Genomic DNA, 55,692 nt, shown 5'->3' with positions numbered 1-55,692 from the left:
ACGTTCCGCGCGGTCCCGACCCCGGCCCGGGAGCAGGACAGCTCCTACCGGTACTACTACCGCACCACGCTGGCGGAACCGGCGGACCCTGGCGCGCTGAACCCCGGCCCGCTCTACTCGCTGCTGGAGCACGAGAAGGGCGGCATACCGGCCCGGCTGTCCTACGACGTCCCGACCCGCGAGCTGGCCAAGGTGGACGCCTGGTACGGCAAGCGGGACCGGCAGTTCGACGGTGCGGCCCGGGTCATCGCCGGGTTCATCCCGGGACTGGGCGGCACCAACTTCACCGAGGTGCGGAACGTGCCGATCCCGGGTCGCAGAGTGGAGTACTACTCCGCCGACCCGGAGGTGTCGTGGACCGGCGCGATGGGGCACTACAAGACCTCGGACGGCCGGGGTTACTACGCGCTCGGGCACCAGTACTCCGACCTCCGCACCTACCGGCCGGGCGAGCGGGTGAAGGAGATGTGGAACTATCCGGTGGCCGGCCCGTCGCTGCCCGCCAACGGGGAGTTCCTCACCCGCACCGGCGACCGCATCAAGCCGCAGTTCTCGCCGTGGGGTGACTCCGACCCGCACCACCACTACTACAACGACCGGGCGATGAGCACCGGGAAGGCGCTGCTCTACCGGGACGGCACGCTGGTGGGCGAGCTGAACTCGCCGTGGCCCGACGAGGAGAACTTCGACAACTTCGACGAGCACTGGACGGTACCCGCCGAGACGGCGAACTACCGCCTGGACGCGACCTTCTCCCGGGAGCAGCTGTGGCACGGGCAGCGGTCCCACCGCGTCGAGGCGAGCTGGACGTTCCGCTCCGGACACACCGACGCGACCACGTCGCTGCCGCTGACGGTGGTGCGCTTCCAGCCACCGACCGACCCGCACGGCGTCGCGCCCGCCGACACCCGGTTCGAGGTGCCCTTCGTCGTCCAGCAACAGGGCTCCCCGTCGCATCGGCGCCTGCGCACCGTGACCGTCGAGGCGTCGTACGACAACGGCGCCACCTGGACCCGCGTCCCGGCAACCGCCTGGGGCAGCAAGGGCACCGCGCTGCTGACGCACCCGGCCAGCTCGACCGGCTCCGGATGGGTCTCGCTGCGCACCAGCGGTGAGGACGCCGCCGGCAACACCTTCAGCCAGACCGTGTTCCGGGCCTACCGGTACCTCGGCTGACCGCCTACCGGGGCCGGGTGGGAGATGTCGCTCCATCTCCCACCCGGCCCCGGCCCTACGGTCGGTCCGCCTGCGGTGCGACGCGCTCGAAGCCGACGCGGTGCAGTTCACCGGTGCGGTCGGTGATCACGTACAGCTCGCCGAACCGGTCTTCGGCGAACGAGCTGACCTGGGTCGGGAACTGGCCGATCGTGGCGCTGTGGTAGGTACCGTCGTGGTTCTCGCGCACCGCCCACGCGGTCCCGGAGCACCAGTCGGTCGCCACGTAGGTGCCGAAGGCGAGGCGGGCGTGCCGGTGGCCACGGTAGACGTGTCCGCCGATGACCGAGCAGCCGTCAACACCGGTCTGGTAGTGGAATACCGGGTCGGTGTAGTCGGCGTCCGGTGCGCAGCGTTCGGCGTTGAACACCTCGGGCCCTTCCATGCAGGACCAGCCGAAGTTGAGCCCGCCGAGCCCGGCCCTGGCGTGGTTGACCTCCTCGAACGAGCTCTGACCGACGTCGCCCAGCCAGAGGGAGCCGTCGAGCTTGTCGAACGAGAACCGCCACGGGTTGCGCAGACCGTAGGCCCAGATCTCCGGCCGGGCCCCGGACGTTCCGACGAACGGGTTGTCCTTCGGGACGCAGTAGGAGAGTTCGCCGCAGGAGCGGCTCACGTCCAGGCGCAGGATCTTGCCGAGCAGCGTGCCGAGGTCCTGCCCGGTGGCAAGCGGGTCCCCGCCGCCTCCGCCGTCGCCGAGGCCCCAGTACAGGTAGCCGTCACGGCCGAACGCGAGCTGGCCGCCGTTGTGGTTGCCGAACTGGGAGTGGTCCTGGGTGAGCAGCACCTGCTCCCGCGCCGGGTCGCCGAGCGGGACCCGGGACAGCGTCAACGCTCCGTCCGGCCGGCTGGTGTAGGCCACGTACACCTGCGAGGTCTTCCGGAAGTCGGGCGCCGGGACGATGCCGAGCAGGCCGCGTTCGAAGCCTTCGCTGTTCACCCGGTCGCTGATGTCCAGCACCGGGTCGGCGGCGAGCCCGTCCTTCGGATGGAAGGCCCGGACCGTGCCCCCTCTCTCGGCGATGAGTATCCGCCCGCTGTGGTCGTTGGCCGCGACCATCGCGACCGGCTGCTCCAGACCGGACGCCACCGGGGTGGTGACCACCGCCAACTGGTCCAGAGGCACACCGGGACCAGAACCGTCCGGCGCTGCGGTCGCGGTCGGCGCGACCATGGCGGACAGCAGAGCAGCCATCGTGAACACGAGGCCTGCCCGTCTGAACTTTAACATTCAAGCTCCTCTGTGGGGGGTTCCTGTGCGGGATCATACGCACCGGTGGTGAACGGTCCAGACGGCAGCGAGCCGCCCTCGCAGGCCAGTTGACGACGCATCACTTGGGACTCGTCATGCTCGGACCCGACGCAACCAGAGTTGGTTGTGGGCCTTCGCGAAGTTGAGAGCGGCTTCCCGCTCCCTGTGGCGATCTCCGGTCTCGCGATAGACGACCGATGCTTCTGCGAAGTACTTGGCTGCTTCCTTGAGGCGCCGCAGTTTGGAGAGAGTTCCTCCGAGGTTGTTGAGCGCGCGACCCTCGCTGTGGCGGTCGTGGGTTTCCTGAGAGATTTTCACGGCTTCGGTCAACCGGCCTACGGCTTCACCCGGTTTCCCTGCCAGGGCCAGGTCGAATCCCAGGCTGTTCAGTGCGTGGCCCATACCGCGACGGTCTTTGATCTCTTCGCAAATGGTGAGGAATCGGGTGTGGGCAATGATGGCTTCCTCGAACCGCTGAGTCATCGTCAGAGCGATGCCCAAATTGTCCTGGGCTATGCCTTCACGGTGCAGGTCTCCATACTCCTGAAAGAGAGCAACGGCGGAAGTATGGTAATCGACCGACTCGTTCGACCTCCCGGCCGAACGGAGGAGGAGACCCAGATTGTCGAGTGCCATTGCCTCGCCGTATCTGTTGCCTGTTTCTCGATAGACGTCGTGAGCGGCGGTTAAATTTTCTAGCGCCTCGTCGAAGTTCCTGAGGTCCGTTTGGATGAGCCCGAGACTCAGCAAGGAATTGGCTTCGTGTGTGCGAAGACCGGCTTCCCGGAAGACGCCGAGTGCGGCAGTTTCGTTGTGGAGGGCATCGTCGAACCGTCGCTGCGAACTGTAGGCAGAGGCAAGGTTGCTCAGGGCGACAGCTTCGTTTGCGAGGTCACCGGCGGCATGCAGCTGGGAGACGGCAGCGGTCGAGAGGGAGAGCCAGTCATCGAAGTACCCGCGTTGGTCGAGGAAGGGGGCCAGAGCGAAGGCAAGGGTGAAACTGGCCGGATGGTGATGTGTGATGGCCTCGGCAGCACACGCCAGAAGCACGGAACGCTCGGCTTCCAGCCAGGCCAGCGCCAGCTCTCGATTGGCGAACCTGCCGGGGTCCGGGAAGCTGCTTTGCGTGTTCAAGTGCGCAGACGCGGCCTGCGCGGTTGCGAGATAGTGATCAAGCAGGCGAGTAACGGCAGCCGACCGGTGATCCGGCTCGGAGTGTTTCCGGCTGTGCTCGTCGGCGAAAAGACGGATCAGGTCGTGCATCGCCCACCGCTCCTCAGGCCCGGGCCTGTTCTGCAGGAGGTGAGCGCGGTCGAGGTCGCTCAGCAATGCGCGGGCATCGGCATTGTCGAGGAGAACCTTTGCGGCTGACGTTGAGATGTCAGCACCGGGAGCGGCTGACAGCAGTCGGAATGCTCTTCGCTGTGCGTCCTCCAAGTGCTGGTAGGACAGGTCGATCGAGGCTCGGACCGCCAGCGGCCGATGTTCGGCATCGGTGCTGGGGTAGGCGATGGCGCTCAGTCGGCTGCGGGAATCGGCGAGGTCGTCGGCCTGGGCGGCCAGGCTCCTCCAGGGCTGATCGCGAAGGAGCGCGGCGATGATCCGGATGGCCAGGGGAAGGCAGCCACACAAAGTAGCCAATCGGCCGGCATCCTCGGCCTGTGTGGTAGCGCGTTCGTCATTGGTTCCGCCGGCGCGCAGCGCTCGGTCAAGCAGGGCGACGGCGTCGGAGAGGTTCAGAGGAGCAAGGTCGATGCGGTGAGCCGTTTGCAGGGCGGAGAGTTTGCCGCGGGAGGTGATCAGGGCTCGGTGTGGGTGGACGGGGAGCACGTCGCTGATCTGTTCGGTGTCGCGGACGTTGTCCAGCACGGTCAGCAGCGGCCGTCCCTGCCTTGCCAGGGAATCGCATCGAGCCTGCCAGGCCTGCAGTCGCTCGTCCGATGTGTCGGGTAGATCCTTCGCCCTGACACCAAGTGCGTGCAGAAACAGGTCGACTACCGCGTCGGCATTTCGCTCAAGGTGGGGGCTGTACCCGCGCAGGTCCGCGAAGAGTATTCCGCCGGGAAACCATCGCCGATCTCCAGCCTGATGGGCAGCATGCAGGGCGAGTGCCGTTTTGCCGACGCCGCCCATGCCGGCCAACGCTGAGACCACCACCGTCGCCGCCGCATGCTCACGATCGGGGTCCAACCACTCCATCACCTCCGCCAGAGGGTGCTCGCGACCGGTGAAGTAGGGGGGCGCGGGCGGCAGCATCATCGGGCTCGGCGCGGGCATCGAAGTGGCTCTGTTGCGTGGCCGGCCGCCACGGGCCCTGGCGCGCTCGTCGCGAGCCCGGGTGAGCAAGTTCCGCCACCAGTCAAGGGAGCGGGGCGTGTATCCAGTGGCGGATGCCTCAGCTTCTTTCTGGAGGTGGAACACCATGACGAGGAAGAACTGGACGTGACTGTCCTTCGACGGCACCGTCTTCCCGGTCAGCCAATCGCTGATAGTGGCGTCAGCCACCGGCGGTGGATCGCCCATCAGTTTGACCAACTTGCCCAGCGTCGGCCTGGGCGCGTTGTCACGCAGCGCCTTGAGTTCCGCCCAGAACCGCTCGGCATGTTCACCCACGCCGTACCCCCGCCTCCTGCAGCCTTCCGGGGAAGCCGTCTCCCCGGAAATCACAGCTCGTCAGTGCGGACCAGGCTAGGGGGTGTTTCGAAAGTCCCGCACAGCACCCACGGCGCCCGGCACGCACTCTCGCCGCACCAGCCGAAAGCCCAAGTACGTCCAGTACGAGGGCTTTCGTCCGGCGCGCCGAGAGCACGCACCGGACACCGCGGGCACCGCACAGGACTTTCGAAACACCCCCTAGTTGCCCCGCGTTGTGGACGTACCAGTACCGAGCACTTCGCCGGAAAGGCTCCGGAAGCCGGTCGATGACGATCCAGCTCGGCGCATGGAGTGCCGGGCCTACGCCGGGAAGAGGACTATGTCCGCATTCGTGACAGCGATGGGCGCCCTGCTCCGAGGGCGCCAACGTGTGCTGGTCGTCGCCATCCGTCTGGTCCCTCTGCTGATCGTGACCGCTTGCTGGGCTCCAGCGCTGATCGTGCTGCCTCTTTGGCCGTCCGGGCACGCGCGGGCGCTGTCTCTGTTGGCCAATCTCAAGGACTGGTCGCTGGGCCTGCAGAAGCAGAACGAGACGCAGCCGGGCAGCTGAATTGCCATTGCAGCTGAATTGCCATTCCTGGAGGGGCGGGGCCGATGTGGCCCCGCCCCGCTTGCGTTGTGCGCGTTCGCTCGGAGCCCGCCGTGCTGCGGGCACTGCCGTGATCTCTGCCTACATGTGATCTGCCCGGGGGCCGTCGCGCCGAAGGAGGCCTCGGGGGCGGCCGGGCCGGGTCTTTCCGCCGCAGGGCCCGCCGTTCGGGTGGACGTGCGGGTAGCGAGGTCACCGGCGCGCAGGGCGACCGGATGGCCGTACGGGCCCAGGTGGGGCTGGAGGTTGCCCACCGGCCTGCCGTCCTTGGCCGCGGTCAGCGTCAGGTCCGCGGGCTTGCCCGGGGTGAGCCGGTCGTCGGGGTGACTTCGTAGTCGTCGACGACCTGTGCCTTGAAGCTCGGCACAGGAAGCCCGGGCTCCAGGCCCGGCACAGCGCGCAGGCCCGTCTCAGGTCCGGTGGACGCTGTCCTGGTCGTCCAGGGTTTCCAGGGGCATCCCCGCACCGGCTCCGGACGACAGGCCGGCCGGCTTGCGGCGCAGGCTGGCCAGGCGGGTGGCGAGGGGCTCGGTCCAGCGGGCGGTGAGCGGGCCGAGGATGACCAGGCTGAGGACGTACGCCGTCGCCAGCGGGCCGAGCGAGGGCTCGATGCCGGCGGTGACGGCGAGCCCGGCGATGACGATGGAGAACTCGCCGCGCGCGACCAGGGCCCCACCGGCCCGCCAGCGGCCCCGGGGCGCGATCCCGGCCCGGCGGGCGGCCCAGTACCCGGTGGCGATCTTGGTCAGAGCGGTGACGGCGGCCAGCGCGAGCGCGGGCAGCAGCACCGGCGGAATGCTGGCAGGGTCGGTGTGCAGACCGAAGAAGACGAAGAACACCGCGGCGAACAGATCCCGCAGCGGGGCCAGCAGCGTATGGGCACCCTCGGCGACCTCACCGGACAGCGCGATGCCCACCAGGAACGCGCCCACGGCGGCGGAGACCTGCAACTGCTGGGCGAGCCCGGCGACCAGCAGCGTCAGGCCGAGGACGACCAGCAGGAGTTTCTCGGGGTCGTCGCTGGAGACGAAGCGGGAGATGTGCCGCCCGTACCGTACGGCGACGAACAGGACCAGCCCCGCCATGCCGAGCGCGATGGCCAGCGTGACACTGCCCGCGGCCAGACCGGCACCGGCCAGCAGCGCGGTGAGGATCGGCAGGTAGAGGGCCATGGACAGGTCTTCCAGAACCAGAATGCTCAGGATCGCCGGGGTCTCGCGGTTACCGAGCCGCCCGAGGTCGCCGAGGACCTTGGCGATGACGCCCGAGGAGGAGATCCAGGTGACCCCCGCCAGCACGACGGCGGCGATCGGGCCCCAGCCCAGCAGCAGGGCCAGCGCCGCACCGGGCAGCGCGTTGAGGGCGGCGTCCACCAGGCCGGCCGGATACTGGGTCTTGAGGTTGGAGACCAGGTCGCTGGCGGTGTACTCCAGGCCGAGCATGAGCAGCAGCAGGATGACGCCGATCTCGGCGCCGACCGCCACGAACTCCTCGCTCGCGCCGAGCGGCAGCAGCCCGCCCTCACCGAACGCCAGCCCCGCCAGCAGGTACAGCGGGATGGGCGAGAACCGGAACCGCCCGGCGAAGCGGCCCAGCAGTCCCAGGCCGAGGATGATGCCGCCGAACTCGATCAGGAACACCGCGGAGTTGTGCACGGCGGTCACTCCCGGCCCAGTATCGCGGCGGCCGTCTCCACACCCTCGCGGGTGCCGATCACGATCAGGGTGTCCCCGCCGGCCAGCCGGAAGTCGGGGCCGGGGGAGGGGATGGCCTCGGCGCGGCGCAGGACCGCCACGATGGATGCGCCGGTCTCCGTCCGCATCCGCGTGTCGCCGAGCACGCGCCCGTTCCAGTGCGAGACCGCGGACAGTTCGATCCGCTCGGCCACCAGCCCCAGGCCGGTCGTGGACAGCAGATTCGGGGTGTGGTGCGTGGGCATCAGCGTGTCGATCAGAGTGGCCGCCTCGTCGGCGGTCAGCCGCACCGACAGCGCGCAGGCGTCCGGATCGTCCTTGCGGTACGCGCTGAGCGTGCGCCCGCCGTCGCGGTGCGCGACCACCGACAGACGCCGATGTTCCTTGGTCGTCATGTCGTAGCGGACCCCGATCCCTGGCAATGGTGTGCTGCTCAGACGTGGAGCGCCCATGGCTGTCCCCTCTCTCCGGTGCTTATGACCATCCTATGAAGGCGGAGCGTGACACTAGGCCGAGGGCTCGGCGGGCCGCCCGTTCGGTGTGGCTCGCCTTGCGGCGGGTACGGCGTGACAGCAGGCTGCTGGAAGGAGAAGGGAGCCCCTCAATGATCCAGCATGTGCCCACGGCGCCGGTCGACCGTCCGGTGGTCGGCTCCTACCCGACCTACGTCGGCGCCCAGCGCGCCGTCGACTTCCTCTCCGACAACCGGTTCCCCGTGGAGCGCACCACGATCATCGGCTCGGACCTGCGCATGGTCGAGACCGTGCTCGGCCGTCTCACCCGCGGCCGCGCCGCGCTGGCAGGCGCGGGCACGGGCGCCTGGTTCGGCCTGCTCATCGGGTTGCTGCTGGCCGTGTTCGCCGCCGGCGACACCCATGTGGTCGTGCTGATGCTCGCCGGTCTGCTCTACGGCGCCGTCTTCGGCGCGCTGTTCGGCTTCGTCGGCCACGCCCTCACCGGTGGCCGCCGCGACTTCGCCTCCCGCAGCCAGATCGTGGCGGCCCGCTACGACGTGGTCGCCGACCCGGACGTCGCTGAGGACGCCAAGAACCAGCTGACCAAGCTCGGTTGGCGCGAGGACTGAGCCGAGGGGGCCGAACCACGAAGGCCGCGGAACCACGAAGACCGCCGAACCGCGAGGGCTGAACCGCGAGGGCTGAACCGCGAGGGCTGAACCGCGAGGGCTGAACCGCGAACCAGCCCTGAAGGGCCGGAAACCGATCAACCTCCCTCCACCGACGGGGATACTGGTCCTCCTGGACCGCATGCCGACCAGGAGGAGCGGACTCGGTGAACTCTGCGCAGGAAACGAGCACTTGGGGCTCCGGGGGACAGGACGCACAGGGCGGACGTCATGCCGTCGTCATCGGGGGCAGTCTCGCGGGTCTGCTCGCCGCCCACGTCCTCGCCGATCACGCCGATCGCGTCACGGTCGTCGAACGCGACCGGTTCCCGGACGGGCCGGAGCCGCGCCCGGGCGTACCGCAGGGCCGTCATCTGCACGTCCTGCTGGAGGGCGGACAACAGGCGCTGGACTCCCTGTTGCCGGGATTCATGGAGGAGTTGCGCGCGGCGGGCGCACCCGAGGTGGGCCTGCCCTCGGACCTGGTCGCGTGGCAGAACGGACGCTGGTTCCGGCGTCTTCCGGCGACGACGCACATCTGCACCGGCTCACGCGCACAGCTCGAACAGCTGGTACGGCACCGCGTGCTCGCCAACCCCGCGATCACGGTGGCCGAAGCGACGGACGTCGTCGGGCTGTTGGGGGACGCCTCGCGCGTACGGGGCGTACTGCTTCGGGAGCGGGGCGAAGGGGCGCGCAAGGAAGAGCGGCCCTTGGAAGCCGACTTGGTGCTGGACGCCTCCGGGCGCGGCACGAAGGCTCCGCGATGGCTCACCGCGATCGGAGCGGAGGCCCCGCACGAGGAGACCATCGAGACGGGGCTCGCGTACGGTTCGCGTCTCTACCGCGACACGAGCGGGACCATCGGTCGTGAAGCGCTCGGCTGCTTCATCCTCCCCGATCCCTCGCAGACCTACGGAGCCGTCGTCCTGCCCCTGGAGGACGGCACCTGTCTGGCCACCTTTTCCGGACTGCGCGGCGACGAACCGCCCACGGGCGAGGAGGAGTTCGTGGCGTACGCGAAGAGGCTGCCGCATCCCGTCGTGCACGAGTGGCTGCGTTCCGCCGAGCCGCTCTCGCCGCCGTTCGGCTTCCGGAAGACCGCCAACGTACGGCGCCGCTACGACCTGCCCGGCCGCCGCCCGGCCGGGTTCCTGGCGACCGGGGACGCCGTGTGCACCTTCAACCCGATCTACGGGCAGGGCATGTCCGTGGCCGCGATCAGCGCCGTCGCCCTGCGGGACGCGCTGGCCGACCGGCGCCGCACGCCGACCACGCGCCGCGTGCAGCAGGCGCTGCTGGCCGCCTCCGGGCAGGCCTGGGACATCTCGGCCGGGGCCGACAAGAAGATGCCGGGCGCGATCGGCAACGCGGTCACGACGGGGGCCGCGGACCGGGCCGCCGGCTGGTACCTGCGCCGCGTCCAGGAGCGCTACCCCGGTGACCCCGTGGTGGGCCGGGCCTTCCGGTCCGTGCTCTCCCTCACCGCCCCGCTCAGCGCCCTGTTCGCGCCGAGGGTGGCCCGGACCGTGCTGTTCGGCCCGGTCCGGCCGACCCCGGCCGAGCCGCCGATGCGGCGGGAGGAGCCGGACGCCTGATCAATCCGCCCCCGTCGACCGGTCGCCGACTCCGGAACGTGTGTGCTCGCCGTGGATTCCCGTGTTCCTGTGTGCGGAGCAGGCGGCTCAGCCCTCCAGACGGCGCAGCCGTTCCGCGTCGCAGGTGCGGGGGCAGGTGGCGCAGGCCTCGTCGGGGCGGATCGTGTAGTAGAGGCAGCAGCCCATGCGGGTGCGGGTCGGGTGTTCCCGGCCGTCACCGGTCCGCAGGGTGCGGAAGTCGGCGCCGCCGGGGAAGGGCGGCAGGGCGGAGGGCAGGAGCGTCGTCGCGGCGCGTACGGCGGCGGTCTCCTCGCCCAGCACGCGGCCCAGGTACCAGATACCGGAGACGAGGTCGTCGGCGACCATGCCCCAGAGCGCGCGTGGCCCGCGCCGCACGTACGGGCCGAGCGCGGCCAGCACCGGACCCATGTGATCGGCGACCGCGCTCCTCAACTCGGCGCGCAGAGCCTCCTCCTGGGTGACCGCGCGAACACCGGGCAGCGTGGCGGCCGGGTCGTCCGGCCGGCACGCCAGCCGCGAGCCGGGCGTGATCTCGAACGCGCCGGTCGCCAGGTCCACCCGTACCTCCCCGGGGGCGATGCGCGGCACCCTGCGCTCCAGATACCAGGACCCGCTCATCAGCAGAGCGATTGACCAGGCGTAGTCGTGGAGGGCGCGGGAGGCGGCGACATGGCGGGGCGCCGTGTGGTCGTAGCGGTCCTGGATACGGGCGGCCTCGGCGTCGACGAAGGCCTCGACCGCATCCTGACTCTCCGTCAAGAGAGCGGCATCTGATCCGACTTGACCAGGTTGCCTGATCCGCACGGACAACGCCTCGCACACGGTGCCCAGACGGCGATAGGTGTCGGCGAGGAGTCCGGGCGCGGTCGTGGCGGCGGCCGGTGCGATGTCGGCCTGTGTGATGTCCAGGGCCACGGTCATCGGAACTCCAGAGCGTGAGGGTTCGAAGCGGGCTCGCGAGGTAAGCCTTACCTTAGTCGTAAGATCGACTTCCGGTGACCAAGGGGGCGGGTGTCGATGGGTGGGGTTAGGAGATGTCGATGACCAGCGGGGTTGCCTGTCGGTAATCGAAAGGGGCGTTGATCACAGTGATCCACTAGCTGATTGAAAAGTAAAGCATGCCTAACCTAAGCTCACCGATCGTGACTGCGACCGAACGGGCCGCACCTCCCGGTGTGCCCACGCGTGCCCTACGGCACATTCCCCTCTTCCTCGGCGGCATCGGAGCCCTGGCGCTCTGTGCCGCGCTGAGCCTCGCGCTCGGCGCCCGCTCCGTGCCCCTGTCCACCGTGATCGACGCCCTGTCCGGTCACGGGCAGGGGCGGGACGCGCTGGTCGTGACCGGGCTGCGGCTGCCGCGTACGGTCATCGGCCTGGCCGTCGGTGCCGCGCTCGGGGTCGCGGGGGCGGTCTCCCAGGGCATCACGCGTAATCCGCTCGCGTCACCGACCACGCTGGGAATCAACGCCGGTGCGGGTTTCGCGGTCGTGGTCGCCATCTTCGCGCTGCGGCTGACCGACCCGGTCGAGTACGTCGGGTTCGCGTTCGCCGGTGCGGTCGGCGCCGCGCTCTTCGTGCAGGCGCTGGCGCGCCGCGCCGGGGACATCGACCCGGTACGGCTCGCCCTCGGCGGCACCGTCCTCCAACTCGTGCTGTTCTCCTGGACGTCGGCGGTGATGCTGGCCAACCAGCGCACCCTCGACGAGGCCCGCTTCTGGCTTGCGGGCTCCGTGGCCGGACGCCCGCTGGACGCTCTGTGGCCGGTACTGCCCACGCTCGTACTCGGCCTGATCCTCGCCCTGGCCGTCGCACCCGCCCTCAACGCCCTTGCCCTGGGCGACGATTCGGCCCAGGCCCTCGGCGTGCCGGTGGCCCGGATCCGGCTCGCCGGCGGTGTCGCGGTCGTCCTGCTCGCCGGTTCCGCGGTCGCCGTGGCCGGCCCCGTCGCCTTCATCGGGCTCGCCGCACCCCACCTCGTCCGCCCGCTCCTCGGCGGCGACCACCGGCTGCTGCTGCCCGGCTGCCTGATCGCGGGACCCCTCCTGCTGCTCGCGGCCGACGTGCTCGGACGCCTCGTCATCCGCCCCGCGGAGCTGGAGGTCGGCATCGTCACCGCCTTCCTCGGCGCGCCCCTGCTGGCGCTGCTGGCCCGGAAGGTGGCCCGATGAGCGTGACCTACACGGCGGTCGTACGGAGCGACGCGCGCCCGGCGCCCCGACAGCGCCGCCTCCTCGCGTACGGCGCGGTCGGTCTCGTCGCCCTTCTCGTCCTCCTCGCCGTCTCTCTGTCGACGGGGGCGATCCCGATGCCCGCCTCCGTCGCGCTGCGCGCGCTGCTCGGCCTCGGTGATCCGGGCGACGTGCTCGTCGTGCGGGAGTTCCGGGCGCCCCGAGCCTTCGCTGCGATCGTCGCCGGGGCCGGACTCGGCGCGGCGGGCTGCGTTCTGCAACGGCTGTTCCGCAACCCCCTGGCGTCCCCCGACGTCATGGGCGTCACGGGCGGGGCCTCGCTCGGCGCGGTCGCGCTGCTCGCCGCGGGGGCCTCGCAGGCGCTGATCCCGGTCGGGGCGCTGGCCGGCGGTCTGCTCGCCGCGCTGCTGCTCGGGGTGTTCGCCTGGCGCTCCGGAGTCTTGGTCACCCGGCTGATCCTCACCGGGCTCGCCGTGCAGGCGGGGCTCGCCGCCGCCGTGAATCTGATGATCGTGCGCTTCCCTGCCGAGCTCGCGGGCTCCGCGCTCCAGTGGACGACCGGGTCGGTGTACGGGCGGACCTGGACCGAGGTGTGGGGTGCGGGCGCGGCGATGCTGCTCGCGCTGGCCGCCGCGTTCGTGATGCACCGGCGGCTGGCCGTGCTCGACCTGGGCGACGACTCGGCGGGCGCCCTCGGCCTCAACACCTCCGCCGCCCGGCTCCAACTCCTGGTCCTGGCCGTCGTACTGGCCTCGCTGGCCGCCGCGCTCGCGGGTCCCGTCACCTTCGTCGCCCTCGCCGTGCCGCACATCGTGCGGTTCGTCACCGGCCCGCCCACCGCCGGGACCCTCGCCCTGGCCGGTATCACCGGAGCCGTCCTGCTGCTCGCCTCCGACCTGGTGGTCCAGCACCTGCTGCCGGTCGACGGCCTGCCCGTCGGGGCCGTGACCGCCACGCTCGGCGCCCCCTGGCTGCTGGTGCTGATGTTCCGTCAGAGCAAGCCCGTCCACAGGAGTCACGCATGACCACCACCAACCAGCTCTCCACGCGCGGACTCGATCTGCGCTACGGCGACCGGCTCGTGGTCGGCGGACTCGACCTCACCCTGCCCGGCGGCGCCGTCACCGCCATCGTCGGCCCCAACGCCTGCGGCAAGTCAACCCTGTTGAGAGGCCTGACCAGGCTCCTCGCCCCGGCCGCCGGAACCGTCGCCCTGGACGGCGCCGACATCCACCGCATGCCCGCCCGCGCGCTGGCCCGCCGTATGGGCCTGCTCCCGCAGCAGCCGGTCACCCCGGAGGCGATCACCGTCGAGGCGCTCGTACGACTGGGCCGGTACCCGCACCAGCGGCTGCTGAGCCCCTGGTCGGCGGCGGACCAGCAGGCGGTGGACGCGGCCCTGGAGCGCACCGGCACCGCGGCGCTGCGCGACCAGCCCGTCGACCGGCTCTCCGGCGGCCAGCGCCAACGCGCCTGGATCGCCCTGGCGTTGGCGCAGGACACCGATCTGCTCCTGCTCGACGAACCCACCACCTTCCTCGACTTGCGGCACCAGCTCGACGTCCTCGACCTGGTCGCCGCCCTGCACGCCGAGGCGGGCCGCACCGTGGTGATGGTGCTGCACGACCTCGGACAGGCCGCCCGCTACGCCGACCACATGGTCGTGCTCAAGGACGGCCGCCTCGCCGCCGCCGGACCGCCGGCCGAGGTGCTCGACGCGGACCTGGTCAGATCCGTGTTCGACGTGGACTGCCGGGTCATCCCCGACCCGGAGACCGGCACACCGCTGGTGGTCCCCAAAAGCAGCGCGGCCCGGCACACCGTCGCGCCCGCCTGACCGCTCTCTCCGCTCGCTCCGTACATCCGTACGCCGACACGAAAGACCTCCTCATGCTCATGAGATCTCCCCTGCGCGGAATCGGCCGCCTGATGGCCGTACTCCTCGCCGTCGTCCTCGGTACCGCGGTCCTCGCCGCCTGTGGCGGCGAGTCGTCGTCCACCGAGAGCGACACCGCGAACGCCGGTGCCGAGACCGCCGGTTTCCCGCGCACCCTCACGACCGTGATGGGTGACGTCGAGATCCCGTCCCAGCCGCAGCGCGTCGTCGTGCTCGACACCGGCGAACTGGACGACGTCACCCTGCTCGGCATCGACCCGGTCGGCGCGGTCGCCCCGCACTTCAAGACCGAAGGCGGCTTTCCGACGTACCTCGAAGGCGAGCTGAAGGACACCGAGGACGTCGGCCCGCTGCTGGAGCCGAACCTCGAACTCATCGCCTCCCTCAAGCCCGATGTGATCCTGTCGTCCAAGGTCCGCCACGAAAAGATCTACGACAAGCTCAGCGCCATCGCCCCGACCGTGTTCACCGAGACCACCGGCGGTGTGTGGAAGGAGAACCTGGAGGTCCACGCCGAGGCGCTGGGCCTGGAGCAGGAGGCCGCGGCCAAGCTCAAGGAGTACGAGACGCGCGCCCAGGCGCTCGGTGAGGCCATCGCGGAGAAGTACGACGGCACCATGCCGACCGCGTCCGTGGTCCGCTTCGTCGCCGGTCCGACCCGCCTCTACCAGACCAACTCCTACAGCGGTGTCGTCCTTGAGGACATCGGCCTTGAGCGCCCCGACTCGCAGATCTCGGACGACCCGGCCGTGACGATGAAGGACGTCAGCCCGGAGGAGATCGACCAGGCCGACGCCGACCTGATCTTCGTCACCACCGCCGACACCCCGGACAAGACCCAGCAGAAGCAGGTCACCTCCAACCCGGTGTGGAAGGACCTGCCCGCCGTCAAGGACGGCAAGGTCTACGAGGTCGCGGACGAGATCTGGATGTCCGGCATCGGCGTCCAGGCCGCCGGGGAGATGCTCGCCGACGTGGCCGAGGCCACCGGCGTCGAGCTGCCGAAGGAGTAACCCCGGCAGTCACCGGGGGCGGGCCGCCCGCCACCTGCGGCCCGCCCCCGAACCCCCACCCGCCAGCGGAAGTTGTGCACCCCCCATGCGCCTGTACCTGCTTGCCCTGAACCCCACGGACTCCGTCACCGAGGGCTTCCTGCCCGCCGCCGCCCGGCTCGGCCTGGACGTGACCGTCCTCACCGACCAGCCCGACACCCACCGGCGCACCTGCCCGGACGCGGAGATCCTGGAGTGCGACGTACGCGACCACCGCGCCGTCATCACCCGGATCTCGACCCACCACACCCCCGACGCGGTCTTCACCAACAGCGACCACCTCCAGACCCAGGCCGCCCTGGCCGCCCACTACTTCGGGCTCCCCGCCAAGGACTGGCGGGCCACCCTGCGCACCAAGGACAAGGCCGAGATGCGCCGCCGCCTCGCCGCGGCCGGCGTCGACACCGTCTGGTCGGCCGAGCTGACGGAACCGGCCGCCCTCGACGACGCTCCGTACCCCTGTGTCGTCAAGCCCCGTGAGGGCGTGGCCAGCGAGGACGTCGTGCTCGTCGCCGGGCCCGACGAACTCCTGGCCCGCACCAAGGAGATCCTGGACCGCCGCCCCGGGGCCACGCTCGTCGTCGAGGAGTACCTCCCCGGCGAGCTCCACACCCTGGAGACCCTCGGCGACGGCCGCGTCCGCCATGTCCTGGGCGGCTTCCACACCGAGCTGTCCCCGCCCCCGTACTTCATCGAGGAGCGGCTGACCTTCGTCCCGGCCCATCCCGAACCGGTCCTCGACCAGATCCTGGCCCAACTCGACGCGCTGGGCGTCGGGTTCGGCGCCTGCCACACCGAGTTCGTCGTGCACGAAGGCCGGGCGCGGATCATCGAGGTCAACTACCGGGCCATCGGCGACCAGTGCGACCTGCTGCTCGCCCAGCTCCTGGAGATCCCGCTCTTCGACCACATCCTCCGCACCCACCTGGGCGAACCACTTCCAGCCGACCTGGGCGCGAGACGCGACGGGGCCGCCCGTCTGGAGTACCCGTGCGCCGAGCGCGCCGGGACGCTCACCGAAGCGCCTGCCGCCACCGAACTGGCCGTGGACCGCGTGCGGTTGACGTACCGTCCGCTCCGCCAGACCGGCGAGCGGCACGAGCTGTACATGACCAACCGGGACTACCTCGGCGTCCTGCGCGCCGTCGGCACCGAACAGGAGGCCGTGGACCGGGCGACGGCCGAGTTCCTCGCCGCCCAGCGGTGGGTGATCCAGCCGTGACGACGGAGGCCGAGCTGCTGCTCCGGGTGCTCAGCACCCTGCTCCGTGAAGATGTGGTCGGCCTGCGCACGCGCGGCGAGCTCGTGCACCGGCCGGACGGCACCTGGCTGCGGCTGCCCACCGAGACCGACGCGCTGCTCCTGCCCGTCGCCGAGGACGGGTTCCAGTGCGCGTACGCGGCCCGGCTGCCCCTGCTCGTACGGGAATCGGACGGCGCCGAGTCGACCCGTTGCGAGTCGGTCCTCGCCGAGCTGCGGGCCCTGGCCGACCCGCTCGACCGCGCCGGATTCGACGCCTTCGCCGAGGAGTGCCGCCAGACCCTCGCCACCATGCGGCTGCACGCCCGGACGGGGGAGGCGGTGCGCAGCAGGCTGGCCGACCGCTACGGCGCCGACCCGGCCCGGTGGACGGGGATGGCCGGCGCCCTGGCGTACGACGCCCTCGCCGCGCGGCTCGACCACCCGGTGTACCCCACCGCACGCGGGCGCGCCGGGCTCGACGAGGGTCAACTGCGCGCGTACGCACCCGAGTTCCACCCACGCTTCGCCCTGCGCTGGCTCGCCGTGCCGAGGGAGGCGGTCACCGTCGCGGGGAGCCTCCCGGATCACTGGCCCACACCCGCGGTCCTCGGCCTGACGGAGCTCGACCGCACGCATGTCGCCCTGCCCGTGCACCCGTTGACCGTCGGCGCGCCGCTCGACGGGGCACTGCGCGACACCGGGCTGGCGGAGCACGCGGTGCTGGCCGAGCGCGCGTTCGTCGAAGTCGTCCCCACCCTGTCCATGCGCACGGTCGCGCCGGCCGCCGACCCGGCCCTGCACCTCAAACTTCCCCTGGCCACCGCCACGTTGGGGCTGCGCAACAGACGCTCCATCAAGCCCGGCACCCTCGTCGACGGCGCGGCGGGGCAGCGGCTGCTGGAGGCGGTGATCGACCGTGAACCCCGGTTCCGGGAGACCGTGCTGCACGCCGACGAGACCGTGTACGCACACGCGGGACACGAGCTGCTGGCCGTGCTGTGCCGGCGTTACCCGCGAGGGCTGGAGGACTCGGCGGTTGTACCGCTGGCCGCGCTGCTCGCCGAGGCGCCCGGCGGGGGACTGGTCGTCGACCGCCTCGCCGACCGCTTCCACGGCGGGGACGTGCTCGCACTGCTCGACGCCTGTCTGACCCTGCTGTTCGACTGGCAGACCACGCTCTTCGGGTACGGCATCGGGCTGGAGTCGCACCAGCAGAACCTCTCGCTCGTGCTGGGGCCCGACGATGGCCCCCGGCTCCTGCTCAAGGACAACGACGGGCCGCGCGTCAACACCGTACGACTGGCCGGTGAGCTGGACGGGCCGTGGGACTTCGACGACACGCGGACCTTCTGCTCCGACGACGGCCCGGTCGCCGACCTGTTCGCCACCATCACCGTCCATCTGTGCGCGGGCGCCTACGCGTTCGGGCTCGCCCGGCACGGACGGGCCTCGCTGCCGACACTGCTGGGACTCGTACGGGACCGGCTCTCGGAGGCCGTCGAACGGCTCGGCGGGGACGCGGGTGCCGTTCTGCGCGACCGCGTGCTGGACGCCCCCCGGCTGCCGGTGAAGGCGATGGTGACCGCCGGGACCCTGCTCAGCAAGGAACGGTCGGGAGCGGCCGATGTCAACAAGCACTACACGACCGGCCCGAACTACCTCCTGAACGACCTGCTGCCGAAACGGGAGGCGGCATGAGCGCCGGGACCCTGCGGCTGCCGCGCCCCGCGTTCGGGCGACGTGAGGTGCGCGCCGTGGCGGGCTGCTACTTCGTGGCGTCCTTCGCCGCGCTGGGACTGCCGCCGTATCTGACCGGGATCCTGCCGGAACTGGGCGACCGGACGGCCCGCTGGGCGGGGGTCCTGTACGTCGTGCCCACCGTGTTCGGCGCGCTCGCCGCCCCGCTGTGGGGACGGCTCGCCGACCGCTTCGGCCGGAAACGGCTCCTCCTGCGCGCCCAGTTGGGGCTGGCCGTGTCCTTCCTGCTCGCGGGGTGGGCCGACTCGCTCGCCGCATTCACCGCGGCCCTGATACTCCAGGGCATCCTCGGCGGCACGTTCGCGGCCTCCAACGGTTATCTCGGTGCCGCGCTCGAAGGACCGCACCTGTCCAAGGCGCTCACCGTCATGCAGGGCAGCGCACGAGCCGCCCTCGTCGTCGCCCCGATCGTCGTCGGCGCCCTCTCGCCGTGGCTGTCGCCGCACCGCCAGTACGCACTGCTGGCCCTCCTCCCGCTGGCCGCGGCCCTGTTGCTGGTGGCCCTGCCCGAACCGGCGGAGGCGGAACCGGAGGTGAGGGAGACGGAGGACGTCCAGGTCCCGACGGGCTCTCTTCGCACCCTGTACGCCCTGGAGTTCGCCTTCGTCTTCTCCACCGTCGTCTCCTTCCCCTACCTGATCTCCCTGGTCGAGGAACGACTGCCGGGCGCCTCGCCCCTGCTCGCCGGAGTGCTCTTCGCCGTACCGCACCTGTGCTACCTGGCGTCCGCCATGGCCGTGCACCGCCTGATACGCGAGCGCCCCCGCCTTGGCATGGCCCTGGGCTTCGCCGGCATAGCCCTCGGCCTGGCCGGACACGGACCGGCGGACTCGCTGCCCGCCCTGATCGGCGCCCGGCTGCTGCTCGGCGTGGGCCTCACGTTCGGCATGGTCGGGCTGTCGGTCCTGGCCGCTGAATGCGCCCAGGGCCGGGCCCCCGGCGGGCTGTTCGGCTCGCTGGAGTTCTTCTCCAAGGCCGGCGCCGTCGCCGCCGGAGTGGCCGCCGCCGTGGGCAGCGCGCGCTTCGGGCCGACCGCACCCGTGTTCATCGGCGGTGGCGCCGCCGCGCTCACCGTCCTCGCGACCATCACCCCCGCTCTGAACCCCCGCTGGAGCCGCTGATGTCCCCGCTCACCGACTCGCTCGGTACCGATCGACTCCCCACCGCCGACGAGGCCGTGGCCCACACCCTCCTCAACTGCCTGCTGCGCGAGGTGTCCGGCCCCGAGCGCCAGACCGCCGTCACCGACGGCCACCTCATGCTCCGCCTGCCCCGCCGCGGAGTGCTGCTGCGCGTCGCCCTGCGCCGTACGTCCCTGCTCGGCGCCCACCGCTTCACCGGCCCGGTGCACGAGCAGACCGACAGCGGCTGGACCCAGGCCGACTGGCGCCGCCTCGCCGCGTACACGCACGACGAGCTGTTCCTCCGTACGGGCGTACGCAACGACGAGTTCCTGGACCAGATCGACTCCAGCCACCGGACCGTCTCCGCCGCCCTCACCGACCGGGAGACCGCGACCCGTGCGGAGTGCCTCGACTACCTCGCCTCCGAACAGTCGCTGCTCTTCGGGCACCGCTTCCACCCCACGCCCAAGGCCCGCACGGGCGACGCGGACGCGTGGCGGGCGTACGCGCCGGAGGCCGGGGCCTCGTTCCCGCTGCGCCACCTCGCCGTGCGCGAACACCTCATCGCCGAGGAGACGGCCGAACCGGGCGCCGCCGCCGTCCTCGACCGGGGGCACCGGGACATCCCCGAGGGCTACCGACCGCTGCCCACGCACCCCTGGCAGTACACGATGCTGCGCGACCACCCGGCCCTGCGCGACGCCCTCGGCCGTGGCGACATCCTCGACCTCGGCCCCGGCGGAGGGCCCTTCGCCGCCACCGCCTCCGTGCGCACCCTCTTCGACGGCGACACCTTCCTGAAGTTCAGCCTGAACGTCCGCATCACCAACTGCCTGCGCAAGAACGCCAGTTACGAACTCTCCGGCGCCGTCGCCCTCTCCCGCGCCCTCGCCCCGACGCTGGCCGACCTGGAGGACCGCTTCCCCGGCAGCGCCATGCTCCGCGAACCCGCCTACCGCAGCCTCGCCCTCCCCGGCCCCGACGGCACACCCGACCGCGCCCTGCTGGAGGGCTTCGGGGTGATTGTCCGCGAGGGCCTGTCCCAGCGGCTGCTGCCCGGCACGACCCCGCTGCTCGCGGCCGCCGTCGCCGACGAGTACCCGACCGGCCCCGCGCACATCTCCCACCTGCTCGCGGGAGCGTGCCCGCAGACCGCCGTCGACTGGTGGTCGGCGTACCTCAGGCTGCTCGTCCCGCCCGTCCTGGCCGCCTACTTCGACCACGGCCTGGTCCTCGAACCCCACCTCCAGAACGTGCTGATCTGCGTCGATGCCGACGGCATGCCCGCCCAGGTCCTCTTCCGCGACCTGGAGGGCACCAAGCTCGTCCCCGACCACCACACCGACACCCTCGCCGCCCTGCCGCCCGAGGTCGCGGGCCCGATGGCGTACGACGCCCAGCGTGGCTGGGACCGCGTCGTGTACTGCCTGTTCGTCAACCACATCGCCGAACTCCTCGCCGCGATAGCCGACCTGCACCCGCAGACCGAGGCCGAGCTGTGGGCCCGCGTCCGCGCCACCCTCCAGACGTACGCCACCCACGAGGGCTGTCCGCCCCGTCTCGCCGCTCTGCTCGCCGGAGTCCCCCTGCCCGCCAAGGCCAACCTCCTGACCCGCTGGGAACGCAAGGCCGACCGCGAGGCCGGATACGTCCGCCTGCCCTCCCCGCTCGCCGAGGACATCCTGCGCTGGAGTACCCGATGACCCACCTCACGCCCGCCGTCCGCGACCGTGTCCTGTCCCTGCCGCCGGACGAACTCCCCGCGTACGTCTACGACATGACGGCTCTGGCGGAGCACGCCGCGTTCGTCCGCTCCGCCCTGCCGCCACGGGTCGAGCTGTACTACGCGGCCAAGGCCAACCCCGAGCCGGAGATCCTGACCGCGCTCGGCCCGCATGTCGACGGCTACGAGGTGTCGTCCGGGGGCGAACTCACACATGTCGCCAAGGCGGTGCCGGGCCGCCCGCTGGCGTTCGGCGGTCCGGGCAAGACCCCGGACGAGATCAGGACCGCCCTGGACCGGGGCGTGGACCGCTTCCACGTGGAGAGCGAGCACGAACTGCGCATGCTGGCCGAACTCGCGCGGCGGGTCGTCCCGGGCCGGCGCGTGGCGGTCCTGCCGCGCTTCAACCTCACCGTGACCGACGGCTCGCTCACGGGCAGCTCCCTGGCGATGGGCGGCCGCCCCGCACCTTTCGGCCTCGACCCGTCCCGGGCCGCGTCGGTGCTCCGCTCGCTCACCGACGGCACGCACCCGGACCTCGAACTCCGCGGCATCCACACCCACTTGGCCAGCGGCCTCGACGCCCCGGAACAACTGGCGGTGGCCCGCTCGATCGTGGACTGGGCCACCGGGCTGCGCGTGCCGCTCGCCGAGGTCAACGTCGGCGGTGGCATGACCGTCGACTACGCCCACCCCGAGAGCCGCTTCGACTGGCGCACCTATGGCGCGGGCCTCGCCCAACTCACCGACGAGCACCCGGAACTGACGCTGCGTGTGGAACCGGGCCGGGCGCTGACCGCGTACTGCGGCTGGTACGTCACCGAGGTGCTGGACGTGAAGCGCAGCCACGGGGAGGAGTTCGCCGTGGTCCGCGGCGGCACCCACCATCTGCGCACCCCGGCCACCAAGGGGCACGACCAGCCCTGCGCGGTCCTGCCCGTGGCGGACTGGCCCCACCCGTGGCCGCGCCCGGCCGCCGACGGGGAGTACGTCACCCTCACCGGCCAGCTGTGCACTCCGAAGGATCTCCTCGCCCGGCACGTCCACGCACCGGGCCTGCGGGCCGGGGACCGGGTGGCGTTCGCCCTGGCGGGCGCGTACGCCTGGAACATCTCCCACCACGACTTCCTGATGCATCCCCGGCCCGGCTTCCACTTCCTGAAGGGCGACCGTTGACAGGGAGAGCGGGCGGGAGCAGACTCGGCACGTAAAAGTGAAGAGAATTTCACCAGACGAACAAGCCAGGCTCAGCGCACAGGCCCGCTCCCCGGAGGACCAGGGGACGCGGGCCCGTCCTCGACGACGAGGAGAACTCATGCACACCACCGTCGGCATCATCGGCGGCGGCCCCTCCGGGCTCCTGCTCGCCCGGCTGCTGCACAACGCCGGGATCGACAGCGTGGTCCTGGAGCGCCGCGACCGGGCGTACGTCGAGCAGCGGCAGCGCGCCGGAATCCTGGAGCAGGCCACCGTGGACGTCCTGCGCGCCGCGGGCGCGGGGGAGCGGCTGGACCGCGAGGGCATGCCCCACGACGGCATCGAGCTGCGCTTCGGCCGCCGCGCCCACCGGGTCGACTTCCCCGTGCTGACCGGCGGGCGCCGGGTGTGGGTCTACGCCCAGACCGAGGTCGTCAAGGATCTCATCGCCCTCCAGCTCACCGACGGCGGACCGCTGCACTTCGAGGCCGAGGTGCACGCCGTCGAGGGAGCAGACACGGACCACCCGTCCATCCGCTACACCCACGAGGGCCGCGAGCAGACCCTGACCTGCGACTACGTGGTCGGCTGCGACGGTTTCCACGGCGTGGCCCGCCAGGCGATCCCCGAGGGCGTGCGGACGACGTACGGGCGGACATACCCGTACTCCTGGCTGGGCATCCTCGCCGACGCCCCGCCGGTCTACGACGAGCTGATCTATGCCCACTCCGAGCGCGGCTTCGCCCTGGCCAGCATGCGTTCCGAGTCCGTCAGCCGGCTCTACCTCCAGGTCCCGAACGGCACCGACCCCGCCGACTGGCCGGACGGGCGGATCTGGGACGAGCTGGACGCCCGCCTCGCCCTCGACGCGAACGCCGACTGGCGGCTGGGGCGCGGCACCGTCACCGCCAAGTCGGTCCTGCCGATGCGCAGCCACGTCACGGAGCCCATGCGGTACGGCCGCGTCTTCCTGGCCGGGGACGCCGCCCACATCGTGCCGCCCACCGGCGCCAAGGGCCTCAACCTGGCCGCCACCGACGTCATCGTCCTGGCCCGCGCCTTCGCCCACCTGAAGGAGACCGGCTCGGCCGCCCTGCTCGACGCCTACTCCGACACCTGCCTGCGCCGTGTGTGGCGGGCTGAGCACTTCTCGTACTTCATGACCACCACCCTCCATGCCGCCCCCGAACAGTCCCCCTTCGAGACGAAGCTCCAGCTCTCCCAGCTCGACCGCATCGCCACCTCGGAGCACGCGGCGGCGGAACTGGCGGAGAACTACACGGGTCTGCCCCTCACCTGACCGCCCGGGCCGCCGGGGTCCGCACACCGGGACATACGGCACCCAGCACGACCGCCCCTCCAGGCGCACACTGGAAGAGGGCGGTTGGTGCTCGTGATGGGGGTGTCGGCCGATGGCGGAGAAACAGGGGATGACACATCCCACCAGAGTGAGACGGTGGAGGTGGCGGCGCAGTCCGCTCAGGAGGCCCCTCGACCTGGTGGAGGCCTGGGTCCTGCTCGCCGCCTGGACCCTGGCCCTCGTGGGCGGCGTCCTCGCCGGGGTGGTGTCGGGCATCGCGGCCGACCGGAGCTTCGCGCAGCAGCGCGTCGATCGTCAGCAGATCGCCGCGACCGTCGTCGAGGGCCCCAAGGACGCCGAGTCCGAACAGGCGATTTCCGACGAGCGGGTCTGGGTCACGGTCCGGTGGACGGCGACCGACGGCACGAAATACACGAACCGCACCCTGGCGGCGGGCGACACTCGGGCCGGGGACCGCGTCACGGTGTGGACCGACGGTCACGGCACCCTGACCGCGCCGCCCCTCGGCCCCACGGAGGCGTTCCTGGAGTCCTCCCTGCTCGGCGTGCTGGCCACGGCCACCGTGTGCGGCGCCGTATGGGTCTCGGCACAGGGCGTACGCGGATGCCTGGAGCGCAAGCGCATGGCGCGGTGGGACGAGGAATGGGAGCGCATCGACACACAGTGGGGCCAGACCGCCGGCTGATACGGCACGGGTGCCGATGGAATCAGTCGTCTTCTTCCTCTTCGTCGTCCTGGTCCCGCTCCCTGTCCCGCTCCCTGTCCTTCCGCTGTTTCTCCGCCTCCTTGCCGTCGTCGGTCTTCTCCTGCGTGTTCTGCGTCTCCTGGGTATCGACCGGGGCGGCGGTCGAGGGTTCCGCAGGGGTGGGGGAGGCCGGTTCCGTGGCGGGGGCGGTGGCCGTGCCGCTCGGTTCGGTCGGCGTGACCTCCGCCGAACTGCGGTCGGGCGCGAACACGAGCATGCCGACGAGCATCGCGCCCACGAAGAGCACCACACCGGCGACCACGCCCGCCGCTTTCTTCTGGTGGGCGCCGAGCCTGCGGACTTCCGGCCCGCTCCGGCGCCGTACACCTCGGTGGGAGTGGCTCGTGGGCAGGACGTACGTGGTCGCGGGGCCGGTCCCGCCCGGAGCCACAGGAGCCACAGGAGCCACAGGGGGCGACGCGGGAGGCACAGGAGGCGCGGAAGTCACAGCCTGTTGCCGGGGCGCCGGTGTGGCGTCGGGCAGGGGCTGAGGGCGGCCCTGCCAGGAGCCGGAGGCGAACCAGTCGGCGGCCTGGTCGGCGGTGGGCCGGTTCTCGGGCTGCTTGGCGAGGAGACCGAGGAGGTAGTTCTCGAAGGCGGGCGGGAGGGCGACACTCAGCTCGCGGGGCGGTACGGGGGCCGCGTCGAGGTGCTGATGCAGGATCGCCACGGCCGTGTCGGCATGGAACGGCGGGAGACCGGTGAGGAGCTGGTAGAGCACACAGCCGAGGGAGTACAGGTCGGAGGCGGGCCCCGCGGTCTGCCCCAGGGCACGTTCGGGCGCCAGGTACAGGCTGGTGCCGACGATCTGCCCCGTGGCGGTGAGGGCGGCGCCGGGGTCGTCGAGGAAGCGGGCGATGCCGAAGTCCCCGATCTTGAGGGTGCCGTCGGCGTCCAGCAGGAGGTTGGCGGGCTTGATGTCCCGGTGCACGATGCCCTGCCGATGGGCGGCGGCGAGCCCGGCGGCGGCCTGGGCGGCGATCTGGGCCACCCGGTCGGCGGGCAGCGGGCCGGAACCGGAGAGGACACGGGCGAGGCTGGGGCCCTCGACGAGTTCCATGACCAGGAAGAGCCGGTCCTCGAACGCGCCGAAGTCCAGCACGCCCACCACATGCGGGTGGTTGAGCCGGCCGGCCGTCTGCGCCTCCAGACGGAAGCGCGAGGCGGCGGTGGGGTCGGAGTCCTGGGGGAGCAGGAGCTTGACGGCCACCGCTCTGGCGAGCGTCTCGTCGTACCCCCTCCAGACCTCGCCCATCGCGCCCCGCCCGATGGCGTCGTGCAGTTGGTACCGGCCCGCGATCAGCACCTGTCTATCACCCTCATGCCGTGAGACGTATCGACGGCTGCAGGCCGTAACTCACCGCGCGTGAACGGGTGATGGTGGGGGAGCCGCAGCCGCCCCAGCCTACCGGCCCCGTGCCCCGACCCGTACGCCCTACCTGCGAGAACGGTGATCCTCGGTGGCGCCTCCGGCGGCCGGGGCCCGCACGACGCACGTCCTGCCCACCCGGACTCGGTACCCACGTCTGACGCCGTGCTTTCTGGGAACTCGGACTCATGTAAATACCCCCGGGGGTACTCGTGCTAGGGTCTTCCGTATACCCCCCGGGGTAATTATCCCGTGAAAGGAGTGCCAAGTGTTCTTCGTCGACACCATCGAGCTGGCGGGGCTCGGCAACCGCAGCTACCTCGCCGGCGGCGCGCGGACGGCCGTGGCCGTGGACCCGCCCAGAGACATCGACCAGGTGATCGCGGCGGCGGCGCGGCGCGGCGTGCGGATCTCGCACGTCGTCGAGACGCACATCCACAACGACTACGTCACCGGGGGCCTGGAGCTCGCCCGGGTCAGCGGTGCCGTCTACCTCGTACCGGCCGGGGCGAGCGTGTCCTTCGAGCGGGTCGCGGTGCACGACGGCGACACCGTGGAGGTCGACTCCGGTCTGACCCTGCGGGCCATCGCCACCCCCGGCCACACCCCGCACCACACCTCGTACGCGCTTCAGGAGAACGGCGCCGCTGCGGCGGTCTTCACCGGCGGGTCCCTGCTGCTGGGCTCGGTCGGCCGCCCCGACCTCGTCGAGCCGCGGCTCACCGAGCGGCTGGCGCGCGCCCAGTACGCCTCCGCGCACCGGCTCGCCGAGGAACTGCCCGACGAGACGGCGGTGTTGCCCACCCACGGCTTCGGCAGCTTCTGTTCCGTGGGGCAGGCCGAGGGCGAGGCCACCACGATCGGCAAGGAGAAGTCGGTCAACGCGGCACTTCTGCAGGACGTGGACACCTTCGTCGCCGAACTGCTGGCCGGTCTCGACGACGTGCCCGCGTACTACGCCCACATGGCCCCGGCCAATGCCGCGGGCCCCGCGCAGGTCGACCTGACACCGCCCGCGGTCGCCGACGCCCAGGCGATCGCCGCCCGGCTGGCCGCCGGGGAGTGGGTGGTGGACCTGCGAAGCCGTGTCGCCTTCGCCGAGGGGCATGTGGCGGGGGCCTTCAACTTCGAGGCCGAGGGCCAGGTCGCCACGTATCTGGCCTGGATGATCCCGTGGGGCGAGCCGGTGACCCTGCTCGCCGGGTCGCCCGAGCAACTCGCCGCGGCTCAGCGCGAGTTGGTGCGGGTCGGCATCGACCGCCCGGCTGCCGCGGCCGTCGGTGAGCCCGCCGAGTGGATCCGGGAGGGTGAGTCGCTCGCCTTCTTCCCGCGCGCGACCTTCGCCGGCCTGGCCAAGCGCGAGGCCGACGTGGTCGTGCTCGACGTCCGACGGGACTCCGAGCGCGCGGGCGGCCATGTCGCGGGGTCGGTGCACATCCCGATCCACCAGCTGTACAGGCGGCTCGACGAGGTTCCCGAGGGCGAGGTGTGGGTGCACTGCGCGGGCGGCATGCGCGCGGCCATCGCCGCCTCCCTTCTCGACGCCGCAGGCCGTGAGGTGGTCGCCGTGGACGACGGCTTCGCCGCCGCCGTCGAGGCGGGGCTCACCGTCACCACCGGCTGAGCGCCGGGCACCGGTCCGCACCAACGACGAGGAGTGACCCATGGTTCTGTTCCGACGTGGCCCCGGCCGGGTCGACGTCCGGGAAGCGGCCGCGCGCACGGCCCCCGACGGCGACGCCGTCCTGCTGGACGTCCGGGAACCCGACGAGTGGAACGCCGGACACGCGCCGCACGCCGTCCACCTCACGCTGGCGGCGCTCACCGCAGGCGCCGAGCTGCCGTCAACCGCCCACGGCCGCCCGCCCGTTGTCATCTGCCGTTCCGGCAACCGGTCCCGTCGGGCGGCCGAGATCCTCGTACGGCGCGGTGTGGACGCCGTCGATGTGATCGGCGGGATGCGGGCCTGGGCCGAGGCCGGGCTCCCGGTCGTCGACCGGCGCGGTGACGGCGGCTCGATCGCGTGAGTGTCCTGCTCCTCGCCCTGGCCGCCGGCGGAGTCGTCGGGCTGGCGCTCGGGGCGCTCGGCGGCGGTGGCAGCGTCCTGGCCGTCCCCGCCCTGATCTACCTGCTCGGCTTCACCCCGGTCGCGGCCACCACCGCGAGCCTGCTCATCGTCACCGTCACCTCCGTCACCGGCCTGGTCGCACACGCCCGCGAGGGCAACGTCCGCTGGCGTACGGGAAGCCTCTTCGCCCTCGCGGGGATCGTCCCGGCCATGGTCACCGCGGTTCTCGCCGCCGACGTCCCCGGGGCCGTGCTGACCGCCGTCTTCGCTCTTCTCGCGCTGCTGGCCGCGCTGCGGATGCTCCGCCGGCCGGCCACCGTCGACGGCGGCCGACCCCTACGGCCCGCACGAGCCGCCGCAGCCGGCGCCGGGCTCGGCGCGGTCACCGGGTTCCTCGGCGTCGGCGGCGGCTTCCTCGCCGTACCCGCGCTGGTGGGCGTCCTCGGCCTGCGGATGCGGGTCGCGGTGGGCACCAGCCTGCTGGTCATCTCGGTCAACTCGCTGGCCGCGCTCGCGGGCCGGGCGGGCACGGCGGGCGGGCTCGACTGGGCTGTGATCGCCCCGTTCGCCGGAGCGGCCGTCCTCGGCGCGTGGGACGGGAAACGGCTGAGCGGACGGGTGTCCGGGGGTGTGCTCCAGCGCCTCTTCGCGGTGGTGCTGCTGGCGGTGGCCGTGTTCATGCTGGCCGACGCGGTCGTATGAGCCGGGTGCCAGGACGGCCCGTGCGCCACGCGGCACGACGGCTCAGGCCAGCGACAGAAACAGCTTCTCCAGCCGCGCCCGCATCGCGTCGCGGTCCTCCTCGGGCTTCTCGCTGCCCTCAATGCCGGTCAGACACTGCTGCAGACCGGTGGCGATGATCGCGAAGCCCGCCCGGTCGAGCGCCCGTGACGCGGCGGCCAGCTGCGTGACGACCTCCTCGCAGTCGCGCCCCTCCTCGATCATCCGTATCACCCCGGAGATCTGGCCCTGAGCCCTACGCAGCCGGTTGAGCACGGCTCGTAGTTCGGCGCCCGCGAGATCCAGTTCCACGCTCATCTCCTTCAGAAATACCCCTAGGGGTAAGCTACCCCCCGCTTCGGGGCATCGTCGACAACCAAGGATGACACTCATGACCACCACCCCTCCCACCCTCGACACCGACCAGGCCCGCGCCCGCCTCCCCGAACTGACCGTGATCGACGTGCGCACCCCCGCCGAGTACGCCTCCGGCCATCTGCCCGGCGCCCTGAACGTCCCCCTCGACGACCTCCGCCGTGCCCTGCCCGCGATCAAGGAGGCCGCCGCGCACGGCGAACTCCTCGTGGTCTGCGCCTCCGGGGCGCGTTCCGAGAACGCCTGCAAGCTCCTCGCCGAGCAAGGCATCACCGCCACCACCCTCGTCGGCGGCACCGGCGCCTGGGCCGCCGACGGCCACGACCTGCACCGCCCCGAGGGCCACACCCGCATGGTCTGGGGCATGGAACGCCAGGTGCGGTTCACCGCCGGCTCGATCGTCCTGCTCGGCCTCGCACTCGGGGCCCTCGTCCACCCCGCCTTCCAGTTGCTGTCGGCGGGCATCGCGGCCGGCCTGGTCTACTCCGCGCTCAGCAACACCTGCGGCATGGCGCATCTCCTCGGCAAGCTGCCCTTCAACCGCCCACGCGGCGCCGACCTCGACGCGACGCTCGCTGCACTGAAGGCGGCCCGCCAGGGCTGAGGGCGCGGCACCCCATGAGCGTGAGCTGGGGCCCGGGGAGCCTGGAACACGCCCGGACCGCAAGGGCGACATGTCCGGGATGCCCGTGGGTACTCTGCTGCGCATGGCGGTGGACGACAGGGGGGTGACCCCGGCGCGGCAGGCGCCGTCGCGTACGCGTACCGGCCGGACCCTGGGGCGGGCGCTGCTTCGCTGGGCGACGACCACCGACCACAAGGTGATCGGCAACCTCTACCTGGTCACCTCCTTCTCCTTCTTCCTGTTCGGCGGAGTCCTCGCCCTGCTGATGCGGGCCGAACTCGCCCGCCCCGGGCTGCAACTGTTCACCAATCACCAGTACAACCAGCTCTTCACGGTGCACGGCACGGTCATGATGCTGCTGTTCGCGACCCCGCTGTTCGCCGGGTTCGCGAACGCCCTGATGCCGCTGCAGATCGGCGCGCCGGACGTCGCGTTCCCGAGACTCAACGCCCTGTCGTACTGGCTGTACCTGTTCGGCGGTCTGATGGTGGTCGCCGGGTTCCTCGTGCCCGGGGGAGCGGCGTCGTTCGGATGGTTCGCCTACGCGCCGCTCAACAGCGCCGTCCGGTCGCCCGGTGCGGGCAGTGACCTGTGGACCATGGGCCTGGTGGTGACCGGCGTCTCCACCACGCTCGGCGCGGTCAACTTCATCACCACCATCCTGTGTCTGCGCGCCCCCGGCATGACCATGTTCCGGATGCCCATCTTCACCTGGAACGTGCTGTTCACCTCGATCCTGATCCTCCCCGCGTTTCCCGTGCTCACCGCGGCCCTCCTCGCCCTGGAGGCGGACCGGAAGTTCGGCGCCCACATCTTCGACGCCACGAACGGCGGGGCGTTGCTGTGGCAGCACATGTTCTGGTTCTTCGGGCACCCGGAGGTCTACATCGTCGCGCTGCCGTTCTTCGGGATCGTCTCCGAGATCATCCCGGTGTTCAGCCGCAAACCGATCTTCGGATACATCCCGCTCATCGGCGCGACCATCGTGATCACCATGCTCTCCGCGGTGGTGTGGGCGCATCACATGTTCGCCACCGGGGCCGTGCTGCTGCCGTTCTTCTCGCTGATGTCCTTCCTCATCGCCGTGCCGACGGGCGTGAAGTTCTTCAACTGGATCGGCACCATGCTGCACGGCTCGCTGTCCTTCGAGACACCCATGCTGTGGTCCATGGGCTTCCTGGTGACGTTCCTGCTCGGCGGCATGAGCGGAGTGCTCATCGCCTCGCCGCCGCTCGACTTCCACCTCACCGACTCGCACTTCATCGTGGCGCACCTGCACTACGTGCTGTTCGGCACGGTCGTGTTCGCGATGTTCGCGGGCTTCTACTTCTGGTGGCCCAAACTCACCGGCAAGATGCTCGACGAACGCCTCGGCAAGATCCACTTCTGGACCCTCTTCATCGGCTTCCAGACCACGTTCCTCGTCCAGCACTGGCTCGGCCAGCAGGGCATGCCGCGCCGGTACGCGGACTACCTGTCGGCGGACGGCTTCACCCTCCTCAACACCGTCAGCTCCCTCGGCGCGTTCCTGCTCGGCCTGTCCACGCTGCCGTTCCTCTACAACGTGTGGCGCACGGCCCGTTACGGCAAGCGGGTGCACGCCGACGACCCCTGGGGCTTCGGCCGCTCCCTGGAGTGGGCGACCAGCTCGCCACCGCCGCGCCACAACTTCACGGCGCTGCCCCGCATCCGCTCCGAGTCACCGGCGTTCGACCTGAATCACCCTCAGATCGTGAAGGAGGAGCGGTGAGGACCGAGGCCTGGCTGTTCACCGGCGTGGCGGCCTTCTTCGGCGGCACCGCCGTAGGCTACGGCTGGTGGTCGCAGGAGCCCGCCGGTACGGCCGTACTGACCATCGCCTTCCTGATGGCCGCGCTCGTCGCGTTCTTCCTCCATGTGCAGTACCGCAGGCGGGGCCGCCGCGCCCAGGACCTGCGGGACGCGGAAGTCATCGACACCGCGGGCCCGTTGGACTTCTTCCCGCCGCACAGCCCCTGGCCGATCACCATCGCCGCGGGCTCGGTCGTCCTGGCGCTCGGCGTGGTCTACGGCCTGTGGCTCGCCCTCCTCGGCCTCGGTGTGCTCGGGCACGGGGTGCTCGGCATGGTCTTCCAGTACGCCGGACGCGCGGGCCGGCCCGGTCAGAGCTCGCGCGAGGTCTCGGAAGACTCCTCCAGCTCGCCCTCGGGCTCCTCCCCTTCGACCCGGTCGCCGTAGTACCAGGAACTCAGCGTGTCCCGCAGCCGCTGCAACTGCGGCACGTCGCCGCCGGGTTCCGCGGGCGCGAGGGGCCGGGGCAGTTCCCGGGTCCGCAGGACGTACTGCCGCCCCTCGTCCAGCGGCTCGTGACCCTCGGTGTATCCGCCGGCGAGCGACTGCCGTACGTCTCCCGTCTCTTCGCCCTCGGTGAGCTTCTCCAGCTCGGACTCCCGCAGAGCGAGGCAGACCCGTTTGGTCACCGTGAACGCGAGCGGCGGCAGCACCACCAGGGTGATCCGGAACACCCAGGTCAGCGTATTGAGCGAGATGTCGAAGGTGTACGCGAGGATGTCGTTGCCGCCGGCCGCGAGCAGGATGCCGTAGAAGACGATCGCGGCGACCCCCAACCCGGTGCGGACGGGGTTGTCCCGTGGGCGGTCGCAGAGATGGTGTTCCTCGTGGTCCCCGGTCAGCCACTTCTCGAAGAACGGATACGCGTACAGCACGGCGAAGAGCGCGCCGGGCAGCACCACCGCGGGCAGCAGGACGTTCCACATGACGGTGTGCCCGGCGACCGTCGTCTCCCAGGGCGGCACGATCCGCAGCGAGCCCTCCAGAAACCCCACGTACCAGTCGGGCTGCGAGCCCGTCGACACCTGGTCGGTGCGATAGGGGCCGTACGCCCAGATCGGGTTGGTCTGCGCCACCCCGGACATCAGGGTCAGCACCCCGAAGACGATGAAGAAAAGCCCTCCCGAGCTCGCCGTGAACTGGGGGAACATCGGCTTGCCGACGGCGTTGCGGTTCGTCCTGCCGCGCCCCGCCCAGTGGGTGTGCTTCAGGTAGAAGACCAGGATCAGATGGACGGTGATGAGCGCGAGCAGCAGTCCCGGCAGGAGCAGGATGTGCAGCGAGTACAGCCGCGGGATCATGTCCTCGCCCGGGTACTGCGCCCCGAAGGCGAAGAAGCTGACGTACGTCCCGACGACCGGGATCGACAGCATGATGCCCTGCGCGATGCGGAGCCCCGTTCCGGACAGCAGGTCGTCGGGGAGCGAGTAGCCCGCGAAGCCCTCGGAGAGCGCCAGCACGAACAGCGTCACACCGATCACCCAGTTGGCCTCGCGCGGCCTGCGGAACGCGCCGGTGAAAAAGACCCGCAGCAGATGCACTCCAACGGCCGCCAGGAACACCAGGGCGGCCCAGTGGTGCAGCTGGCGCATCAGCAGCCCGCCGCGCACGTCGAAACTGATGCGCAGAGTCGACTCGTACGCCTCCGACATGCGCACCCCGGCGAGTGGCCGGTACGAGCCGTCGTAGACGACCTCCGTCATGGACGGGTGGAAGAACAGCGTCAGCCAGACGCCCGTCAGTAACAGGACGATGAAGCTGTAGAGCGCCAGCTCACCCAGCAGGAACGACCAGTGGTCGGGGAAGGCCTTGCGCAGCAGGCCACCGCCCTCGCTGATGGGCAGCCGCCGGTCCAGTGCGTCGGTGGCGCGCTCCGCACCGCGCCGGGCCCGGGCAGCGGCCCGGGCCCTCCTCGTCCTGAAGAACACGGAACACGGGTCCCCCGGCGGAGAGAAACGGAAACCGAGCGGGTCCGGTGAAGTCCGGTCCGGTTCGGCAGCGCCTCAAAGGGGCGCGGGGCGGTGACATCAGCGGCTCCGCCGCGGGGTGCGACCAGCCACGACGGACCCGCAGGCGACGCACCGGACCTCCAACGGAGCGCTCAGGTGCGGTCGCCCTTCGGCTTGCCCCGCTGGTCCGGTGTCCCGTGCGGGGGCGGACTCATCGGCTCCGGCGAGGTCGCCGGAGACACGGGCGAGCCGGTCCTGCGCCGCTCGCCCTCTTCGGGGCGTACGGCGCCGGGGTCACCCGAGGTCGGCTCGGCGCCGGAGCGCAGTTGCTCCAGGCGGGCCGTCAGGACCTCGGTCGCGGAGCGGCGGTCGGCGTGGGCGTGCTCGTAAGCGAGCAATTGCTCCACCTCATCGGCGGTGAGCGCGCGGACGCGGCTCTCCAGAGAGCCGATCGGCAGGTGGTCGTAGTCGGGCAGCGGTAGCGTGCCGCGGTCGGCCATGGGTCTCACTCCACTCGGGACGGTTCGGGTCGGTGGCGGCTCACGTGGTGTCGAGCACGACCGCCTCGTGGCCGAGGACACGGCTCTGTTCGAGACCCGGCACGGTGCCGCGCACGAAGTGCAGGTCCGTGCCGCAGATCGCCGAGGTGGTGATGCGGACGAGCGCGTCGTGCCGGTCCTGGATCTTGGGTTCGGATACGTCGTCGAGGCGGATGTCCCCCACCCCGTGCCACACGACGGCCTTCATCGGCCCTCCTCACGCTGTGATCTCCGCGATGTCGCGGTTCTGGTTCGCTCACCGGGGCGGCCGGTCAGTGGGAACCGAGTCCGCCGCCCCCGAAGGAGCCGCTGCTGCCCCTGCTCCAGCGCCGCCGTGGCTTCGAGGGGACCGGACGGGAGCCCATGTTGCCGAAGGACTTCAGCTGGTGCGGGGTGAACCGGTAGCGGCTCTTGACCAGCTCATCGGGCTCGCGGCCCACCAGCTCCTCATGGACGGCGCCACCGTCCGGAAGGTGCGGCTGCTCCTCCGGGCGCGGCGGGGGCGGCTCACTGCGCCGTACCCGTCGGCCCAGCCAGACGGCGCCGATCAGCATCGCCACGATGAAGATTCCGGCGACGAATGGCCCGATACCGATCAGTAGGTGTCGGTTGACGGCGATATCCATCCATTCCGTACTCATGAGATGTGAGTACCCCCGTGGGAACCGGCGAACCGACGAACGGGCTCAGTGAGGGTTTGCCGAGTTTGACGGGTTCGGCACCGGCTACCCGACCGTCGTGACCTCGACGACAACGCAGCAGGAGCTCATCCGGTTCCTGGAGGACCGCTTCGCGTGCGCCCAGGCGTGCACCGAGTGTGCACGGGCGTGCGCACTGCGCGCGAGCCTCGCCGATCCGGACGGGCCGGAAGACCAGGAACGTATGCGGCGCAAGGGCATCATGTGCGCGGAAGTCTGCGACGCGACCTGTCGTGTCCTCTCCGAACAGACCCGCCTCGACGAGGCCGGCCTCCGCGTCCAGGTGGAGTGGTGCCGAGCCGTCTGCCTCGAATCCGCCCACGTCTTCGACGACGACCCCGGAGGGGAGGAAACCGCCCAGGCCTGCCGCGACTGCGCCCAGTCCTGCACGGACTTCCTCGCGACGCTGGGGTGAGGGGGGCGGGGCCGTTCGACCGGCTGAGACGCCGGGGCGGTTCGACCGGCTGAGACGTAGTGCGGCTGTCGGCGTCGATCTTTGGTTCGGTGAGGGCCCACATCTTCAGGTAGTGGTCATGCTCGAAACGGACCACGCCCTGCTCGGGATTCTGCAGGTCTCCCCACGCCTTGTCCGCGAACGACGTCACGACCTCGGCGAGGCGGGCGTGTTCGTCCGGCGCACTCAGGCCGCGCAGCGCGGGTACGTGGTGAGAAGCCAGCGTGCGATCAGCCGAGTGGCAGAAGCGGGTCACCGTGCGCAGGACGCTGTGTGACAACGTCCTGTGGCTGATCTCGTGATCTCCGATTCGGACAGGAGAGGTGATGCCGAGGGCCTGCCCGATCTTCCACGCGGGTTGGCGGGGGCTGTTGAGTCTGCGAGCGAAGCGGTGGCCAAGGGCTGCGTAGGCCGTGGCGTGGGTGGTCTTGCACATCACGGATCGCGGGAAGCGTGCGGAGGCATCGTGTGCGATGTCCTTGTTGAAGGCGAGGTAGCGCCCTCGGCGTTTGGTGCTCGCGGCGAGCAGGCTCAGCGTGCTGGTCTTTCCTGTGCCGGCGCCGGCCTGCAGCACAAGGTGATGGCCATCTCGGAATGCTTCGACAGCGTGAGCCTGTTCGTCTGTGGGTGTGTGCAACAAGGGCTCCACGGAGGAGAAGGGCTAAGGGTTCGGGTGCGCGTGAGACTGGCTCCGCCCAGCGCGGCCGGCGGCGTACGAGTCAGATACGGCTGGACCACGACGACGGAGCAGGATGTGGGCTGTGCAAGCCAGTACGTCCTCGGAGGAGTGGAGAGCGAGCAGGCCTTCGAGTTGCGCCGTCAGTTGCAGGGAGCGTTCTCTCTCGTTCCGATCGAGGGCTGCGGTCAGGCTCCGGGCGACGAAGTCTCCGGGGCGCTGTCCTCTGGCGGTCGCGGCCTGGCGGATCGCCGCTCGCGCGGTACGGCTGAACTCGAGATTGAGAAGGACCTGCCCGTGCTGGTCGGGGTAGTGGGTGGTCAGGACATCGATGGGCAGAAGGTGGTGCAGCCGTCGCCGTAGTGACCGCAGCGCGCGGCCGGGGGTCCTGGCCGGCTGGACGGCCATCAACCGGGTGCGGTCGGCGTTCGCTGCGAGTGACACCGTACGACGAGCTCGGTGGAGCTCGCCATTGGTGGCTGGCCTGGTCAGCAGGATTTCAATGCCATGGTGCGAGGTCACGACCCAGCCGTTCTATGCTCGTGGTGCGTCGGGCGCGGATGACGGACGTGGTTCGGCAGGCGGTTGTGGATGTGCGCGCGGTGGAGCATGGGGTCGAAGGGCTCCCAGTCGGCCAGCGCGAGGTCCGCTGCTGACTGGGTTGCGGTGTGGGTGGAACAGCGCTGCATGCGCCAGCGCAGCTGCTCGGCGTAGGGCAGGGCGGTGAGGTCATATACAGCCATGAGCTCACAGGGCAAGGCCAGTTGCCCCCGTGTGGCCGTAGCGGGTACCAGCCTCCAGACGCCCACGGGGACGTCCGCAGTGAGCAGCCTCTGCGAGCAGCGGTCGCGATGCCGCGTCTGCGCCACGCACTGGATTTCGTCCACAGGTTGCGCAGCGAGGTAGCGGACATACAGGAACTGCACTACGGGTCTGGCGGGTCGGCAGCCGTCCGGTTGTGCCATTGGCCGGCTCGAAGGGGTGATCGGGGTGAACACGCCGGTGTCAATCAGACGGCGTGTGTGCAGGGCCAGATCCCGGCGCAGCCCATCCAGCGCGGAGGCTTCGGGCGCAGCGTCGCGGGCGGGACAGACTGGGGCGTGAGCCAGGCGGCACCAGGCTCTGCCATCGCCGGCCGGATGGGCGACACCAGAGCTGACGTGCCAACGGTAGGCGGTGGGCACCTCGGCCGCGGGCACTTCCCGGGGGTGCAGGCGGACGGGCCGCGCAAAGCTGCGGTGGTACCACTCGACCGGGTTGCCGCACTCTCGGCAGCGATCACGCTGAGCGCAGCGGAGGAGCCGACTGGGGCTGTCGTGCTCGATACGCAGTGAGCGTCGGGGGTAGGCGACAGCGGGGCTGTCGTCCCAGTGCCGCGGTGTGGATGAAGAACGCATGCGTGCGAAGGTGCCAGGCAACACGCCGCATCCACAGCGCCAAGGCTGGAGAGTCCCTCGAACAGCCCCATTCCGTGAAACGCACATTCGAGTTGTCGATCAGAGGTTCGTGTCGCTTCGCCGGTCCGGGTGATTGGCGCGAGCCCTCCCAGTCAACGGTCAGCGCCGGTCGGCCCCGGGGGCTCGTGCCCCTCACACACGGCTCCGAAGAGCTCGTCGAGTGGAGTATTCAAGGCATGGGCGAGGGCGTGCCAGGTCTTGAGAGTGCCGATGGTGCGCCCCTGCTCAATCTCGATGAGCGTCCTTCTGGCCAGGCCGCTTCGAGCAGCGAGCTCGTCATAGGTCCAGCCGCGCGCCGCCCGCAGCCGCGCAAGCTCCAGACGCAGCGCCTCGAAATCCGGGTCGGGCGGGAAGATCGTCACCCGACAATCCGACGGTGCAGACCACTGCCCTGTCAGTGCAGACATCTGCCCTATTTCTGCAGGTGACACCATTAAGTGAAGGGCAGAGGTCTGCACTACCGTGTGCGGGCCACCCCACCCTCTGCGGGTACGGCGCAGACATGACGGGAGGAACACGCCCCCCATGAGGCTTTGCACGACGCGACCCGGCGTCCGGCGCGCCTGGACCGTGGAACTGCGCCCGCAGCCCGGCGGACCGATCCTCGTATGCCAGCAGTGCTCCCACAGCGACCGACTGCTCAGCGGCACGTCCGCTCGGTCGGAGCTCCTGGCCCACCTGGCACGACACGCTCGCCGCGATCTCCTCCCTGCTCACCTTCGTACCTGCCAGTGCCACGAGCGCGGCTGCAGCTGGCACCCGCGCCATCGAGGCTGCGGTGGGCCCATCCGGCTCGTGCTCGCACGCGAGCGAGGCGGACGGCTGTGGCGCCTCGCGGACGCGTGCACGGCCTGCGCCGCCGCTACCTCACAAGCGGCCGTCATTCCCGACACGTTCATCAACGCTGCGACGGCGCCGCCGGCGCATGCGGACATCCGTCGAAAGCACCGAAGCCCCAGAGGCCCGGACAGGCAGACCCGGGTGCGGGAGATGCTCAACTACCTCGCCTCCGCGCTGCCGACTGAGACCGGCCCTGCCGCCCGACTGATCGCCCTGCAATGCGCCTTGCGCATGAACGACTCGGCTCAAGTCCGCTTGCCGCTCGGGGTACTGCGCAGCCTTCGATTGGAACCTGCCACGGATTCCTGGCGGGATCTCCACCAGGCACGATGGCTATGCGCAACCCTGCCCACGTCGCACTCCAACGCACGCGCTGTGGTCATCCAGCTCCTCGACGTCGGGCTCTTCGCCCAATGCCCGGCCCGTCCCGACCGGCTCGCTGCCGCAGACTGGGCGCTGCGAGCCGCTTGCGGCATCCGCATGGACTGCGCCCCGTTTTCCCAGCTCATTGCCATGTGTATCAAGGCCCATACCGCTCCCGAGAGCACCCATGGAACAGCTGAAGTGGATCAGCTGGCACGCGAGTGCGGGCTGGCCGCAACGGATTTCACGGATGCACTTGACCAATTGACGGCCGCAGGGCACATCAGCTCCTGGAGCGTGCAGTCGGCGTCGGGAGATCTGTACTGGACACTGACAGAGCCCGGCGAGCGTGGATGCGAAGGAACGACTCGTCGGTGACTGGCAGACGTCGACGGTCCGTCACACGCAACGTCGATATCGCAAACATCCGCGCCGAGGCGCCGGGGGCATCGCTCTCACTCTCAGCGCCGACGCGGGATCCTGATCGACTAACGTCGAATTCCCGCCGCTCGCTTCTGACGCGTCCGCTGAGCGATTTTCCGAGCGCCTGAAGCATTCATACGCCAGGCCGCGAATTGCAAGCTGACGTCGAACTGCTCCGCCACCTGTTCGTCGGTCCTGCCCGACAGAGCCGCGCCGATCGCCGCCGCCATGGGAATGAGCAGCTCCCCAGAGAGAGCCGCGGCCTGCTTCTCCTTCAGCGCCATCTCAGGGCCTAGGTCGCGGCACCCCCCGTCAGCCGCCATCGCAGCGGATTCGGAGTCGACGGCGTTTCCAGTGCTCGCGGCGAAGTGCCAACTGCCGCATCACCGCTCGGCCGTCATCCTGATCCCACAGAATCACGGTGCCAACTATCCTCGGTATGTGACATCGGCCTACGCCGTTCAACATCCGGGACGCCGGTGACCTGAGTATCGGCCACCGCCTCAGCCCCGCACGTCCCAGTAGCGCTGGCCCTGAGAAATTAGCAGGTCAGCTGGCCCAGGACGCCAACAAGCCAAGCTCATCGCGCGTGAGGCAAGCGCTCCGCTCAGTGCCAACTATCCCGCTTTTGTGCCAACTAAAAAGCCTCGTCACACACAGCTCAACGGCGGACGCGCGGCATGCCGAGCCCGATCCACGAGATGATCTCGCGCTGGATCTCGTTGTTGCCGCCGCCGAAGGTGAAGATCACCGCTGAGCGGTAGCCGCGCTCCAGTTCGCCGTGGAGGACCGCGCCCGCCGAGCCCTCCTTCAGGGCGCCGGCCGCGGCGACGATCTCCATGAGCCAGGCGTAGGCGTCACGGCGGGCCTCGGAGCCATACACCTTGACGGCGGAGGCGTCCTGGGGGGTGAGGGTGCCCTCCTGGACGGCGTTCACCATCTGCCAGTTGAGGAGTTTCATCGCGTCGAGCCGGGTGTGGATCTGGGCCAGGCGGCGGCGCACCCAGGGCAGGTCGACGACGCGGCGGCCGTCGGCGAGCTTGGTCTCCATGGCCCAGCGCTGGACCTCGTGCAGGGAGCGGATGGCCATGGTGCCGTGGGCGGCGAGGGTGACGCGTTCGTGGTTGAGCTGGTTGGTGATCAGCCGCCAGCCCCTGTTCTCCTCGCCGACGCGGTGGGAGACGGGGACGCGGACGTTCTCGTAGTAGCTGGCCGTCGTGTCGTGGCCCGCGAGGGTGTTGATGAGGGTGCAGGAGTAGCCGGGGTCGGAGGTCGGGACCAGCAGCATGGTGATGCCTTTGTGGGGCGGGGCGTCCGGGTCGGTGCGGACGGCCAGCCAGACCCAGTCCGCCGTGTCGCCGTTGGTCGTCCAGATCTTCTGCCCGTTGATGACGTACTCGTCGCCCTCCCTGACCGCCCGCGTCTTCAGCGAGGCCAGGTCCGTGCCCGCGTCGGGCTCGCTGTAGCCGATCGCGAAGTCGATCTCGCCGGAGAGGATCTTCGGCAGGAACGACGCCTTCTGCTCCTCGGTGCCGTACCGCATGATCGTCGGGCCGACCGTGTTGAGCGCCATCAGCGGCAGCGGGACGCCGGCCTGGGCGGCCTCGTCGAAGAAGATGAACTGTTCCATGGCGGTCAGTCCGCGCCCGCCGTACTCCTTCGGCCAGCCCACGCCCAGCCAGCCGTCCGTGCCGAGGCGGCGGATCGTGTCGCGGTAGAACCGCTTCTGCGCGGCCGGTCCGGCGTGCCGCGTGTGGGCGCCCGCCGGGACCAACTCGGCGAAGTAGGCGCGCAGTTCGGTGCGCAGCCGCTGCTGCTCGGGCGTGTATTCGAGATGCACGGCGCCTCCTGGCTCCCCACGGCCGGACCTGACGGCGCACACCGTAGAACGTGTTCCAGAAATTGGGAACACGTGCGGGACACATGGCTAAGGCTCCCCGGAAGTCCGGGGAGCCTTAGCCATGTGGTCGATCGCTCAGCGAGTGGCGGGAGTTGCCTGTGCGGCGCTTCCCTTCTCCCGGGCGGCTGCCGGGCGCGGAGCCAGGAGCCGTTCCGCCAGGTGCCCGAAGACCAGGCCGTACGCGGTCCAGAGGGTCACCTGGATCGCGAGGGCGGACAGCCTGTACTGCCAGAGCAGCGTGGCGGGGAAGCCCTCGGGGGCCTCGTCGTAGGACGGCAGGAAGGCATACGCCAGGCCTACGGCGAGGACGAAGAAGGCGCCCGCGGCGACGGTGGCGTTCCAGTTGCCCAGGCGGGGCGCGAGGCGCTTGCCCAGGATCACGGTGCCGACGGCCAGGAGCACGCCGAGCACGATCATCAGGAAGTACAGCACGGTGCGCTGGTCGAGGGCGTCGGGGCTGCCGACGGCGGGCGGGTTGGGCGGGTACTTGAGGAAGGGGACGACATAGACCGCGACCAGCCCCGCCACCGCCAGGAGCAGCGCGCTCGCGCGCGGCCCGAAGAGGCCGATCCGGCCGAGCGCGAAGCAGTACGCGAGAGCGGCGATGCCGCCGAACGCGACGCCGTAGACCAGGACGCCGGTGCTCAGACCGGTGGTGGACTGCAGGGTGCGGCTGAAGGGTTCCTCGCCGCCGTGCTCATGGGCGTGGGCCTCCTCGAAGGCGATGGCCTCGTCGACCCGCGGCTCGCCCAGGAAGTAGGCGACGACCAGGGCGAGAAGGCCTGCGGCGAGGCCCGCGAGCATGCCGCGGACCAGGAGGTTTCTGACCGTTGTGGAGTTCATGCGCGGTTACGGTTCCTCGTCGCCGTCAGTGGCAGGGGAAGCCGAGCAGGTGGCGGGCGTCGTGCACCCACTCGTGGACGCCCTCCCCGGACAGCAGCGAGGTGGCGCCCTGTTCGGCGCCGACGAAGTAGAGCAGGACCAGCATCAGGATGCCGAAGAAGACCGCCCAGGGGACGATCGCGCCGACCGGCAGCTTTGCCGGTACGGCGGTGGGGGTTGCGGCCGACGATGCGACGGCGGACTGCGCCATGGCAGGACCTCCTGGGGAACTCGCGTCCCGTCTCGGTGGTGCACAGGACGACGGCCACGGGTCTGACTTGCTCAGCCCCTGTCGCCCCTGGCGGGCGCGGTACGGGCTGGGCTTACAGTGGCGCGACCGTGCCGGATTCCCACCGGCTTCCGTCGACCGTCATCGATATCGACGCGAACGTACCGCGAAGCGGGGTTCCGGCCAAGGGCGCATGGGCGGCGCACCGTGCGCCGGTGACCTGGTCACGCGGCCGTTTCCAGGTCGCCTTATGGTCATGTCCCGGACAGGGCAAGGGTGTTGAGTACGAGCCGAGGACGAGTCGAGTACGAGAGTGGGCGGATGACGAGCCGAGTGATGTTGATCTCACCCGCACTGAACAAGGCCCTCCGCGAGGCCCGTTTCGACGACGGGTGCCCGCTGGACGCCGCCGGCCTTCGGTCGGCCCACGCGGCCGCGGGCACGGTCCCGGCCGCCGACCGGGCGTGGGTCTCCCCCAGCGTGCGCTGCCGCGAGACGGCCGACGCGCTCGGGCTCGACGCCGTTTCGGTGCCCTCACTCGCCGGTCTGGACGTCGGCCGCTGGCGCGGCGCGGACCTGGCGGAGGTCAGCGGCAGGGAGCCGGAGGCGATGGTCCGGTGGCTGTCCGAACCCGACTCCGCCCCGCACGGCGGCGAGTCGGTCCGCGCGCTGTGCGACCGGGTCGCACGCTGGCTCGACACGGCCGCCCAGGTCGGCGGCCGCACCGTCGCCGTGGTCGAGCCCGAGGTCGTACGGGCCGTGCTGGTACGCGTGCTGGGCGCGCCGGAGTCCGCCTTCTGGCGCGTCGACGTACCCCCGCTGACCGCCACGGAACTCAGCGGCCGGGCCGCCCGCTGGAACGTACGGGCAGGACGGCCGCTCGGGGAGACGGGCGCCTCCACTGACCCCGCGTGAGCCGGCCGCCCTCGACGAGGGCAAGCTCCTCCGTCCGGCGCGCGGGTCTGCGTGGTGAGGCGCGGTCAGCCGGGCGGGCGAGACCCACGCCCACTCGGCCTCGGCCGACCGGACGGCCCTGGTTGCCGACCTCGACCGACGCGCCGACCGCGCTCTTCGCCCGACGGACCTGCCCCGTCGGGCGACCAGGCAGCCCTGGTCCCACTGAACGGCCCCCTCCCGCCTCAACCTGACCGATGACGCCGACCTCAACCGCCGGGCGGGCCGCCGAACCATCCGGCTGACGGTCGCTCGGTGCACGTGGCGGCCTCGCCGGGGCAACCCGGACCGGTCCGCCGAGCGAACGCACCCCGGCTGCCCACGCGCGGGAAGGCGGCGGCCAACCGGGGCCGGTCCCGATCTCCACTGCCCCGGGGACTCTCCGCACCAAACTGCCGTACGATCCCGCACCACCGAACGGGCCCCTGGAACACCCGAGCTTCCTCTTCCTCGACGAAGCACAGGACACCAACCCCGTCCTGGAACAGGTCTTCGCCGCTCAACGTGCCCACACCCAGCTGGTCATGGTCGGCGACTCCGCACAGGCGATCTACGGCTGGCGCGGAGCCCGGGACATCATGACAGGCTTCGAAGCCACCCACCTCACCCTGACTCGATCCTTCCGCTTCGGCCCCCTCCTTGCCGAACAAGCCAACCGGTGGCTCGCGTTCACCGACGCGCCCATCCGACTGACAGGCACCGAGGCGATCCCGACGAAGGTCGGTCTCGTCGCCTCCCCGGACGCGGTGCTGTGCCGCACCAACATCGGGGCCATGACCGAGGTCATGCGACTGCTGGCCGCCGGCCACCGCGTCGCGCTGACGCGGGGAGGGCATACGCTCGTCGCGCTGGCGCTGGCTGCACGGGACCTCAAAGACGGCCGTCGCACCGCCCACCCAGAACTCGTTCTTTTTGCCTCCTGGGGTGAGCTGCAGGAGTACGCGGATCACGATCCGGCCGGCCGCGATCTGCAGCCTTTCGTAGAACTTGTCGACCAGCACGGACCCGAGGCCATCATCACCGCGGTCCACGCACTGACCGACGAGGACAAGGCCGACGTCACGGTCTCCACGGCCCACAAGGCCAAAGGCCGGGAATGGCCCACGGTCAAGATCGCCGATGACTTCCCCCCGCCCCCGGACAGCGATCAACACGACGACCGTGGTCGCCCGATCCCAGAACCCGTGAGTGAAACGGACGCCCGCCTCGCCTACGTCGCCGTGACACGCGCCCGCAGTCGGCTCGATCTCGGTGGTCTTTCGTGGATCGACCTCATTCCAGCCGCCTCGGACGGAGTGGTTCAGTGAGCGGAGGTGACCGGCGGGGCGGTAGCTTCGTCCGTGGGGAGTGCGGGGTATCGAGTTTCCTGTGCGAGGGTCTCGGGGAGCACGGCGACGACGGCGATGCCGTGGGCGCTTCCCGTGAACATGCCTCGGCACGGACAACTCCTACCTGCTCCAGGCCCTCGGCAAGGTGCCGGGGCCCCCTCCGCGGCGTGGCCGTCATAGACCCCGGACGTCGGGGGGAAGAGCTCGACCGGCTCCTGGAGACGGGTGCGTGCGGGATCCGCCTCAACCTGATCAGCGGCCCGGTGCCCCCGCTGGAAGATCGGCTCTGGCAGCGAGTGGTGCACGAACTCGCCGCCCCTGGACTCCACTTGGAAGTCCAGGCACAGCAACGCCAGTGGGAGGAGCTGGAACCCTGGCTGCTCGGCTGGCCCGGCGCGGTGGTTGTCGATCACCGGGGGCTGCCGGCGGCCTTGTCTCTGTCCTACCCCGGATCCGCTGCGCTCTCCCGCCTGCTGGCCGGACAGCACGTGTGGGCGAAGGCGGCCGTGCCTTGTCGTGCACTCAGGCACGGCTGAGCAGGGGGGGCCGCCTTCCACGGCCAGGGCCGGCGAACGGTGACGGCCGAGCTGACGTTTCCGAGGGCGTTGTGCGAGCGTGAAGGTGCGGGCAGCGCGGCTTGGCTCGGGCTCAGGACCCAAGGAACTCGAGTGCCCTTGCCACGAATTCATCGTGGTACTGGAAGATCCCCCCGTGTCCGGCATCCGGGTAGAGGGGCACGAGTTCGCTCCTGGGCAGGCGGGCGGCCAGGTCGAGTGTGTTGTGGCTGGGCACCATGCGGTCGTTCTCGCCGTTTGCCACGAGCACCGGTTGGCGAATCTCCGACAGGTCCGACGGCGCCTGACGGCCCCATTGTCTGATGGCCTTCAGCTGGGCTCGGAACGCCGGCAATGAGATGTCCTTGTCGCGGTGGTGCGTGCGCTCCTTCAGCCGTTCCAGCAAGGCCCGTCCCGCCCGCCGACCGCCCTCGGTTTCGGTGAAGAAGAGGGAGAGCTTGGGATCCTGGCGGGTCAGGGCGCCCTTGAGCGTGGCCTGGAGGGTGAGCGCCGGGACCTTGTCGATGCCGGGGCCACCGGCGGGGCCTGTGCCCGCCAGGATGACCTTGCGGATGAGGTGAGGTTCTTGTTCCGCGATGACCTGTGCGATGAAGCCGCCCATCGACAGGCCGAGCAGATCGACCTGGTCGAACCCGAGGGCTCGGATGAACAGCACCGCGTCGCGGGCCATCGCCTCGATCGTGTCCGGCGTGGAGCCGCTCGATCCGCCCACCCCGCGGTTGTCGAAGGCGATGACCCGGCGTCGTGCGGCGAGTCCGTCGACGACGCGTGGGTCCCAGTTGTCCAGGACCCCGGCCAGGTGAATCAGGAGGATCAGCGGTACGCCGTCCTCAGGGCCGAGTTCCCGGTAGGCGAAGTCCTCGCCGCGGACGGACACGGAGCGGGTCAGCGCGTTCTGGTACGACGACGAGGGCGAGGAGGACGGTGAATTCCGCGGTGTGTTCATGTGCAGGTCCTTCTGTAGCGGGTTTCAAGGACGGAGTTCTCTTCGCCGGCGCCCGATGCGCTGCACCGGTGCTGTCGACCAGGTCGCACAGTGGCGGGTGCCGACCCATGTCGGCCGGCTCGTTCTGATCACCCGGCATCCGCCTCGCCGAGCACTGAGGCGGCGCTGATCGAGGGTCATTGAATTACATTCACAATACTGTGCACGGAGACGATGGATCGCCAGCGAGCCCTCGCAGTCGACCGCACTCCACGACGCGCAATGAACACCCCCGAGCGAGGGGGGGGGCAGCGCCACCCAGCACGGCGCCTCACCGCCGAACGGGTAGCCACTGGGGCCTTGAATCCATTGAAGTACGATCGAAATACAATATGGCGAGGGCGCCCGCCAAGAGCAAGCAGCCCCTCCGACGAGCAAAGGAGCGCGCGGTGCGCTACGGGAAAGAGCACAAGCAGGCGACCCGGCAGCGGATCATCGAGGCGGCCGGACGTCGGTTCAAACGGGACGGCATCGACGGCTCGGGCATCTCAACCCTCATGACGGACGCGGGGCTGACCAACGGCGCCTTCTACGCCCATTTCACGTCGAAAGACGACCTTGTGGCCACCGCGGTCGCCGACCAATTGCAGGCGCAGAACGCGACCATCGTCGCGCAGGCGGCACCCGGTCGCGCAGGACTTGAGCAGATCGTGCGCTGGTACCTGTCCGCCCGGCATCGCGACAGCTCCGACGACGGCTGCCCCTCCGCCGCCCTGCTCGACGAAATCCGGCGCTGCACAGACCCGACCAAGCAGGCTTACACCGACGGCGTACTGATGGTCATCGACGGCATCGCCGCCCGCCTGGCACCCGACGATCCCCTCTCGGTCCGCACCAAGGCGCTCGGCGCCTACGCCATGATGGCCGGGACACTCCAGCTCTCCCGAGCCCTCACCGACCGGCAGCTTGCCGACGAACTGCTCGAACAGGGCATCCACAACGCCTTCGCCCTGCTGGGCGTGGAGTATGGGCACTCCAGCCCCGCGATGTGACACACCCGCACCCCCTTGGATGGTTCCGACCCAGAACTCGGTCGACCTGGCGCGGCGAGTGCCGAACGGCGAGTTGGTCCTCTACCCCGACGCCGGCCATGGCGGCATCTTCCAGTTCCACGGGCAGTTCGTGGAGACGGCTCTCAAGTTCCTCGAGCGGTAAAAGGTGTGCGGTGCGGTCGTAGTCTGGGCCGAGGGTGGTGCCTCAGGGTCGTGGCGCCCTTTGGGTGAGCGGCTCGAGGCACCCGTTCACTGACGCGACCTCGCCTTCCGCCTCACCCCATGAAGGCGAGAGCGTTCTCGATCCCCAGCTCAAGGACCTCATTGGCGCGCTTCTGATCGGACAGGGCGCGGGACAGCTGCATCGTCCCCACCAGCATGGTGAACAGGCCGATGGCCTTTGCCTGAGCGGACCGCGGGTCCTCGGGTGTCAGGCGGGCGGAGATCTCCTCCAGGACGGCCCGCGCGCCGTCGCTGTAGGCCTGCCTGGTCCCGTCCTCGCAGCGGCCGATCTCGTCGAGAAGGGCGGCGGAGGGGCATCCGAGGCCGGGGTTGTCCCGGTGCTCGGGGGACAGGTACTCGCGAATGAGGTCCTCGAGTCCCGGGCGGCCGGGTCGCAGGGTGCCGTACCTCGCGATCTGCGTTTGTAGTTCCTCGGCCACGACATGGGCGACGAGGTCGTCCTTGGATGCGAAGTGGGCGTAGAAGGCTCCGTTGGTGAGCCCCGCGTCCGCCATCAGCGTGGAGATGCCCGAGCCGTCGATGCCGTCCTGCTTGAACCGGTGGCCGGCCTTCTCGATGATGCGTCGCCGCGTCACCTGCTTGTGCTCCTTGGCGTAGCGCACCACGAGCTTCCTCCGTTCGCTCCGTAAGGCCCATGCTTCGCACTCAAGGGTAATCCATGGCCTGACGCACGTAATATCATGACCGGCGTGCCCATGTCCGGCGTGCTCACGACCGGATGCGGGCACCGGGTCCGAGTCGGGCGGTGACTTCCGTGGCGGTAAGGGTGGTGTGGTCTGCGGAGCACTCGACGACGACGCGGACCGGGGCGTCGCAGTCGGTGTGACGGATGTCCAGTACGGGCCCCTCGGGACCGAGGGCGTACGCCTCGCCCCACTGGCTCAGCGCCATCAGGACAGGCCACAGATCCCAGCCCTTGCGGGTCAGGCGGTACTCGTTGCGGGAGCGGCTGCCCGGCTCCTGGTAGGGGACGGTCCTCAGGATGCCGGCTGCGTTCAGCTTCCGGAGGCGGTCGCTGAGGACGGCTTCCGACAGGCCGATGTGGCGGTGGAAGTCGTCGAAGCGGCGGACTCCGTTGACGGCGTCACGCAGGATCAGCAACGTCCATTTCTCTCCGACCACGTCGAGCGTGCGCTGGACGGGGCAGTTCTCCGTGCTCGCCTCAAGCCACTCCATCCGGCCATCGTAAGGGTCTGGCTTCGTCATTGACAGTCAGGTGAGCGGGAAACTAGCTTCGCTTTCAAAAGTCAGACGGAAGGTGCCCGGTCGTGGGACGAACGCGTACGTATCAATGGGAAGATCCCGCGATCCTGGCGGAAGCCGCCGGACGCATGGCCGGCATCGACTTCCTGCGTGAGTTGCAGGCGGGGCGACTGCCGGGGCCGCCCATCAATTACTCCATCGACTTCACTCTGAGCGAGGTGGAGCCCGGCAGGGCGGTCTTCTCCCTGACACCGGGTGAGGAGCACTACAACCCGATCGGCAGCGTGCACGGCGGCATCTTCGCCACCCTGCTCGACTCGGCGGCTGGTTGCGCAGTCCAGTCGACCCTTCCCCAGGGCGTTGCGTACACCTCGCTCGACCTCATGGTGAAGTTCCTGCGACGGATCACCGTGGACACGGGTACGGTACGCGCCATCGGCACGGTGGTCAGCAAGGGCCGTCAAACCGCCCTGGCCCAGGCGCAGTTGGTCGACGGCACGGACCGTCTGCTCGCCCATGCCACCAGTAGCTGCATGCTCTTCCCGGTGCCTCCCTCGCAGAGGTGAGCCTCGGCGGCGACCGCTATCGGTCCGGGCCGTGATGCCGGACTCCCTCGATCGCGGCGCAGAACGCCGGGGTGTGAGGTGAAACCGCTGCGGCGCACCTCGGTCGCGGCCCGTAACTCCTCGGGTCGCCGACTCCGTGCGCCGCAGCTGTGTCGAGGCGCCCGAAGGTGGTGGTTCCCTCGGGCACCGGGCTGCTCTTCGTCAGGCGGCGTGGGTGGGGTAGTCGGTGTAGCCGGCCGCGCCGCCGCCGTAGAAGGTGGCGGGGTCGGGGGTGTTCAGGGGGGCGCCGGAGCGTACGCGCTCGACGAGGTCGGGATTGGCGAGGGCCATGGTGCCGACGGTGACGACGTCGGCCAGACCATCTTCGACGTCCTTGGCGCGGGTGGCGATGTCGGCACCGGCCCGGTTGAGGATCAGGGAGGTGGGCCACAGCTTGCGGAGGGTGTGCAGGAGTTCCTCGTCGCCGCCGTGGCCGATGTGCAGGTAGGCGAGGTTGAGGGGGGCGAGGGCGCGCAGGAGGTGCGGGTAGAGCTCGTGCGGGTCGCTCTCCGTGAGGTCGTTGAGCTTGAAGGGGTTGCCGGGAGAGATCCGGATGCCGGTGCGGCCGGCGCCGATCTCGTCGGCCACGGCCGTGGCGACCTCCACCGCGAAACGGATGCGGTTGTCGAGGGAGCCCCCGTACTGGTCGGTGCGCTGGTTGGTGCTGGGGAAGAGGAACTGGTTGACCAGGTAGCCGTTGGCCCCGTGGATCTCGACGCCGTCGGCGCCGGCCGCGATGGCGGCCGCGGCGGCGCGCCGGAAGTCGTCGACCGTCGCGGCGACCTCCTCGGTGGACAGCTCGCGCGGCTCCGGCATCTCCTGGAGCCCGGACGGGGTGAACGTCTGGCCGGCCGGCTTGATCGCGGAGGGTGCCACCGGCTGCCGGTGGTGGGGGGTGTTGTCCGGGTGGGAGATGCGCCCGGTGTGCATCAGCTGGATGACGATGCGTCCGTCGGCCTTGTGTACGGCGTCGGTGACCTTGCGCCAGCCGGCGATGTGATCCTCGGTGTAGATACCCGGGGTCACCGGGTAGCCCTGGCCGTCGGCGGAGGGCTGGGTGCCCTCGGTGATGATGAGCGCGTGCGAGGCGCGCTGGGCGTAGTACTCGGCGTTCAGCTCGGTCGGCACGCCGTCCGGGGTGGCCCGGCTGCGGGTCAGGGGTGCCATGGCCAGCCGGTGCGGCAGGGCGATCTCTCCGACGACGGTCGGGTTCCACAGGGCGTTGAGCATGGGTGATTCCTCGGGTGATGGGTGGTGGTTTCGAAAGGGCGGGGGCGGACATCGCGTGGACGTGGACACCGGGCTCTTCTGCTTCCGGGTCCGAAGACGCGCCCGCCCTGCGCACGCCGGCCGAGTCGGAGCCGGCACCGGCCTATCAAATTACGATCGTAATGCTATGTGGTCGGGTGGGCTGTGGCAAGTGGGTCCCTGCTTCGCGCACGAAGTCGCGCGGTGCAGCTCGCGCAAGAACCTCACGCCAGAGCGGATGGGAGTTCCGCAACGCCAGCTGGAATCGCCTGCTCCGCCCAGATGACACTTGCCCTCGCGGTTGTGCCGTGTGCCCCAGTGTTCGGTGGGGTGGGCGACGTGGAGCAGGCCGCGGCCGCCCTCGTCGAAGTCCCGGGCACGGCGCAGGTGCGGGGCGGTGCTGGTGGCGTCGGAGACTTCGCACGTCAGGGCGGACTGAAGGATCATCCGCAGTTTGATGGGGTTCTTGCCGTAGCGGATGGCGGTCGTCACCAGTTCGCTGACCACGAGTTCGGCGGTGAAGGCCAGTTCTTCCAGCCCTCAGACGGTCAGTTGATCGGATGCCTGGACGCGGGCCGTGGAGACGACTGCCGGGTCGCTGGGGGAGACCCAGGTCGCGACATGATCGGCGTCAAAGGCTCCGGTGGGGCAGTCCGCCGGGCGCGCCCGCCCACCGTCAGCCAGGGATGGCGACATTCGATCACGGGGTGTGACCGGCGCGGCGGAGAACAGGGCGCAGGACCTCGATGACACCGGGGTCGTCCACTGTGGAGGGGATGGGTTCGTCGTGCCCGTCGGCGATGCCGCGCATCGTCTTGCGGAGGATCTTTCCCGAGCGGGTCTTGGGCAGGGCGGCTACTACCGCGACGTCCTTGAGGGAGGCGACGGCGCCGATGCGCTCGCGCACGAGCTGGACGAGTTCGGCCTCGACCTCGCCCGGTTCGCGGTCGACGTCGGCTTTCAGGACGACGAAGCCGCGCGGTACCTGCCCCTTCAGGGCGTCGGCGACGCCGATGACGGCGCATTCGGCGACGTCGGGATGAGCGGCCAGGGCCTCTTCCATGCTGCCGGTGGACAGGCGGTGTCCGGCGACGTTGATGACGTCATCGGTGCGGCCCATGACGAAGACGTAGCCGTCGTCGTCGATGTGACCGCTGTCGCCGGTCAGGTAGTAGCCGGTGTGGGCGGAGAGGTAGGAGGCGACGTACCGGTCGTCGTCCTGCCAGAGCGTGGGCAGCGCGCCGGGCGGCAGCGGGAGCCGCACGACGATCGCGCCGTCGACGCCTGCGGGCACCGGCTCGCCCGAAGCGTCGAGGACCCGGACGTCCCATCCCGGCAGTGGGCGGGTGGGAGACCCGGGCTTGAGGGGAGCCGCCTCGATGCCCACCGGGTTGGCGACGATGGGCCAGCCGGTCTCGGTCTGCCACCAGTGATCGATCACCGGGACGCCCAGCAGATCGCTCGCCCAGTGATAGGTCTCGGGATCGAGGCGCTCGCCGGCGAGGAAGAGGTGGCGCAGGCCGGTCAGGTCGTAGCCCGCAGTGAGCGTTCCCCTCGGGTCCTCCTTCCTGATCGCCCGGAACGCGGTGGGTGCCGTGAACATGGTGCTGACCCCGTACTCGGCGGCAACGCGCCAGAACTGGCCCGCGTCCGGGGTGCCCACCGGCTTGCCCTCGTACAGCACCGTCGTCGCGCCGACCAGCAATGGCGCGTAGACGATGTACGAGTGCCCGACGACCCAGCCGACATCGGAGCCGGTGAACATCGTCTCGCCCGGGCCCACGTCGTAGACGGCCCCCATCGACCAGTGGAGGGCGACCGCGTAGCCGCCGCAGTCACGCACGACTCCCTTGGGCTTTCCGGTGGTTCCGGAGGTGTAGAGGATGTAGAGGGGGTCGGTTGCGGGGACGGGAACACAGTCGGCCGGCGGCGCGGCAGCCACCAGGTCGGCCCAGTCGAGATCGTGAGGCCCCAACTCTGCTGTCTCCTGCGGGCGTTGCAGGATCACGTTCTTCTCCGGCTTGTGGACCGCGAGTTCGATCGCCTGGTCGAGCAGGGGCTTGTACGCGATGACGCGCTTGCCCTCGATGCCGCAGGAGGCGGAGACGACCACCTTGGGGGCCGCGTCGTCGATGCGGAGGGCGAGTTCGCGTGGGGCGAACCCGCCGAAGACGACCGAGTGCACCGCGCCGATACGTGCGCAGGCCAGCATCGCGACAACGGCCTCGGGGGCCATCGGCATGTAGATCACCACACGGTCGCCGTGCCCCACACCGAGCCGCCCGAGTGCTCCCGCGAAAGCCGCCACCTCGTCCCTCAGCTGCACATAGGTGTAGGTGCGCCGGGTGTCGGTCACGGGTGAGTCATAGATGAGCGCAGCCTGTTCACCGCGGCCGGCCTCGACGTGCCGGTCGACCGCGTTGAAACAGACGTTGAGCCGACCGTCGGGAAACCAGCGGTAGAAGGGGGCGCCCGAGGAGTCCAGGGCGCGTCGTGGGGCGACATCCCAGTCGATGCCTTCCGCCGCCTTCAGCCAGAAGTTCTCCGGATCCTCGATACTCGAGCGGAAGACATCCTCGTACGTTCCCATCGCGCACTCCTTTGTGGCATCAAGGGACGGTGGTGGGGCTGCTTGCGGAACGGTGTCGGACACAAGGACCGCATGCCGGCCTACATGGTCGAGCAGGATGCCGACGACCGGCGGACCGGTCACCGGCATCGCGGTGGTGCGGCGGTCCGGCCGAAAGGCCGCTCCGCCCGGTGTGGCTTCAGCTCACGCGCCGAGGTGCTTGCGGAGCCACTGACCCATCTGCTGGATCGCCTCGTCCACCTCGGGTACGCGCCCCGCGCCCAGGACGAACGAGTGCTGTCCCTCGGGCAGCGGGTGGACCTCGGAGGTGACCTTGAAGTCCTTGAGGCGACGGCCCAGTTGGGCGCCGTCGTCGGCGAGGGTCTCGTACTCGCCGTAGAGGACGATCGTGGGAGGCAGGCCGGTCAGATCGGCGTTCACGAGGCTGATCTTCGGATCGGCGAAGTCCACTCCGGGCTCCTGGAGCCAGGCTCCGCGGAAGAGCTCAAGAGTGTTCCTGCTGAGCATCTTGTCGTTGTCTTCGTTCTCGTCCACCGACGCGTTCTGGATGGTGAGGTCGGTCCACGGCGAGACGCTGACGATCGCGCCCGGGGTCGCCTCCCCCTGCGCGAGCAGGCGCAGCGGGAGCATCACCGCGAGGGTGCCGCCGATCGAATGGCCCGTGCTGCCGATGTTCCGCGGCTCGTAGCCCTGCGAGAGCAGCCAGCGGTAGGCGGTCTCGGCGTCGTCGAGCTGCGCGGGGTAGGGGTGTTCGGGCGCCAGGCGGAAGTCCACGACGAGTGAGCGGGCGCCAGCTGCCTTGGCGATGTGGCCGGCGGCCTTGCGGTCGGAGTGCATGGAGGCGGTGACGGATCCGCCGAAGTGGAAGTGGAGCAGTGCCTTGTCGGGGTCGGCGCCCTCGGGGATGGCCCAGAGGGCGGGGACGCCGTTCGCGTCCACCTCGGCGTAGGTGACGCCTTCCGGCTCGGTCGACGCCTTGTGGTTCGAGTCGACGATGTCGCGGATGACGGCCAGGTCGAGACCGGGTGTCGACGACTTCGCGCTCACGCTCGCGAGGAACTCCGCGAACTCGTGTGCCTCTTGGCTTACTCCCATGGTGGTGCTCCTTCGCAGGTTGCTGCCACGCCCACGTCCCGCGTGCAGCCAGGTTGATGTGCTGGTCCTGACGCTACTAGCTGGGTATAGAAAAGTAAACTCAGAAGGGATCGGGATCACCTCTGGTTACGGGGGCGCGGCGGCGCTGTGCGGGCGACCCCCGACGCCGGCGTCGACGCGCTCTCCGCCTCGCCGCAGAGATTGGAGATCACTCACGCCCTGCTGGCCCGGGGCAGGCGGCAGACGTTGCGCGAGTGCCTTGGCGCCGAACTCACTCTCACGCGCACGACCATCCGCACGCCGGACTTCCTGGAGGGCGTCCGAGCGGCCTTGGTCGACAAGGACCGCAGTCCCACCTGGGAACGTGAGGCGCAGGGCGGACAGACGCTGCTGGCCTGAGCGTTTCGCCGTGAGCAGGTTCTCAGAGCCGACCGGGGCGAGGCGGAGCTTGCCGAAATCGGCGCGTGGTTCGATCGGCTGTAACGCACTTGACCGGGTGTGCAGGGTTGTGGACAGGGTTTGCGGCTGTCCGGTGTCCGCACTGCCGGACTGCCGGACTGCCGGACAGGATGTTCTTGCCGAGTTGCGCGGCGCGGATCGCGGTGACGTACCCGCTGTTCCGGCGCCGAGGGCGACGACGCCGTAGTGCGTGTTCATGATGTGCCCCTTTCCGGGGTTTGATGGTTGGCTCGTGGAGCGAGCGGTCATGCGGCGCGGTGGTGGGGTGCCAGGGTGGCGTGGATCTGGTCGCGGATGTCGGCGAGGACGGCTTCGTCGCTGCGGTGCAGGTACATGGTGGCGGTGGTGCTGATGTGGATGATCGCGGTGATCACCCGCGCCAGCGTTGCCGCGTCGGCGGCATCGATGTGCTCGTCGCGGGTGAGCAGGCCGGTGACGCCGTCCTCGAGACGGCCGGCAAGGGCCAGGCCCGCTTGCCGGTAGGGCTCGGCCGGGTCGCCGAAGACGAGTTCGTGCAGGTATGTGCGGCCGTTCTCGATGTGCTCCCTCACGCACTCCACCACGGGACGGATGAGAGCGATGACCCGCTCCAGCGCGCCCTGTCCGACGGCGGTGTTCGCGGCGGCGAGGCCGGAATCGACGGCGGCGGCGAACTTCTCGTTCTGCACCATGATCAGCAACTCGGCCTTGGTGGACGCGTACAGGTAGAGGGTGCCGATCGCGACATCGGCCCGACGGGCGACCTGCTGCGTCGTGACCTTGTCGACGCCGTGTTCGACGAACAGCTCGCGGGCTGCGGTCATGATGCGCTCGCGCTTGGACTGTTTGGCCCTCTCGCGGCGCCCGATCGGCAGGTGACCGCTTCCCATGGGGACCTCCCTTGACAATATTTCTGAGTAGATTCATAGTTGAGTGTACTCGGATTAGTCGAGCGGGGCGAGGTTGCGAGGCCCTCGGATGTCGCGCCGGGTTTGCCGATCCATTCCCATACCTGAATAAATAGGACAAGTATTAGGAGTGACACCTCATGAGGGCGTTCGTCGTCACCAAGTACAAGGAGCCGCTGCAGGAGGCGGACGTCCCCGAACCCACCGTGGGGGAGCACGACGTGCTCGTCCGGGTGGAGGCCGCCGGACTGAACCCGCTGGATGAGAAGATCCGCGCCGGTGAGTTCAAGCAGATCCTGCCCTACAAGCTGCCGCTGATCCTGGGCAACGACGTTGCGGGCACCGTCATCAGCGTCGGGACGGCAGTTCGCGGCTTCAAGCCCGGAGACGAGGTCTACGCCCGGCCCCACCAGGACCGCATCGGCACGTTCGCCGAGCGCATCGCCGTCGCGGAGGGCGACCTGGCACTCAAGCCCGCCTCGATCAGCATGGAAGAGGCCGGCTCGCTGCCGCTGGCGGCGCTCACGGCGTGGCAGGCGCTGGTGGAGCGCGGGAGGGTGCGGCCCGGGCAGAAGGTTCTCATCCACGCCGGGGCCGGCGGGGTCGGTTCGATCGCGATCCAGCTCGCCGCGCACCTCGGTGCGAGCGTCGCCACGACCGCCGGCGGTTCCAACGCGGACTTCGTGCGCGCGCTCGGCGCGGACACGGTGATCGATTACCGCACCCAGGACTTCGA

General features: G+C 70.2%; 54 protein-coding genes, 4 pseudogenes and 1 riboswitch (1 of these 59 only partly in view). Of the genes and pseudogenes, 31 read left to right on the top strand and 27 right to left on the bottom strand.

Annotation, left to right across the window (positions count from 1 at the left end):
* Positions 1-1,176 carry the final stretch of a S8 family peptidase gene (locus tag ACWD3C_RS10230; protein WP_451142103.1) on the top strand. 2,316 nt of this gene lie to the left of the window's left edge, so 1,176 of the gene's 3,492 nt are visible here — the last part of the coding sequence; the start codon falls outside the window, past its left edge; it ends in the stop codon at positions 1,174-1,176.
* 55 nt (positions 1,177-1,231) lie between these two features.
* Here ACWD3C_RS10230 and ACWD3C_RS10225 read toward each other — a convergent pair whose 3' ends face one another.
* Together ACWD3C_RS10225 and ACWD3C_RS10220 are read right to left on the bottom strand one after the other, a co-directional pair.
* Positions 1,232-2,446: a PQQ-dependent sugar dehydrogenase gene (locus ACWD3C_RS10225; protein ID WP_451142101.1), complete on the bottom strand. Its 1,215-nt coding sequence runs from the start codon at positions 2,444-2,446 to the stop codon at positions 1,232-1,234.
* A 114-nt stretch (positions 2,447-2,560) separates the two neighbouring features.
* Entirely contained in the window at positions 2,561-5,080 is a 2,520-nt protein-coding gene (locus ACWD3C_RS10220) for an ATP-binding protein (RefSeq protein WP_451142099.1), read from the bottom strand.
* A 361-nt stretch (positions 5,081-5,441) separates the two neighbouring features.
* On the opposite strand from ACWD3C_RS10220, the gene ACWD3C_RS10215 reads away from it, so the two are divergent.
* The gene (locus tag ACWD3C_RS10215; RefSeq protein WP_451142098.1) at positions 5,442-5,672 is read left to right on the top strand and encodes a hypothetical protein; all 231 of its coding nucleotides are present in this window, start codon (positions 5,442-5,444) and stop codon (positions 5,670-5,672) included.
* Between the two features lie 449 nt (positions 5,673-6,121).
* Here the strand turns inward: ACWD3C_RS10215 and ACWD3C_RS10210 are convergent, their stop codons facing one another.
* Both ACWD3C_RS10210 and ACWD3C_RS10205 read right to left on the bottom strand, forming a co-directional pair.
* Positions 6,122-7,366: a cation:proton antiporter gene (locus tag ACWD3C_RS10210; RefSeq protein WP_451142274.1), complete on the bottom strand. Its 1,245-nt coding sequence runs from the start codon at positions 7,364-7,366 to the stop codon at positions 6,122-6,124.
* Between the two features lie 5 nt (positions 7,367-7,371).
* A complete protein-coding gene (locus ACWD3C_RS10205; protein WP_451142096.1) occupies positions 7,372-7,857 on the bottom strand; it encodes a cation:proton antiporter regulatory subunit in 486 nt (161 codons plus the stop codon).
* Positions 7,858-8,009: 152 nt separating this feature from the next.
* On the opposite strand from ACWD3C_RS10205, the gene ACWD3C_RS10200 reads away from it, so the two are divergent.
* On the top strand, positions 8,010-8,489 hold the full coding sequence (locus ACWD3C_RS10200) for a general stress protein (protein ID WP_451142094.1): 480 nt from the start codon (positions 8,010-8,012) through the stop codon (positions 8,487-8,489).
* A 281-nt stretch (positions 8,490-8,770) separates the two neighbouring features.
* Positions 8,771-10,126 (top strand): NAD(P)/FAD-dependent oxidoreductase, encoded by a 1,356-nt coding sequence (locus ACWD3C_RS10195; RefSeq protein ID WP_451142272.1) that lies wholly within the window; start codon positions 8,771-8,773, stop codon positions 10,124-10,126.
* Between the two features lie 87 nt (positions 10,127-10,213).
* Here ACWD3C_RS10195 and ACWD3C_RS10190 read toward each other — a convergent pair whose 3' ends face one another.
* Positions 10,214-11,068 (bottom strand): (2Fe-2S)-binding protein, encoded by an 855-nt coding sequence (locus ACWD3C_RS10190; protein ID WP_451142092.1) that lies wholly within the window; start codon positions 11,066-11,068, stop codon positions 10,214-10,216.
* A gap of 254 nt (positions 11,069-11,322) precedes the next feature.
* On the opposite strand from ACWD3C_RS10190, the gene ACWD3C_RS10185 reads away from it, so the two are divergent.
* From ACWD3C_RS10185 to ACWD3C_RS10135, 11 genes are all read left to right on the top strand, one after another.
* Positions 11,323-12,315 (top strand): FecCD family ABC transporter permease, encoded by a 993-nt coding sequence (locus ACWD3C_RS10185; protein ID WP_451142270.1) that lies wholly within the window; start codon positions 11,323-11,325, stop codon positions 12,313-12,315.
* Positions 12,312-13,361, top strand: coding sequence for a FecCD family ABC transporter permease (locus ACWD3C_RS10180; RefSeq protein WP_451142091.1), 1,050 nt, complete (start codon positions 12,312-12,314; stop codon positions 13,359-13,361). The genes ACWD3C_RS10185 and ACWD3C_RS10180 overlap by 4 nt, the downstream gene beginning before the upstream one ends.
* Entirely contained in the window at positions 13,358-14,173 is an 816-nt protein-coding gene (locus tag ACWD3C_RS10175) for an ABC transporter ATP-binding protein (protein ID WP_451142090.1), read from the top strand. Before ACWD3C_RS10180 ends, ACWD3C_RS10175 begins: the two co-directional genes overlap by 4 nt.
* Before the next feature lie 53 nt (positions 14,174-14,226).
* The gene (locus ACWD3C_RS10170; RefSeq protein WP_451142088.1) at positions 14,227-15,246 is read left to right on the top strand and encodes an ABC transporter substrate-binding protein; all 1,020 of its coding nucleotides are present in this window, start codon (positions 14,227-14,229) and stop codon (positions 15,244-15,246) included.
* Positions 15,247-15,331: 85 nt separating this feature from the next.
* Positions 15,332-16,507, top strand: coding sequence for an ATP-grasp domain-containing protein (locus ACWD3C_RS10165; RefSeq protein ID WP_451142086.1), 1,176 nt, complete (start codon positions 15,332-15,334; stop codon positions 16,505-16,507).
* Positions 16,489-18,225 (top strand): IucA/IucC family protein, encoded by a 1,737-nt coding sequence (locus tag ACWD3C_RS10160; protein WP_451142084.1) that lies wholly within the window; start codon positions 16,489-16,491, stop codon positions 18,223-18,225. Before ACWD3C_RS10165 ends, ACWD3C_RS10160 begins: the two co-directional genes overlap by 19 nt.
* On the top strand, positions 18,222-19,406 hold the full coding sequence (locus ACWD3C_RS10155; RefSeq protein ID WP_451142082.1) for an MFS transporter: 1,185 nt from the start codon (positions 18,222-18,224) through the stop codon (positions 19,404-19,406). Before ACWD3C_RS10160 ends, ACWD3C_RS10155 begins: the two co-directional genes overlap by 4 nt.
* Positions 19,406-21,112 (top strand): IucA/IucC family protein, encoded by a 1,707-nt coding sequence (locus ACWD3C_RS10150; protein ID WP_451142080.1) that lies wholly within the window; start codon positions 19,406-19,408, stop codon positions 21,110-21,112. Before ACWD3C_RS10155 ends, ACWD3C_RS10150 begins: the two co-directional genes overlap by 1 nt.
* A complete protein-coding gene (locus ACWD3C_RS10145; RefSeq protein WP_451142078.1) occupies positions 21,109-22,308 on the top strand; it encodes a type III PLP-dependent enzyme in 1,200 nt (399 codons plus the stop codon). The genes ACWD3C_RS10150 and ACWD3C_RS10145 overlap by 4 nt, the downstream gene beginning before the upstream one ends.
* A 139-nt stretch (positions 22,309-22,447) precedes the next feature.
* Entirely contained in the window at positions 22,448-23,629 is a 1,182-nt protein-coding gene (locus tag ACWD3C_RS10140) for a 4-hydroxybenzoate 3-monooxygenase (protein WP_451142076.1), read from the top strand.
* Between the two features lie 112 nt (positions 23,630-23,741).
* The gene (locus tag ACWD3C_RS10135; RefSeq protein WP_451142074.1) at positions 23,742-24,335 is read left to right on the top strand and encodes an Rv1733c family protein; all 594 of its coding nucleotides are present in this window, start codon (positions 23,742-23,744) and stop codon (positions 24,333-24,335) included.
* 22 nt (positions 24,336-24,357) lie between these two features.
* On the opposite strand, the gene ACWD3C_RS10130 is transcribed toward ACWD3C_RS10135, so the two are convergent.
* The gene (locus ACWD3C_RS10130) at positions 24,358-25,701 is read right to left on the bottom strand and encodes a serine/threonine-protein kinase (RefSeq protein ID WP_451142072.1); all 1,344 of its coding nucleotides are present in this window, start codon (positions 25,699-25,701) and stop codon (positions 24,358-24,360) included.
* 331 nt (positions 25,702-26,032) lie between these two features.
* Between ACWD3C_RS10130 and ACWD3C_RS10125 the strand changes: the two genes are divergently transcribed.
* Genes ACWD3C_RS10125 through ACWD3C_RS10115 form a run of 3 tightly spaced genes read left to right on the top strand, consistent with a single transcriptional unit; the run spans position 26,033 to position 28,534 of the window.
* Positions 26,033-27,388 (top strand): MBL fold metallo-hydrolase, encoded by a 1,356-nt coding sequence (locus ACWD3C_RS10125; RefSeq protein ID WP_451142070.1) that lies wholly within the window; start codon positions 26,033-26,035, stop codon positions 27,386-27,388.
* A gap of 40 nt (positions 27,389-27,428) precedes the next feature.
* Complete coding sequence (locus ACWD3C_RS10120; RefSeq protein WP_451142068.1) at positions 27,429-27,791, top strand: rhodanese-like domain-containing protein; 363 nt, start codon at positions 27,429-27,431, stop codon at positions 27,789-27,791.
* Positions 27,788-28,534 (top strand): sulfite exporter TauE/SafE family protein, encoded by a 747-nt coding sequence (locus tag ACWD3C_RS10115; RefSeq protein ID WP_451142066.1) that lies wholly within the window; start codon positions 27,788-27,790, stop codon positions 28,532-28,534. The genes ACWD3C_RS10120 and ACWD3C_RS10115 overlap by 4 nt, the downstream gene beginning before the upstream one ends.
* A 42-nt stretch (positions 28,535-28,576) precedes the next feature.
* Here ACWD3C_RS10115 and ACWD3C_RS10110 read toward each other — a convergent pair whose 3' ends face one another.
* Entirely contained in the window at positions 28,577-28,864 is a 288-nt protein-coding gene (locus tag ACWD3C_RS10110) for a metal-sensitive transcriptional regulator (RefSeq protein WP_322725570.1), read from the bottom strand.
* Positions 28,865-28,943: 79 nt separating this feature from the next.
* Here ACWD3C_RS10110 and ACWD3C_RS10105 point away from each other — a divergent pair, with 79 nt between their 5' ends.
* The 3 genes from ACWD3C_RS10105 to ctaF all read left to right on the top strand — a co-directional run bounded on the left by ACWD3C_RS10105 (position 28,944) and on the right by ctaF (position 31,769).
* On the top strand, positions 28,944-29,531 hold the full coding sequence (locus tag ACWD3C_RS10105; RefSeq protein WP_451142064.1) for a rhodanese-like domain-containing protein: 588 nt from the start codon (positions 28,944-28,946) through the stop codon (positions 29,529-29,531).
* A 103-nt stretch (positions 29,532-29,634) separates the two neighbouring features.
* Positions 29,635-31,302, top strand: a complete 1,668-nt coding sequence (gene ctaD / locus ACWD3C_RS10100; RefSeq protein WP_451142062.1) for an aa3-type cytochrome oxidase subunit I — start codon at positions 29,635-29,637, stop codon at positions 31,300-31,302.
* Positions 31,299-31,769, top strand: coding sequence for an aa3-type cytochrome oxidase subunit IV (ctaF, locus tag ACWD3C_RS10095; RefSeq protein WP_451142060.1), 471 nt, complete (start codon positions 31,299-31,301; stop codon positions 31,767-31,769). Before ctaD ends, ctaF begins: the two co-directional genes overlap by 4 nt.
* On the opposite strand, the gene qcrB is transcribed toward ctaF, so the two are convergent.
* From qcrB to ACWD3C_RS10075, 4 genes are all read right to left on the bottom strand, one after another.
* Positions 31,694-33,310 carry a cytochrome bc1 complex cytochrome b subunit gene (gene qcrB / locus ACWD3C_RS10090; protein ID WP_451142058.1) on the bottom strand — a complete coding sequence of 539 codons (1,617 nt, stop codon included), beginning with the start codon at positions 33,308-33,310 and terminating at the stop codon, positions 31,694-31,696. The two genes, ctaF and qcrB, sit on opposite strands and share 76 nt — an antisense overlap.
* Before the next feature lie 173 nt (positions 33,311-33,483).
* A complete protein-coding gene (locus tag ACWD3C_RS10085; protein ID WP_451142056.1) occupies positions 33,484-33,831 on the bottom strand; it encodes a hypothetical protein in 348 nt (115 codons plus the stop codon).
* A 40-nt stretch (positions 33,832-33,871) separates the two neighbouring features.
* Entirely contained in the window at positions 33,872-34,078 is a 207-nt protein-coding gene (locus ACWD3C_RS10080; protein WP_451142054.1) for an alcohol dehydrogenase catalytic domain-containing protein, read from the bottom strand.
* A 64-nt stretch (positions 34,079-34,142) separates the two neighbouring features.
* The gene (locus ACWD3C_RS10075; protein ID WP_451142052.1) at positions 34,143-34,511 is read right to left on the bottom strand and encodes a DUF6479 family protein; all 369 of its coding nucleotides are present in this window, start codon (positions 34,509-34,511) and stop codon (positions 34,143-34,145) included.
* A 97-nt stretch (positions 34,512-34,608) separates the two neighbouring features.
* On the opposite strand from ACWD3C_RS10075, the gene ACWD3C_RS10070 reads away from it, so the two are divergent.
* Entirely contained in the window at positions 34,609-34,983 is a 375-nt protein-coding gene (locus tag ACWD3C_RS10070; protein WP_451142050.1) for a ferredoxin, read from the top strand.
* 67 nt (positions 34,984-35,050) lie between these two features.
* Here ACWD3C_RS10070 and ACWD3C_RS10065 read toward each other — a convergent pair.
* The 4 genes and pseudogenes from ACWD3C_RS10065 to ACWD3C_RS10050 all read right to left on the bottom strand — a co-directional run.
* Positions 35,051-35,659: pseudogene (locus tag ACWD3C_RS10065) on the bottom strand (DNA helicase); the annotation flags it as partial.
* Positions 35,660-36,216: 557 nt separating this feature from the next.
* Positions 36,217-36,441, bottom strand: a complete 225-nt coding sequence (locus ACWD3C_RS10060) for a hypothetical protein (RefSeq protein WP_451142292.1) — start codon at positions 36,439-36,441, stop codon at positions 36,217-36,219.
* A gap of 273 nt (positions 36,442-36,714) precedes the next feature.
* Positions 36,715-37,095 (bottom strand): annotated as a pseudogene (locus ACWD3C_RS10055) (DUF6083 domain-containing protein); the annotation flags it as partial.
* A gap of 152 nt (positions 37,096-37,247) precedes the next feature.
* On the bottom strand, positions 37,248-37,517 hold the full coding sequence (locus ACWD3C_RS10050; RefSeq protein ID WP_345566346.1) for a helix-turn-helix transcriptional regulator: 270 nt from the start codon (positions 37,515-37,517) through the stop codon (positions 37,248-37,250).
* A 433-nt stretch (positions 37,518-37,950) separates the two neighbouring features.
* Here ACWD3C_RS10050 and ACWD3C_RS10045 point away from each other — a divergent pair, with 433 nt between their 5' ends.
* Positions 37,951-38,736: a hypothetical protein gene (locus ACWD3C_RS10045; RefSeq protein WP_451142048.1), complete on the top strand. Its 786-nt coding sequence runs from the start codon at positions 37,951-37,953 to the stop codon at positions 38,734-38,736.
* A 110-nt stretch (positions 38,737-38,846) separates the two neighbouring features.
* Here the strand turns inward: ACWD3C_RS10045 and ACWD3C_RS10040 are convergent, their stop codons facing one another.
* The 4 genes from ACWD3C_RS10040 to ACWD3C_RS10025 form a co-directional block, all read right to left on the bottom strand.
* Complete coding sequence (locus ACWD3C_RS10040; RefSeq protein ID WP_451142046.1) at positions 38,847-39,065, bottom strand: ImmA/IrrE family metallo-endopeptidase; 219 nt, start codon at positions 39,063-39,065, stop codon at positions 38,847-38,849.
* 377 nt (positions 39,066-39,442) lie between these two features.
* Complete coding sequence (locus ACWD3C_RS10035) at positions 39,443-40,621, bottom strand: acyl-CoA dehydrogenase family protein (RefSeq protein ID WP_451142044.1); 1,179 nt, start codon at positions 40,619-40,621, stop codon at positions 39,443-39,445.
* 135 nt (positions 40,622-40,756) lie between these two features.
* Positions 40,757-41,524 carry a CbtA family protein gene (locus ACWD3C_RS10030; RefSeq protein WP_451142042.1) on the bottom strand — a complete coding sequence of 256 codons (768 nt, stop codon included), beginning with the start codon at positions 41,522-41,524 and terminating at the stop codon, positions 40,757-40,759.
* A gap of 25 nt (positions 41,525-41,549) precedes the next feature.
* On the bottom strand, positions 41,550-41,774 hold the full coding sequence (locus tag ACWD3C_RS10025; protein WP_451142040.1) for a CbtB domain-containing protein: 225 nt from the start codon (positions 41,772-41,774) through the stop codon (positions 41,550-41,552).
* A 35-nt stretch (positions 41,775-41,809) separates the two neighbouring features.
* A riboswitch (cobalamin riboswitch) is annotated at positions 41,810-41,950 on the bottom strand.
* 163 nt (positions 41,951-42,113) lie between these two features.
* Between ACWD3C_RS10025 and ACWD3C_RS10020 the strand changes: the two genes are divergently transcribed.
* The 3 genes and pseudogenes from ACWD3C_RS10020 (at position 42,114) to ACWD3C_RS10010 (ending at position 44,610) form a co-directional block, all read left to right on the top strand.
* On the top strand, positions 42,114-42,707 hold the full coding sequence (locus tag ACWD3C_RS10020) for a histidine phosphatase family protein (protein ID WP_451142038.1): 594 nt from the start codon (positions 42,114-42,116) through the stop codon (positions 42,705-42,707).
* Between the two features lie 479 nt (positions 42,708-43,186).
* Positions 43,187-44,053, top strand: a pseudogene (locus ACWD3C_RS10015) (UvrD-helicase domain-containing protein); the annotation flags it as partial.
* A complete protein-coding gene (locus ACWD3C_RS10010; RefSeq protein ID WP_451142036.1) occupies positions 44,008-44,610 on the top strand; it encodes an amidohydrolase family protein in 603 nt (200 codons plus the stop codon). The pseudogene ACWD3C_RS10015 and the gene ACWD3C_RS10010, both read left to right, overlap by 46 nt.
* A gap of 112 nt (positions 44,611-44,722) precedes the next feature.
* Here ACWD3C_RS10010 and ACWD3C_RS10005 read toward each other — a convergent pair whose 3' ends face one another.
* Entirely contained in the window at positions 44,723-45,595 is an 873-nt protein-coding gene (locus ACWD3C_RS10005) for an alpha/beta fold hydrolase (protein WP_451142034.1), read from the bottom strand.
* A 428-nt stretch (positions 45,596-46,023) separates the two neighbouring features.
* Here ACWD3C_RS10005 and ACWD3C_RS10000 point away from each other — a divergent pair, with 428 nt between their 5' ends.
* Positions 46,024-46,626, top strand: coding sequence for a TetR family transcriptional regulator (locus ACWD3C_RS10000; protein ID WP_451142032.1), 603 nt, complete (start codon positions 46,024-46,026; stop codon positions 46,624-46,626).
* 19 nt (positions 46,627-46,645) lie between these two features.
* Positions 46,646-46,789 (top strand): alpha/beta fold hydrolase, encoded by a 144-nt coding sequence (locus ACWD3C_RS09995; protein WP_451142030.1) that lies wholly within the window; start codon positions 46,646-46,648, stop codon positions 46,787-46,789.
* A 112-nt stretch (positions 46,790-46,901) separates the two neighbouring features.
* On the opposite strand, the gene ACWD3C_RS09990 is transcribed toward ACWD3C_RS09995, so the two are convergent.
* Both ACWD3C_RS09990 and ACWD3C_RS09985 read right to left on the bottom strand, forming a co-directional pair.
* A complete protein-coding gene (locus tag ACWD3C_RS09990; protein ID WP_451142028.1) occupies positions 46,902-47,474 on the bottom strand; it encodes a TetR/AcrR family transcriptional regulator in 573 nt (190 codons plus the stop codon).
* Positions 47,475-47,577: 103 nt separating this feature from the next.
* Entirely contained in the window at positions 47,578-48,045 is a 468-nt protein-coding gene (locus tag ACWD3C_RS09985) for a winged helix-turn-helix transcriptional regulator (protein ID WP_451142026.1), read from the bottom strand.
* Positions 48,046-48,137: 92 nt separating this feature from the next.
* On the opposite strand from ACWD3C_RS09985, the gene ACWD3C_RS09980 reads away from it, so the two are divergent.
* The gene (locus ACWD3C_RS09980) at positions 48,138-48,638 is read left to right on the top strand and encodes a PaaI family thioesterase (protein WP_451142024.1); all 501 of its coding nucleotides are present in this window, start codon (positions 48,138-48,140) and stop codon (positions 48,636-48,638) included.
* A 201-nt stretch (positions 48,639-48,839) separates the two neighbouring features.
* Here the strand turns inward: ACWD3C_RS09980 and ACWD3C_RS09975 are convergent, their stop codons facing one another.
* From ACWD3C_RS09975 to ACWD3C_RS09960, 4 genes and pseudogenes are all read right to left on the bottom strand, one after another.
* Complete coding sequence (locus ACWD3C_RS09975; RefSeq protein ID WP_451142022.1) at positions 48,840-49,907, bottom strand: alkene reductase; 1,068 nt, start codon at positions 49,905-49,907, stop codon at positions 48,840-48,842.
* Positions 49,908-50,149: 242 nt separating this feature from the next.
* Positions 50,150-50,570, bottom strand: a pseudogene (locus ACWD3C_RS09970) (ATP-binding protein); the annotation flags it as partial.
* Positions 50,571-50,625: 55 nt separating this feature from the next.
* Positions 50,626-52,515 (bottom strand): propionyl-CoA synthetase, encoded by a 1,890-nt coding sequence (locus ACWD3C_RS09965; protein ID WP_451142020.1) that lies wholly within the window; start codon positions 52,513-52,515, stop codon positions 50,626-50,628.
* A gap of 183 nt (positions 52,516-52,698) precedes the next feature.
* The gene (locus tag ACWD3C_RS09960) at positions 52,699-53,610 is read right to left on the bottom strand and encodes an alpha/beta hydrolase (protein WP_451142018.1); all 912 of its coding nucleotides are present in this window, start codon (positions 53,608-53,610) and stop codon (positions 52,699-52,701) included.
* A 147-nt stretch (positions 53,611-53,757) separates the two neighbouring features.
* Here ACWD3C_RS09960 and ACWD3C_RS09955 point away from each other — a divergent pair, with 147 nt between their 5' ends.
* The gene (locus ACWD3C_RS09955; protein ID WP_451142016.1) at positions 53,758-54,009 is read left to right on the top strand and encodes an enoyl-CoA hydratase/isomerase family protein; all 252 of its coding nucleotides are present in this window, start codon (positions 53,758-53,760) and stop codon (positions 54,007-54,009) included.
* A gap of 305 nt (positions 54,010-54,314) precedes the next feature.
* On the opposite strand, the gene ACWD3C_RS09950 is transcribed toward ACWD3C_RS09955, so the two are convergent.
* Complete coding sequence (locus tag ACWD3C_RS09950; RefSeq protein ID WP_451142014.1) at positions 54,315-54,938, bottom strand: TetR/AcrR family transcriptional regulator; 624 nt, start codon at positions 54,936-54,938, stop codon at positions 54,315-54,317.
* 158 nt (positions 54,939-55,096) lie between these two features.
* Between ACWD3C_RS09950 and ACWD3C_RS09945 the strand changes: the two genes are divergently transcribed.
* The coding region (locus ACWD3C_RS09945) for an NADP-dependent oxidoreductase (protein WP_451142012.1) at positions 55,097-55,692 on the top strand (596 nt) is incomplete at its 3' end.

The sequence above is a fragment of the Streptomyces sp. NPDC002845 genome (assembly GCF_053591955.1).
The sequence above is the reverse complement of the archived record's forward strand: the minus strand, read 5'-3'. Positions and strand labels throughout refer to the sequence as shown.

Excerpts from the sequence above, each read along its gene's own strand:
- ACWD3C_RS10225 (WP_451142101.1), bottom strand. The coding sequence starts at position 2,446 with ATGTTAAAGTTCAGACGGGCAGGCCTCGTGTTCACGATGGCTGCTCTG.
- ACWD3C_RS10215 (WP_451142098.1), top strand. The coding sequence starts at position 5,442 with ATGTCCGCATTCGTGACAGCGATGGGCGCCCTGCTCCGAGGGCGCCAA.
- ACWD3C_RS10205 (WP_451142096.1), bottom strand. The coding sequence starts at position 7,857 with ATGGGCGCTCCACGTCTGAGCAGCACACCATTGCCAGGGATCGGGGTC.
- ACWD3C_RS10200 (WP_451142094.1), top strand. The coding sequence starts at position 8,010 with ATGATCCAGCATGTGCCCACGGCGCCGGTCGACCGTCCGGTGGTCGGC.
- ACWD3C_RS10190 (WP_451142092.1), bottom strand. The coding sequence starts at position 11,068 with ATGACCGTGGCCCTGGACATCACACAGGCCGACATCGCACCGGCCGCC.
- ACWD3C_RS10180 (WP_451142091.1), top strand. The coding sequence starts at position 12,312 with ATGAGCGTGACCTACACGGCGGTCGTACGGAGCGACGCGCGCCCGGCG.
- ACWD3C_RS10175 (WP_451142090.1), top strand. The coding sequence starts at position 13,358 with ATGACCACCACCAACCAGCTCTCCACGCGCGGACTCGATCTGCGCTAC.
- ACWD3C_RS10170 (WP_451142088.1), top strand. The coding sequence starts at position 14,227 with ATGCTCATGAGATCTCCCCTGCGCGGAATCGGCCGCCTGATGGCCGTA.
- ACWD3C_RS10165 (WP_451142086.1), top strand. The coding sequence starts at position 15,332 with ATGCGCCTGTACCTGCTTGCCCTGAACCCCACGGACTCCGTCACCGAG.
- ACWD3C_RS10155 (WP_451142082.1), top strand. The coding sequence starts at position 18,222 with ATGAGCGCCGGGACCCTGCGGCTGCCGCGCCCCGCGTTCGGGCGACGT.
- ACWD3C_RS10150 (WP_451142080.1), top strand. The coding sequence starts at position 19,406 with ATGTCCCCGCTCACCGACTCGCTCGGTACCGATCGACTCCCCACCGCC.
- ACWD3C_RS10145 (WP_451142078.1), top strand. The coding sequence starts at position 21,109 with ATGACCCACCTCACGCCCGCCGTCCGCGACCGTGTCCTGTCCCTGCCG.
- ACWD3C_RS10140 (WP_451142076.1), top strand. The coding sequence starts at position 22,448 with ATGCACACCACCGTCGGCATCATCGGCGGCGGCCCCTCCGGGCTCCTG.
- ACWD3C_RS10135 (WP_451142074.1), top strand. The coding sequence starts at position 23,742 with ATGGCGGAGAAACAGGGGATGACACATCCCACCAGAGTGAGACGGTGG.
- ACWD3C_RS10120 (WP_451142068.1), top strand. The coding sequence starts at position 27,429 with ATGGTTCTGTTCCGACGTGGCCCCGGCCGGGTCGACGTCCGGGAAGCG.
- ACWD3C_RS10105 (WP_451142064.1), top strand. The coding sequence starts at position 28,944 with ATGACCACCACCCCTCCCACCCTCGACACCGACCAGGCCCGCGCCCGC.
- ctaD (WP_451142062.1), top strand. The coding sequence starts at position 29,635 with ATGGCGGTGGACGACAGGGGGGTGACCCCGGCGCGGCAGGCGCCGTCG.
- ACWD3C_RS10085 (WP_451142056.1), bottom strand. The coding sequence starts at position 33,831 with ATGGCCGACCGCGGCACGCTACCGCTGCCCGACTACGACCACCTGCCG.
- ACWD3C_RS10080 (WP_451142054.1), bottom strand. The coding sequence starts at position 34,078 with ATGAAGGCCGTCGTGTGGCACGGGGTGGGGGACATCCGCCTCGACGAC.
- ACWD3C_RS10075 (WP_451142052.1), bottom strand. The coding sequence starts at position 34,511 with ATGAGTACGGAATGGATGGATATCGCCGTCAACCGACACCTACTGATC.
- ACWD3C_RS10060 (WP_451142292.1), bottom strand. The coding sequence starts at position 36,441 with ATGGCTGTATATGACCTCACCGCCCTGCCCTACGCCGAGCAGCTGCGC.
- ACWD3C_RS10040 (WP_451142046.1), bottom strand. The coding sequence starts at position 39,065 with ATGGCGCTGAAGGAGAAGCAGGCCGCGGCTCTCTCTGGGGAGCTGCTC.
- ACWD3C_RS10030 (WP_451142042.1), bottom strand. The coding sequence starts at position 41,524 with ATGAACTCCACAACGGTCAGAAACCTCCTGGTCCGCGGCATGCTCGCG.
- ACWD3C_RS10025 (WP_451142040.1), bottom strand. The coding sequence starts at position 41,774 with ATGGCGCAGTCCGCCGTCGCATCGTCGGCCGCAACCCCCACCGCCGTA.
- ACWD3C_RS10020 (WP_451142038.1), top strand. The coding sequence starts at position 42,114 with ATGACGAGCCGAGTGATGTTGATCTCACCCGCACTGAACAAGGCCCTC.
- ACWD3C_RS10005 (WP_451142034.1), bottom strand. The coding sequence starts at position 45,595 with ATGAACACACCGCGGAATTCACCGTCCTCCTCGCCCTCGTCGTCGTAC.
- ACWD3C_RS09995 (WP_451142030.1), top strand. The coding sequence starts at position 46,646 with ATGGTTCCGACCCAGAACTCGGTCGACCTGGCGCGGCGAGTGCCGAAC.
- ACWD3C_RS09985 (WP_451142026.1), bottom strand. The coding sequence starts at position 48,045 with ATGGAGTGGCTTGAGGCGAGCACGGAGAACTGCCCCGTCCAGCGCACG.
- ACWD3C_RS09975 (WP_451142022.1), bottom strand. The coding sequence starts at position 49,907 with ATGCTCAACGCCCTGTGGAACCCGACCGTCGTCGGAGAGATCGCCCTG.
- ACWD3C_RS09965 (WP_451142020.1), bottom strand. The coding sequence starts at position 52,515 with ATGGGAACGTACGAGGATGTCTTCCGCTCGAGTATCGAGGATCCGGAG.
- ACWD3C_RS09960 (WP_451142018.1), bottom strand. The coding sequence starts at position 53,610 with ATGGGAGTAAGCCAAGAGGCACACGAGTTCGCGGAGTTCCTCGCGAGC.
- ACWD3C_RS09950 (WP_451142014.1), bottom strand. The coding sequence starts at position 54,938 with ATGGGAAGCGGTCACCTGCCGATCGGGCGCCGCGAGAGGGCCAAACAG.